General features: G+C 68.4%; 32 protein-coding genes. 19 read left to right on the top strand and 13 right to left on the bottom strand.

What is annotated here, in order from left to right; all coding sequences use genetic code 11:
* Positions 1-53: 53 nt before the first annotated feature.
* The 6 genes from AC07Y4_RS24575 to AC07Y4_RS24550 all read right to left on the bottom strand — a co-directional run bounded on the left by AC07Y4_RS24575 (position 54) and on the right by AC07Y4_RS24550 (position 7,338).
* Positions 54-965 (bottom strand): YagK/YfjJ domain-containing protein, encoded by a 912-nt coding sequence (locus AC07Y4_RS24575; RefSeq protein ID WP_495275227.1) that lies wholly within the window; start codon positions 963-965, stop codon positions 54-56.
* Positions 966-1,328: 363 nt separating this feature from the next.
* Positions 1,329-2,093, bottom strand: coding sequence for a hypothetical protein (locus tag AC07Y4_RS24570; RefSeq protein ID WP_495275226.1), 765 nt, complete (start codon positions 2,091-2,093; stop codon positions 1,329-1,331).
* 387 nt (positions 2,094-2,480) lie between these two features.
* Entirely contained in the window at positions 2,481-3,470 is a 990-nt protein-coding gene (locus AC07Y4_RS24565; RefSeq protein WP_495275225.1) for a hypothetical protein, read from the bottom strand.
* Positions 3,471-3,999: 529 nt separating this feature from the next.
* Positions 4,000-4,593 carry a hypothetical protein gene (locus AC07Y4_RS24560; protein ID WP_159275042.1) on the bottom strand — a complete coding sequence of 198 codons (594 nt, stop codon included), beginning with the start codon at positions 4,591-4,593 and terminating at the stop codon, positions 4,000-4,002.
* 49 nt (positions 4,594-4,642) lie between these two features.
* Positions 4,643-6,364: a single-stranded-DNA-specific exonuclease RecJ gene (recJ, locus tag AC07Y4_RS24555; RefSeq protein ID WP_062473697.1), complete on the bottom strand. Its 1,722-nt coding sequence runs from the start codon at positions 6,362-6,364 to the stop codon at positions 4,643-4,645.
* On the bottom strand, positions 6,361-7,338 hold the full coding sequence (locus tag AC07Y4_RS24550) for a hypothetical protein (RefSeq protein ID WP_495275224.1): 978 nt from the start codon (positions 7,336-7,338) through the stop codon (positions 6,361-6,363). The genes recJ and AC07Y4_RS24550 overlap by 4 nt, the downstream gene beginning before the upstream one ends.
* 123 nt (positions 7,339-7,461) lie before the next feature.
* On the opposite strand from AC07Y4_RS24550, the gene AC07Y4_RS24545 reads away from it, so the two are divergent.
* The 8 genes from AC07Y4_RS24545 to AC07Y4_RS24510 all read left to right on the top strand — a co-directional run bounded on the left by AC07Y4_RS24545 (position 7,462) and on the right by AC07Y4_RS24510 (position 24,968).
* Positions 7,462-8,718, top strand: coding sequence for a lipoprotein-releasing ABC transporter permease subunit (locus tag AC07Y4_RS24545; RefSeq protein WP_062473701.1), 1,257 nt, complete (start codon positions 7,462-7,464; stop codon positions 8,716-8,718).
* The gene (gene lolD / locus AC07Y4_RS24540) at positions 8,711-9,388 is read left to right on the top strand and encodes a lipoprotein-releasing ABC transporter ATP-binding protein LolD (RefSeq protein WP_307584204.1); all 678 of its coding nucleotides are present in this window, start codon (positions 8,711-8,713) and stop codon (positions 9,386-9,388) included. The genes AC07Y4_RS24545 and lolD overlap by 8 nt, the downstream gene beginning before the upstream one ends.
* A 235-nt stretch (positions 9,389-9,623) precedes the next feature.
* Positions 9,624-10,382: a TonB-dependent outer membrane receptor gene (locus tag AC07Y4_RS24535; protein ID WP_495275223.1), complete on the top strand. Its 759-nt coding sequence runs from the start codon at positions 9,624-9,626 to the stop codon at positions 10,380-10,382.
* Positions 10,383-10,389: 7 nt separating this feature from the next.
* Positions 10,390-10,908, top strand: a complete 519-nt coding sequence (locus AC07Y4_RS24530) for an RNA polymerase sigma factor (protein WP_390346298.1) — start codon at positions 10,390-10,392, stop codon at positions 10,906-10,908.
* Between the two features lie 99 nt (positions 10,909-11,007).
* Complete coding sequence (locus AC07Y4_RS24525) at positions 11,008-12,027, top strand: FecR family protein (RefSeq protein WP_487847896.1); 1,020 nt, start codon at positions 11,008-11,010, stop codon at positions 12,025-12,027.
* A 100-nt stretch (positions 12,028-12,127) separates the two neighbouring features.
* Entirely contained in the window at positions 12,128-23,587 is an 11,460-nt protein-coding gene (locus AC07Y4_RS24520) for a filamentous hemagglutinin family protein (protein WP_495275222.1), read from the top strand.
* 20 nt (positions 23,588-23,607) lie between these two features.
* The gene (locus AC07Y4_RS24515) at positions 23,608-24,240 is read left to right on the top strand and encodes a sigma-70 family RNA polymerase sigma factor (RefSeq protein WP_492679750.1); all 633 of its coding nucleotides are present in this window, start codon (positions 23,608-23,610) and stop codon (positions 24,238-24,240) included.
* Positions 24,241-24,347: 107 nt separating this feature from the next.
* Positions 24,348-24,968: an ATP-dependent Clp protease proteolytic subunit gene (locus AC07Y4_RS24510; protein WP_070059889.1), complete on the top strand. Its 621-nt coding sequence runs from the start codon at positions 24,348-24,350 to the stop codon at positions 24,966-24,968.
* Here AC07Y4_RS24510 and AC07Y4_RS24505 read toward each other — a convergent pair whose 3' ends face one another.
* The gene (locus AC07Y4_RS24505; RefSeq protein WP_062473709.1) at positions 24,969-25,358 is read right to left on the bottom strand and encodes a RidA family protein; all 390 of its coding nucleotides are present in this window, start codon (positions 25,356-25,358) and stop codon (positions 24,969-24,971) included.
* Between the two features lie 193 nt (positions 25,359-25,551).
* Between AC07Y4_RS24505 and AC07Y4_RS24500 the strand changes: the two genes are divergently transcribed.
* The 9 genes from AC07Y4_RS24500 (at position 25,552) to AC07Y4_RS24460 (ending at position 35,941) form a co-directional block, all read left to right on the top strand.
* Positions 25,552-27,126: an ABC transporter substrate-binding protein gene (locus tag AC07Y4_RS24500; RefSeq protein WP_495275221.1), complete on the top strand. Its 1,575-nt coding sequence runs from the start codon at positions 25,552-25,554 to the stop codon at positions 27,124-27,126.
* A 91-nt stretch (positions 27,127-27,217) separates the two neighbouring features.
* On the top strand, positions 27,218-28,414 hold the full coding sequence (locus AC07Y4_RS24495) for a lactonase family protein (RefSeq protein WP_495275220.1): 1,197 nt from the start codon (positions 27,218-27,220) through the stop codon (positions 28,412-28,414).
* The gene (locus tag AC07Y4_RS24490) at positions 28,411-29,367 is read left to right on the top strand and encodes an ABC transporter permease (RefSeq protein WP_095743846.1); all 957 of its coding nucleotides are present in this window, start codon (positions 28,411-28,413) and stop codon (positions 29,365-29,367) included. The genes AC07Y4_RS24495 and AC07Y4_RS24490 overlap by 4 nt, the downstream gene beginning before the upstream one ends.
* A 3-nt stretch (positions 29,368-29,370) precedes the next feature.
* Complete coding sequence (locus tag AC07Y4_RS24485) at positions 29,371-30,210, top strand: ABC transporter permease (RefSeq protein ID WP_062482920.1); 840 nt, start codon at positions 29,371-29,373, stop codon at positions 30,208-30,210.
* On the top strand, positions 30,210-31,247 hold the full coding sequence (locus tag AC07Y4_RS24480; protein ID WP_495275219.1) for an ABC transporter ATP-binding protein: 1,038 nt from the start codon (positions 30,210-30,212) through the stop codon (positions 31,245-31,247). Before AC07Y4_RS24485 ends, AC07Y4_RS24480 begins: the two co-directional genes overlap by 1 nt.
* Complete coding sequence (locus tag AC07Y4_RS24475) at positions 31,244-32,242, top strand: ABC transporter ATP-binding protein (RefSeq protein WP_495275218.1); 999 nt, start codon at positions 31,244-31,246, stop codon at positions 32,240-32,242. Before AC07Y4_RS24480 ends, AC07Y4_RS24475 begins: the two co-directional genes overlap by 4 nt.
* Positions 32,239-33,546, top strand: a complete 1,308-nt coding sequence (locus tag AC07Y4_RS24470; RefSeq protein ID WP_159275032.1) for an amino acid deaminase — start codon at positions 32,239-32,241, stop codon at positions 33,544-33,546. Before AC07Y4_RS24475 ends, AC07Y4_RS24470 begins: the two co-directional genes overlap by 4 nt.
* Positions 33,547-33,557: 11 nt before the next feature.
* Positions 33,558-34,475, top strand: a complete 918-nt coding sequence (locus AC07Y4_RS24465; RefSeq protein WP_159275031.1) for a MurR/RpiR family transcriptional regulator — start codon at positions 33,558-33,560, stop codon at positions 34,473-34,475.
* Complete coding sequence (locus tag AC07Y4_RS24460) at positions 34,472-35,941, top strand: N-acyl-D-amino-acid deacylase family protein (protein ID WP_159275030.1); 1,470 nt, start codon at positions 34,472-34,474, stop codon at positions 35,939-35,941. Before AC07Y4_RS24465 ends, AC07Y4_RS24460 begins: the two co-directional genes overlap by 4 nt.
* 142 nt (positions 35,942-36,083) lie before the next feature.
* Here the strand turns inward: AC07Y4_RS24460 and AC07Y4_RS24455 are convergent, their stop codons facing one another.
* Entirely contained in the window at positions 36,084-37,001 is a 918-nt protein-coding gene (locus tag AC07Y4_RS24455) for a LysR family transcriptional regulator (RefSeq protein WP_159275029.1), read from the bottom strand.
* A gap of 133 nt (positions 37,002-37,134) precedes the next feature.
* Here AC07Y4_RS24455 and AC07Y4_RS24450 point away from each other — a divergent pair, with 133 nt between their 5' ends.
* The gene (locus AC07Y4_RS24450; protein ID WP_495275217.1) at positions 37,135-38,037 is read left to right on the top strand and encodes an amino acid ABC transporter substrate-binding protein; all 903 of its coding nucleotides are present in this window, start codon (positions 37,135-37,137) and stop codon (positions 38,035-38,037) included.
* Positions 38,038-38,041: 4 nt separating this feature from the next.
* The gene (locus tag AC07Y4_RS24445; protein WP_495275216.1) at positions 38,042-39,355 is read left to right on the top strand and encodes an aminotransferase class V-fold PLP-dependent enzyme; all 1,314 of its coding nucleotides are present in this window, start codon (positions 38,042-38,044) and stop codon (positions 39,353-39,355) included.
* Here the strand turns inward: AC07Y4_RS24445 and AC07Y4_RS24440 are convergent.
* From AC07Y4_RS24440 to AC07Y4_RS24420, 5 genes are all read right to left on the bottom strand, one after another.
* Positions 39,342-39,749: a c-type cytochrome gene (locus AC07Y4_RS24440; protein ID WP_495275215.1), complete on the bottom strand. Its 408-nt coding sequence runs from the start codon at positions 39,747-39,749 to the stop codon at positions 39,342-39,344. The genes AC07Y4_RS24445 and AC07Y4_RS24440 overlap by 14 nt on opposite strands.
* Entirely contained in the window at positions 39,746-40,315 is a 570-nt protein-coding gene (locus AC07Y4_RS24435) for a ferritin-like domain-containing protein (protein WP_495275214.1), read from the bottom strand. Before AC07Y4_RS24435 ends, AC07Y4_RS24440 begins: the two co-directional genes overlap by 4 nt.
* A gap of 37 nt (positions 40,316-40,352) precedes the next feature.
* Complete coding sequence (locus AC07Y4_RS24430) at positions 40,353-41,048, bottom strand: RNA polymerase sigma factor (protein WP_495275213.1); 696 nt, start codon at positions 41,046-41,048, stop codon at positions 40,353-40,355.
* 70 nt (positions 41,049-41,118) lie between these two features.
* Positions 41,119-41,817, bottom strand: coding sequence for a CBS domain-containing protein (locus AC07Y4_RS24425; protein ID WP_495275212.1), 699 nt, complete (start codon positions 41,815-41,817; stop codon positions 41,119-41,121).
* Positions 41,814-42,431: DUF6306 domain-containing protein (locus tag AC07Y4_RS24420; protein ID WP_495275211.1), on the bottom strand; the 618-nt coding region annotated here is incomplete at its 5' end. The genes AC07Y4_RS24425 and AC07Y4_RS24420, both read right to left, overlap by 4 nt.

The following is a 42,431-nucleotide window of genomic DNA, read 5'->3' as shown; positions in this document are numbered from 1 at the left end:
TGAGCCGGCTGGCTCGCAAAGAGGGTGGGTCAATATTCGATGGAAATCGCGGGTCAGGATTCCATGGAAATCAACACGGTGACGGTTTCCACCCAGAACTTCCCCAGTTCGCTGGCGTAGTAATAGTCATCTTCCACACGCTGGCCGTTGAAAAACATGATCAAGTGGTAGTGGTGCCCTTTACGCGATTTGTGTTCAAGCTTGCGGATGTAGCCAACCGAATGCTCGAAAACACCTTTGAATTGCTTGCGGCGCTTCAGCTTCAGAAACTCTTTGAAGTAGCCGCGAACATCCTCAAGGGACAGGGTGTCGCGTACGGCTTTCTTGAAGCCCAGATCCACACGAACGACGAGCAGCTTGGAGTAAATCGAGAATGCCTCATCGATGAACTTTTCGCCGCTTGCATAGTTCTTTTCAGCCCGCATGCGGCTGAAGCGCAAGCGTTCCTTGTATGACGCTGTCTGGGTCTTTTGCCAGATGAGTTTGATGAACTCGTTCTCGATCTCCCAGTTCAGGAATCTTGACGAGAAACGGCTGGTGGGTCTCTTGAAGTTGACATACTGCACACCGAGTTCTTCGATCGCCTTCTGAACAATCTTGCAACGAAGACTGCGCTGATAGAACGTATCGAATCCAGCGGCCAAAACTATGTCCACAAGATAGCCCAACAGGCCTGAATATTTGTTGCCGAAGTGGCTCAACGGGGGACGCCCGTGGACTGGTTTGTGGTTTGCTTTCCAGGGCTGCGGCGGGCGGGTGTAGGACTCGATGTGCTCGACGAACTTCTCCACATCCGAGAACGCAAAGGGTTCTTCTGGAATGCACTCCTCCTCGCCGAAATCAACATCCAAGGTCATCTCGCGAAAGATGTCGCTGGGGCTCAGGTCGACAACGAATCCATTGTCGTCGATGTGCTTGTCTGCATCCAGAATGAGAAATTCAGGATCGGTGCCTTGGGTCTTCACTGGAATGGCAGGATCAAATTCGTAACTCCAGGCGGAGTCGATTCCGATAGGCGGAAAGGAAAGAGTTTCTATTGATAACATTAAAAGCCTTAATTCGAGAGTGTTTCTGGATCAGTTGAAATCAGGTTTTCTTGACGAAAGTGCCGCGCTGCCATGCGAAGTGAAAGCCATGCCAAGTTGCGCAGTTAAGTTCGCACATGGCGATCGGATCGCGAACGGGACTGCCACGTAGAGAGCGGGCTCGACGCAGGCTGATGGAACAAATTTCCGGCCACGCGAGTTAGCGCCAAGCCCCGATTGGGGGAAAATGTGTTCCAAAACGGATCGTTGGAGAGCGGCTACGTTGTGCCCCGGGGCAGACATTCAGACAGATTCGAAGCGGTCATTCGGCGCGTTTTGTTTCTGCACCCATTCTTGGTAGAGCTTGTAGAAGCATGAAATCTTGTATGTTTTGCTTTCATGGTTGGCGCAGGCGTAGCGGAACCATTCGGCGTGAATGGTGCTGTGGTTCTCACGAATGCGCCGCGCGATCTCGGAAAACTCAGGCTCAATGAACGGGCGGGGACGTTTCGCAGGAAACATCACTTGCCTCAGCGTGTCCGGGTGAACTTCTTCGATCATTTGCCAGTTGAGACGAAGTCGTTTGGCTCTCGCTGAGTACGTGGAAACATGGCTGTGCTCAATGCGTGCCATCGTTACCGTGCTTCGTACGCTGCATCGCATGCCCGGCGACAAGCGATATCGGAGCGCCATCTTGATCATTGATCCCGACAGATGGCCATCAGAATGAACTCGAGTGAATCCATCAAGCAGCTGAGACCAGGGTTTGTATGGTAAATGAGAAGTCTGAATGGTTTCCGGCGGAAAACCTTCAGGGGATGACAGCAATGGTGATTCCGTCAGCGTTGGGGCAGGCCACGAAAAGATCTCGTGGTTCGGATCGTCCCAGTACTTCGCGAGGTGCTTTTCATACGCACGCAGCGTAATCTCGTAGAGAGCATCCGAGGAGGTGATCCACATTTGGTGATCCAGGGTGGTGGTCCTTGAGATGACCGGGTGCTTCTTCATGCGAGGGAAGCTATTTTCCAGATGCGTCTGGTTGTTGGGAGTCAGGGTAGAGATGTCCATACTTTTCGATTCGATGAATAAACAAGGTCTCACGCTCCAGATTTTTAGAAAGACAATTGGATCTTTCCAACCGATCCAAGCTTGTTTGACTAAGCTCGTTTGAAGCGCTTGACCGGAGTTTGCAACAGGCAAATCAATGAGTCACCGATGTGGCCGCGACTGGCCGCGTGTGGGCGTCGATGTCCACGAATGTCCGGAAGTGTCCCGGCCTGTTGGGTTATGCGGCAGCGGGTCGAGAGGTCGGATTGACGAGAAGCGCGAGCGATCTTGGTGATCGTTGGACCGTCATTGCGACGGTCGGCGCGAAAGAGAACGAATGGCGTCGGTTCTCCGGTCGATTCGAGTGCCGAAAACCCGTGGAAGGGTTTCGGTGCTTGAATAGGCTGGTTAAGCTGCGGGCATATCTTGTTGGCTGTCCGTGCTTTCAGAAAGAAGCTGTGCTTCGCGAGCAAGTTGCTTTCTGAGCGCGTCCAAGCTCAAGTGTCCAAAGTCATCCCCATTTCTGTACTTGATTCCCTTCTTGGGAACAAGCCCCAGCAGCGGCCTGGGCGGGTCTGTCCCCTCGGCCATTTCTTGAAGGACGAGGAAGACCGAACTGGCGCTGTGTGGATCGAGAGCTTGAGCACGCGCACGAGCAACGACTGCCGAAAGGTCTGGTTTCTTGACAAAGATCGGAGTGATCTTCTTTCGCGGGGGCAAGCCTTCAGTCGAGGCATTCGCAGTTGTGGCAACTTCTGGCCTGTTTTCTTTCACTTCTGGTTCTTTTTCCGCTACCGGCGACTCAAGGAGCAGCGGTTCTTCAGTCGGCAAAGAAGCGGCACGAAGTGAATGAGGGATCCCGTGAGACTTCAGGAAACGAATGATCTCCGTTCGATCGAACCCAATATTTCGAAGGCGGTCCGAATCTCCTTCGTGTTCGTACTTTCCATCGCGACGCGGAACTTTATTTACTTGAGGCCATTCGTCGAACTGGCCAGCTCGAAACGCCTTTTCATAGCGATGAATCCAGCGGGACATATGAACCAACATGTCCAACGCTTCGGATCTTGCCGCATCGCTTATTTTGGGGCGCCCCGTTTCTCCCCAGTCAAACCAGCGGGGGCCACTATCGGTTGCGTGCGCATTGTGAAGGTACTCGTCAAGCACGGCGGCAGCACGTGATTCCCGAAAGACCGTTTGGAAAAGTCGATTCAGTGGCACGACCTTCAGAGGGCGCAGACGCTCTTCCATGCGCAACTGAGTTTCTGCGTCAACGCCAAGTCGTGGCGGCATTCGGACAGTGATATCCGCAGGCGCTAGCGGACCTTCGCCGCTCCATTCATTGAGAACATGTTCGGCGATCGACTCGACGATCTCGGATACAGAAACGACGTCCACGGGGCTCCTTGCTACATGAATGAATGATGGATTGCCATCATAGATCTCCGATCTAGGGGGCTATGCCCTTGCCTACACTCTAGGCGTAGGGCACCGGCGGAAAATCTCCGTACCCAAAAGAGAAATACATCCCAAGCCGATCGATTTCAACCTCGTATTGCGTTTTTTCAAGGCCACGACGTAGTGCATTCGCCGAAGGTTCTCTTGATAACTCTTGATAACCTGTGGACGGGGGAACGGCAGGAAACCCAGAGTGGGAATAGCGACGCCCACGTTTTGACTGATCGCGCTCCGCATCGAAGATCCATGAGATCAGATGCGGTATCGCTTGAGCAGCAATAGCGCTGCGCGGCGTGTTGGGACGCGGCAAGAACTATCGTCAAGCGCCTAGCGCTGCTGGAGAACACGCAAACGTGGCGGAATCTATAACGTTCGAACAGTCACCGTAGAACGCAGCGCCGTCCGCTACGTAGGAAAGCGTCCCGACCGCGCGCCCGTGGAATCCGAAGCCGTGCACGGCCGCGGCGTTTCAATCCAAGGTGTCGAAGAGCCGGAAGATCCACGACAGCTGGTACGCCAGCGTGCCCGCAACGAAGGCCGTGTGAAATCGCGGGCTGGCGGAGCGGGCCGCCGCGATGCACAGGCCCACGAGGATGGGCGTGCGGATGAGGTACTCCATCGCAAAGCGGGCGAAGTGCGCCTCGCCCTTGATCAGCGTGTCGACCACGTCGAGCAGGTAGGTGGCGGCCAGCAAGCCGAAGAACCACGCGCGGCGGGCGTAGAAGTAGTCGCGGTAGCTCGCGTAGTCCTGCATGCTGTCGGGAAAGAGCAGCGCGCACAGCAAGAAGAGCAGGATCGCGTAGCTGACGATGAAGGCGTAGGTGCCGAAGGTCCAGCTGTCGATCTGATACAGGCCGAACTCCCACCACCAGAAATGCACCAGCGCCAGCAGCACCGAGGCGACCCAGGCCAGGTGCACGGCGTAGAGCCGGTACTGCGTCGGGTGCTGCACGATGCGCGCCACGCCCGACAGCAACCGGGTCACGCCCAGGCCGATGACCATGCCCATCACGACGCGGATGTGCGGAAAGATGTCGTGGGCCGAGATGGCTTCTTGCTGCATTCGAGAGTGCCCGTTCGAATGGATGGGGGCCCAGTCTAGGCCGCCCGCGTCACACCTCCGCGCCTTCGACCAGAAAGCGCAGTCGGCGCACCCCTTGCCACTCGTCCGCGTCGAGTCGGAACGCCAGCTTCACGCGCGGCGGCAGCGGTTCGGTGTGGCTGAACCAGATCGCGTCGATGGGCTGGCCCTGGTGCTTGAGCTTGAGCGCCAGGTGCTTCTCGCCCACCAGCCGCTGCGACACCACCTCGACCTCTTCGCTGAAGGTGGGCGGCGCAAAGCCCTGGCCCCAGACCTCGCGGTGCAGCGTGTCGACGAGGTCGATGCGCATGTACTCGCGGGCGATCGGCCCGTCGGTCTCGATCTGGCGCGTCAGCGCGGCCTCGGCCAACCATTCGCCGGCCACCTGGGCCAGCGCGCGCTCGAAGACGGGAAAGTGCTCGCGCGCCACGGTGCAGCCCGCGGCCATCGCGTGGCCGCCGAAGCGCAGCAGCACGCCGGGGTGGCGCTTGGCCACGAGGTCGAGCGCATCGCGCAGGTGAAAGCCCGGGATCGAGCGGCCCGAGCCCTTCAGCTCCTGCTCCTTGCCGGGCGCCGCACTGGCCGCGAACACGAAGGTCGGGCGATGGAAGCGGTCCTTGATGCGCGAGGCCACGATGCCCACCACGCCTTCGTGGAAGTCCGCGCCGAACACGCTGATGGCCGGCGGCGGCGCTTCCACGCCTTCGCCATCGGCCGCGAACAGCGACTCGGCCAGCAGCAACGCCTGGTCGCGCATGCCGCCCTCGATGTCGCGCCGCTCGCGGTTGATGCCGTCGAGCATGCGCGCCAGTTCGTCGGCGCGGCCGGCGTCGTCGGTCAGCAGGCACTCGATGCCCAGCGTCATGTCGGCCAGCCGGCCGGCCGCGTTGATGCGCGGGCCGAGGGCAAAGCCGAAGTCGAAGGTGGTCGCGGCCGAGGCGGTGCGCCCCGCCGCCTTGAACAGCGCCGCCACGCCGGCGGGCATCGCGCCCGCGCGGATGCGGCGCAGGCCCTGCGCCACGAGGCGGCGGTTGTTGGCGTCGAGCTTCACCACGTCGGCCACGGTGCCCAGCGCCACCAGCGGCAGCAGTGCATCGAGCTTGGGCTGCGTGGCGGTATCGAACACGCCGCGCGTGCGCAGCTCGGAGCGCAGCGCGAGCAGCACGTAGAACATCACGCCGACGCCGGCGATGCTCTTGCTTTCGAACTCGCAGCCGGGCTGGTTCGGGTTCACCATCACGTCGGCCAGGGGCAGCTCGGGGCCGGGCAGGTGGTGGTCGGTCACCAGCACCTGCAGGCCGCGCGCCTTGGCGGCGGCCACGCCCTCGACGCTGGCGATGCCGTTGTCGACGGTGATCAGCATGTCGGCGCCGGCCGCGGCCACGCGCTCGGCGATCGGCGGCGTCAGGCCGTAGCCGTCCACCACGCGGTCGGGCACGAGGTAGCTCACGTGCTTGCCGCCCAGCAGGCGCAGGCCGCGCACGCCGACGGCACAGGCGGTGGCGCCGTCGCAGTCGTAGTCGGCCACGATGCACAGGCGCTTGTCCTGTGCGATGGCATCGGCCAGCAGCACGGCGGCTTCGCGCGTGCCGCGCAGCGTGTCGGGCGGCAGCAGGCGTGCGAGGCCGTCGTCGAGCTCGTCCTTGCCGCGCACGCCGCGCGCGGCAAACAGGCGCGCCAGCAGCGGGTGCACGCCGGCCTGTTCCAGCGCCCAGACGGTGCGCGGCGGGATGTCCCGGGCAATGATCTTCATAGGGACTCCAGCACCTGCGTGGCGCGGTTGCGGTCGAACAGGCCCTTGGCCCAACGGGCGAGGCCGCGCGGTTGCACGGTGAAAAGCTGCGCGCCGCGGTCGCCGCACAGCGAGAGCGCCACGTCGGCGCCGCGCGTGAGGTCGGCGAGCAGGCCGGCGACGGCGCCAGCGTCCAGCGCCTGCCAGGCGGCAGCCCAGGCCAGGCCGTCGTCGCGCAGCGCGGCGTCGCGCAGCGTGAGCTCGACGAACGGCGTGCGCGAAAGGGGCGGCGAGGGCAAGCCGGCGTCCTTCAGGACGCCAGTGCCGCTGAGCCAGAACGAATTGATCGGCGGCACGCCGCGCGCGGTGCGCTCGTCGTTCACGCGCTGCGTGTACAGCAGCATCTGCATCTCGTTCTGCAGCCGGCGCAGCGGCCGCGAGGCATCGCCCAGCGGCGACCACTGCGAAATGGGGTACCCCACCGCGCGGTCGATGGAGGCCGTGGCCAGCCCGTCGAAGATGGGCGCGCGCGCGAGCCAGCGGCCCGGCGTGTCGGAGGGGTGCAGCGCGATGCCGTCTTCCTCGAAGAACGGCTGCGCCACGGCCAGCAGGGCCATCGATTCGGCGGCGTCGATCTCGATGCCGCTCGGGTCGCCCAGCGCCACGTCGTCGATACCGACCTGCCAGTTGCACAGCGTCACCAGGCCCCAGGCCTCGGGGGCACCGGGCGCGGCCAGGCCGGTCTTGCGGGCTTCGAGAGCGGCCCAGGGAATGCAGCCGTCGTCGGCGGGGGGCAGGCCGAGCGCGCGGGCCAGCGCGCGTTCGTGCGGCGGGGAGCGGGTGCTGTCGTCCTGCGTGTCGGTGTCGGCGAGCGTCAGGCGCAGCAGCAGGGTTTCGAGGTTCGGCAGCCGCAGGGTCGCGAGCGCCGCGCGGCAAGCCGGGGAACCGCGGCCGGCAAAGGGAATCAACAGATGACGTGGGAGAGGTTCGGCCATTTCCCTATTGTCCGGGATGCCACAATTCCACCGTATGACCTACCCCCTCGCTTCTCACCCCGAGTATTTGCCGCCCCCCGCGGGTGCGCCCATGCCCCTTGAGGCCACGGGGCGAGGCCGCTGATGCGATTCCCCTACGAACTGCAGCTCGGCTGGCGCTACACGCGCGCAGGCCGTGCCACGCGACGCAACGGCTTCATCTCCTTCATCTCCGGCGTGTCGATGCTCGGCATTGCCCTGGGCGTGGCGGCGCTGATCATCGTGCTCAGCGTGATGAACGGCTTCCAGAAGGAAGTGCGCGACCGCATGCTCAGCGTGGTGTCGCACATCGAGATTTTCTCGCGCGACGGCCAGGCCCTGCAGGACATCGACGCCATCATGGCCGACGCCCGCAAGAACCCCGAGGTGATCGGCGCGGCGCCGTTCATCAACACGCAGGCGCTGATCGCGCGCGGCGAAGACATGAAGGGCGCCATCGTGCGCGGCATCGACCCCGCGCTGGAACCCGAGGTCACCGACACCGGCGGCATCGCCAAGGGAGGCACCTTCGACAAGCTGGTGCCGGGCGAGTTCGGCATCGTGCTGGGCATCGAGCTGGCGCGCTCCATGTTCGTGCAGCCCGGCGACCAGGTCACGCTGGTGGCGCCGGGCGGACAGGTCACGCCGGCCGGCGTGGTGCCGCGCCTGAAGCAGTTCACCGTGGTCGGCGTGTTCGACTCGGGCCACTACGAGTACGACTCGGCGCTGGCGATGGTGCACGAGAAAGACGCCGCCAAGGTGTTCCGCCTCGAAGGCCCGACCGGCATCCGCCTCAAGCTGAAAGATCTGCACGAGGCGCGCGAGGTGGCCGACCAGCTCGCCGTCACGCTGCCGGGCCAGTTCCTCATCCGCGACTGGACGCGCCAGAACAAGACCTGGTTCGCGGCCGTGCAGGTCGAGAAACGCATGATGTTCATCATCCTCACGCTGATCGTCGCGGTGGCGGCCTTCAACCTCGTCTCGACGCTGGTGATGACCGTGACCGACAAGCGCGCCGACATCGCCATCCTGCGCACGCTGGGCAGCTCGCCGCGCAGCATCATGGCCATCTTCGTGGTGCAGGGTGCCATGGTGGGCGTGATCGGCACCGTGGGCGGCCTGCTGCTGGGCCTGGGCATTGCCTACAACATCGACGTGATCGTGCCCTTCCTGGAGCAGCTGTTCCACGCGAGCTTCCTGCCCAAGGACATCTACCTGATCAGCAAGATGCCGAGCGACCCGCAGCAAAGCGACATCATGCCGATCGCGATCATTTCCCTCATCCTGGCCTTCCTGGCCACGCTGTATCCGAGCTGGCGCGCCAGCCGCGTCAATCCCGCCGAGGCCCTGCGCTATGAGTGATGTTGTTCTCAAGGCCCGCGGCCTCACCAAGCGCTTCCACGAAGGCCGCATCGACCTCACCGTGCTGCACGGTGTCGACCTCGACGTGCACGCCGGCGAAACGCTGGCCATCGTCGGCGCGTCGGGCTCTGGCAAGAGCACGCTGCTGCACCTGATGGGCGGGCTCGACGCACCCACCGCGGGCAAGGTCGAACTGCTCGGCAAGGACATCGCGCACGCCGACGCTGCCGAGCAGGGCCGCTTGCGCAACCACCACCTGGGCTTCGTCTACCAGTTCCATCACCTGCTGCCCGAGTTCAGCGCGCTCGACAACGTCGCGATGCCGCTGAAGATCCGCCGCGTCGAGGCCGGCGAAGCGGCGCAGGCCGCGGCCAAGATCCTCGCCAGCGTGGGCCTGGGCGAACGCCTGCACCACCGGCCGGCCGAGCTGTCGGGCGGCGAGCGCCAGCGCGTGGCGATCGCGCGCGCGCTGGTCACGCAGCCGGCCTGCGTGCTGGCCGACGAGCCCACCGGCAACCTCGACCGCAGCACGGCCGACGCCGTGTTCGCGCTGATGCTCGACCTCGCGCACCGGCACCGCACGGCCTTCGTGATGGTCACGCACGACCAGGACCTGGCCAAGCGCTGCGACCGCGTGCTGCAGCTGGTGGCGGGGCGGCTGGCGGGCTGAGCGTCGGTCAGCCGCTCGAGGGGCGTCCTCGGGCTTCCTGCGGCACACGGGATGCGCGCCACGCGCCGGGGCGCAGGAAGGTCTGACGTTGCAACGAGACCGTCACACGCCGGTGACAGCATGCAAGTTTCCCGACTGGCGTGCGCTCCTTGCAGACTCGACTTTTCTCCCTGCCATGGCTTTCGCATCCTCACGGCGGGCGTGACGATGCGCGCGGCATCGTTGCGCCGCGAGGGTGAGCGAGGTGCACCCTGGGTTCGCGGGCGCTACAGGCCGCAGCGTCGCACTCTGCGCGCTCGCGCTGTCGTGGCTGGCCGGCACGGCCTGGGCGAGCGACGGGCCTGCATCGCCGCTGCGTGAGGGCGAGGCCCCGGCCGGCGCGGTTCCAGGCACGGGTGACGCCGCACTGGCGTTCGACATTCCCTCGCTTCCCCTGGCCGATGCGCTCAAGCGCTATGCCGCCGTCACGCGGCAGCCTGCACTCTTTCGCAGCGAAATCCTGGCCGGGCTGACGTCCTCCGCGGTGCGCGGGCTTTACGTCCCCGACACCGCGCTTGAACTGTTGCTGGAGGGCACGGGCCTGGTGGCCGAAAAGGTCCGCACGGGTTCGGCCGTCACGCTCGCGCTGAGGCCGGCGCAGGCCCGGGCGGAAGCCCCGCGCGCGGCCAGCCTTGGAAGCCTGGCGGGCTACCCCAGCCTGCTGCAGGCGCGGGTCTGGGAAGCGTTGTGCGGCAATGTGCGCACGCGGCCGGGAACGTACCGGTCCTTGCTGCGCTTCGAGGTGGACGAGGGGGGCCAGCTTCGCCGGCCGCGCCTGCTCGGCCTGACCGGCGACGCGGCCCGCGACGCCGAGATGCTGGAGGTTCTGCGGGGCGTGCGCCTCGCGCATGCGCCGCCGCCGGACCTGCCGCAGCCTTTGACGCTGCTCATCCTGCCCACCGATGCGCGCGGCGGAACGCGCTGCCGCGCGGCGGCCGGCCGCTCGCCGTCCTGACCTGTCCATGGCCGAAGACGTCCGCCCCGTGCTCATGGACTACCTGTCCAGGCACTACGACGCCCTCAAGCGCCAGCTGGGCCGCGCGTTGCGCAATGCAGACCTGGCCGAGGACGCGCTGCACGACACCTGGCTGCGCGTGAACGACCAGGGCGGAAGTGAGGCAGGGCCGATCCAGCGGCCGGGCGGCTATCTCGTGCGCATGGCGTTCAACATTGCGCTGGACATCCAGCGTCGCCAGAGCCGCAACCTGCCTTTCGAAGAAATCGATGCGTTGATGGAACTGGCCGATACGGCGCCGGGACCCGCGCGGATCGCCGAGGCGCGTTCGCAGCTGGACGCCGTGATCAAGCTGCTGGACCGCATGCCGGCGCGGCGGCGCGAGGTCGTCGTGCTGGTGCACATGGAGGGACTGACGCAGCCCGAAGTGGCCCGGCGCCTGGGCATTTCCCTGCGCACCGTCGAATACGAACTCAAGCATGCGCACGATTACCTGAGTGCCCGGATGGCCCATGACAAAAAATAGTTGCGGGATCGGCGCGGCCCGTTCGTCGTACGGAGTGAAGAATCGAATCACCCTGGCGCTCGCAGCGGGCCGAGGCCCCAAAGAAGGGCCACGGCCGTGATGCACGACCCCCTGACGGCGCCGGTCGACGATTCCGCCCTCGCGGCCGACACGACGCGGCACGAGGCCTGGGAGTGGCTGCGGCTGCTTCATTCGGGGGCCGTCAAGCCGCAGGACGCCCAGCGCTTCAAGCACTGGCTGGCGCACAGCCCGGCGCACGCGGCTGTCTTCAAGGAGGCCAGGGCGCAATGGGCCGTGCTCGGTCAGGCCTCTGCCGGCGTGCTTCGCACCAATGCCGATGCGGCGGCGTTTCATGCGCGCCACCGGCCCCGACCGGTGCTCGCGCGCCGCGCTTTCCTCGGTGCGGCAGCGGGCGCGGCGGCCATGGCCGGTGTCGCGGGCGTGGCGGTGTTCCATCCGTCCGCGGGCTTGTGGCCCGCGCCGGCGGGATCGGGTGCCGACTACCGCACCGCCACCGGCGAGCAGCTGGAGGTGGGCCTCACCGAGCGGGTGCAGGTCACCCTGAACACCCAGACCCGTATCCGGCGCCGCACGGTGGACGGCCGGACGACCGGCGTCGACCTGCTCGAGGGCGAGGCCGCGTTCGATCTGTCGTCGGCCAGTGGCGCACGGCCCTTCGGCGTCGTGGCCGGGGTCGGCCGCAGCCTGGCCGAGTCGGGGCGTTTCGAGGTCCGCTACCTGGACGCCAAGGTGTGCGTGACCTGCATCGAAGGCGCGGTGCGCGTGGAGCATCCCGCGGGCGCGCGTGAGCTGCGCGCGCGCCAGCAGACGGTGTACGACGGCACGTCGGTGAGCAGCGTGGCGCTGGTCGGCGCCGCCAACCTGTCGGCCTGGCGCAAGGGCGAGCTGGTGTTCACGCAGGCCCGGTTGTCCGACGTGCTCGACGAGATCAACCGCTACCGGCGCGGTCGTGTGGTGCTGATGAACACGGCCGCGCGCAGCCGCTTGGTCACCGGGAGCTTCTACATCGCATCGCTCGACCTGGCGCTGGTGCAGCTGCAGCATGCCTTCGATCTCGACGCCCGTTCATTGCCGGGCGGATTGACGGTTCTCAGCTGAATCGGACGGCCGTGGTGCACGGCCTGAAAAATAAGTTGCGGGGTCGTGGGGCGCCCGTTCGTCGTAGTGCATCGACTCAACTTTCCGGCGGAAACGACTCATGAGCACACGCGGGCCCCTCACACCGATCCACGCAACGAAGGCGCACAACCGGCGGCAGGCGCGGCGCTTTCGCATGGCGCCGATCGCGCGCGCCATTGCCATGACGCTGGCGGCCAACGGCGCACTGGTGCTCGATGCCCAGGCCCAGCAGGCCTTCAGCGGCGCCTGGTTCGCCAACAAGAGCGCGGTGCAGAACACCGCCTCGGCGACGGGCCGCCTGCCCAACGGCATGCCGGCATCGATGCTGACCAACCCGCTGGAGCAACGCAAGGCCGGCGAACAGTTGCAGCGCTCCATGGGCAACCTGAACATGGCGGCGCGTTCCATTGCCGCGCAACAGGCGGCGCAGGCGGCCGCACGCGAGGCTGCATCGAACGGGGGCTCGGACATCCCCGACGGCCTGGCCGACGGCGGGCTCAAGGTCGACACCCACAGCCTCACCGCAGGTTGGCTCAATGCCAGGGCGCCGGTGCAGACGGCGGCGGGCGGCCGCACCGTGGTCGGCATCGAGCAGACCGGCGACAAGGCGATCCTGAACTGGGAGAGCTTCAACGTCGGGAAGCACACCACGGTGCAGTTCGATCAGAAGGGCGGCGCCAAGCCCGACGGCACCAATGCATGGATCGCGCTGAACCGTATCAACGATCCGAGCGGCCGCCCCAGCCAGATTGCCGGGCAGATCAAGGCCGACGGCTCGGTGTACCTCATCAACCGCAACGGCATCGTCTTCACGGGGTCGAGCCAGGTGGACACGCGCTCGCTGGTGGCATCGAGCCTTTCGCTGTCGGACAAGCAGTTCAAGCTGGGCATCAACAACCCGCAGGTGCTCTCCAACCAGGGCAACGATTTCCCGATTCCGCAGTTCGGCGAATTCACCTCCGCACGGCCCGAGATCTATGGCGACAACGGCTTCAAGGCCGGCACCGGCGGCGCGCCCGACCGCATGGGCAACGTGGACCGCTTCGATCCCGGCGCGGCACCCGGCGCGGTGCGGGTCGACGCCGGCGCGCAGCTGTCGGCGAGCAGCGGCGGCAAGGTCATGCTGTTCGCGCCCAAGGTGCAGAACGCGGGCCGCATCTCGGCGCCCGACGGCCAGGTCATCCTGGCGGCCGGCGAAAACATCTACCTGAAGACGCCGTCCGCGCAGGACCCGAACGCGCCCCGCGGCCTGGATGTGAACGCGTCGGCCGTGCCCGGCTGGGCCTTCACCGGCGGCCAGGTGCTGGGCGCACTCAACCTGTCGCCGGTCTATGCCGACGCCAACTTCGTTGCCGGTCTGCGCGATGTCGTCATGCCCGAGATGGCCGCGCGCGCCAAGGCCGTCGGTTACGAGGTGGTCAACACCGGCACCGTGCAGGCTGAGCGCGGCAATATCACGCTGCAGGCGCAGGACGTGCGCCAGTCCGGCGTGCTGAACGCCACGACGGCGTTGAACAACCGCAATGGCTCGATCCTGATGCGCGCGTGGGGCCTGGGTACCCACATGTACGCGGACGGCGTGAACGATTTCATCAACTGGTCGGCCGGCACGCTGACGCTGGGCGAAGGCAGCATCTCGCAGGTCCTGCCCGACGCCTCGGACACCAGCGAGATCGAGGCCTCTGCGCTCGCCACGCGCTACCAGCCCGGCCGGGTGAGCCTGTACGGGCAACTGATCGACGTGCGGGCGAGGGCCGGCGTGCTGGTGCCGGCGGGAACGATCAAGGTCGAATCGGCGGTCAACCCGCTGTTCACGCAGCTTCAGTTTTACAAGCCCGGCAGCCGGGGCGACGCGAGCCGCATCTACGTGGACGGCGAGGCGTTCCTGAGCGTGGCCGGCCTGCAGGGCATGCGCGTGGACATGTCGCGCAACTTCATCGAGGCCGAGATGCGCATCAACGAACTGCGCGACTCGCCGCTGCAGCTCGACGCCTGGATTCGCGGCAAGAAAGTGATCGTCGACCGGCGCGTGAACGGCGTGTTCAGGGACGGTCCGATGGCGGGCGTGCAGTGGGTGCTCGGCCCCGACGGCGTCACCTACATTCCCGGCGCCTGGGTGGGAACGCCGCTGGGCGACGTGACCGGCTGGGTCGGCGTGGGCAAGACCGACCTGCGCGAACTCTCGGCCGACGCGGGCCGCATCGAACTGCGCGCCGGGGGCTCGGTGATCACGCGCGCCGGCTCGATGCTCGACGTGTCCGGCGGCTCGGTGCGCTACACCGACGGCATGAACACGGCGACCAAGCTCATGGGCGCCGACGGCCGCATCCACACGATGGACCGGGCCATGTCCGACACCGGCTACACCGGCATCGCGGGCGAGTTCACGAAAGAGCATCTGCGCTGGGGTGTGAAGACCACCTGGCGCACGCCGCTCATCGGCGCCGACTACAAGGAAGCAGGCTATACCGAAGGGCGCAAGGCCGGCGCGGTGCAGATCCATGCGGGCGACGCCATGGTGCTCGAGGGCGACATGCTGGGCGGCGTGGTGGTGGGCGAGCGCCAGTCGCAGAACCCGGGTGGGAACAAGGGTGGGCGACTGGAGTTGGGCGAGAACACGCCGGACGGCCGGCCCTGGTCGCCGGGCACCATCGTTGTCACGCACGACCCGAAGCGCCTCGCGCAGGACTTCGAAGCCAGGACCAAACTCGGCGACGACTTCTACGTGCAGCTCAAGCCCGACGAACAGAAGTCGCGCAAGCTCACTTTCCTTTCGGACGACATGCTCAGCGATTCGGGCATGGGCACCATCGTGCTGAACACCATCAACGGCGACTTCGAGCTGGCAAGCGGCGCCGCGGTCACCCTGTCGCCGGGCGCGTCGCTGTTCGTGGCGGGTACGGAAGGCTCGACGAACGACATCCGCATCCACGGCCAGATCCGCGCCCCCGGCGGGCAGATCAGCCTGTCCTCGGCCAACGGCTTGCTCGAAGTGGGCGAGCACGGCCGGCTGGACGCCAGCGGGCAGTGGATCAACACTTGGCGCGACGGCGCGTTGCGCGGCGCCTGGGCCGTGGATGGCGGGGCCATCACGGTCAACGTCGGAAAGATCTCGGCCCACAAGGCGGCCGTGTTCGATGTGTCGGGTGGCGGCCGTACGGACCTCGGCAAGAAGCGTTTGCCGACGCTGCGCGTGGGCGATGCGGGCGCGATCTCGCTGACCGGCGTGACACCCGACCTGGACCTGGGCGCGCTGAACCTGCGCGCCCAGGCTGCGGGCTCGGCGGGCAGCCTGTCGCTGGCAACCGCTTCATCCGTGCAGGTCGGCGGCGTTGCGCCCGCAGTGCAGCCGGGCGATACCGCCGCATCAGCGGATGCAGCAGCAGCAGCAGCTGCTGCTGTCGTGCTGCCCGCCACGCTCTTCGGAGAGCGCGGCTTCGGCAAGGTCTCGGTCTCGGTGCGCGGCGAAGGCAAGGGCATCACGCTGCCTGAGGACGCAGCGGTGTCGCAGCAGGCCACCAGCATTGACCTGGGCAGCTTCGCCTGGCGCGATCTGCCCAGCGGGCGCAACCTGGCCGACGTGGCGCCGCTGGGCGTGCTGCGACCCGAAGAGCGTGCGGCGCGAGACCCCGCATCGCTGCGGCTCGGCACGGAAAACGGTCCGATCCGGATGGCGCGCGGCGCCACGGTGCGCACCGACACCGGCGGCAGCCTGTCGCTCAGCGCCGGCGGCGACCTGGGCGTGCTCACGGTGGCGGGCCGACTCGACGCGCCGGCCGGGCGCATCGGCCTGAACGGCCGCACGGTCGCCCTCGAAGCCGGCGGCGAACTGCTGGCGCGCGGCGTGCCGCTGATCCACGTCGACAGCACCGGCCGCCGCGTGGGCGAGGTGCGCGACGGCGGCACGGTGACGGTCCAGGCGGGCGAACTGCGGCTCGAGAAAGACGCACTCATCGACGTCTCGGGCGCCACCGGCACGATCGACGATGTCGCCGATGCCGGCCCCTCGGGCACCCGCGTGCCCCGGCCCGCGCAGGCGATCCAGCTGGACAGCAACGGCGGCCTGATCGAGATCACGGGCGCGGGCCTGATCGAAAGCACGATGCGGGGCACGGCCGGCGGACCTGGCGGCATCGGCGGGCGCATCCGCCTGAACATGACCGCGTCGTCCGGCCTGAACGGCTCGCCGCTGGAGCAGCTCGCGCGCGCACTGCCCGACCCCGATTGCTACGGCTTCCGCGTGGACGGCGCGTGCAGCGACTGGAAGCAGGGCCTGGACTTCGACTGGGCGCCCGGCCTTCGCGAATGGGGCTACGACATCGCCGGCCCGATGGTGCTGCCGTCGTCGCTGGCCGCGGCGCTGGCGGACACCAAGGAACTGGTGGTGTCCGACCGGTTGCCATTGCCATTGCCCGGCCCCTCCAGCCCGCTCGATCCGGCGCAGTTCGGATTGTCCGCGCAAACGCTGGACAACTTCCGCGACATCTTCTTTTCGGGCGGCGAGCTGCTGCGCGACCTGCTCGACAAGCCCGGCCGCCAGTTCGCGCTGACGGTGCGTCCGCAGGCGTTCAAGGACGGCGGCTTTGCCGACCTCTCGCTGGTGAATGCAACGCAAGGCGCGATCCGGCTGGACAACGCGCACCTCGCGCTCGGTCGCTCGATCTCGCTGCAGGGGCCGATCGTCGGGCACGCGGCCTCGTCGTCGTCGCTGCGCGCGCCGCACATCGTGCTGTCGGCCGTGCCCGAGGCGTCGCGGGCTCCGTCGGCAGCATCCGCCGCGGCAACGGGCCAGCTCACCCTGGCCGGTTCGCTGATCGACATCACGACCTCGGAGAACGAGGGCCAGTTCCAGACCGGTGCCGTGCGCATCGGCGGCTTCGGACGCACAGTGCTCGAAGCCGGCGAGATCCGCATGGGGGGCGCGCTGCCCACGCAGATCACCGAAGAAACGAAGCTGCAGGTCAACCTGGACGTCGACGGCCACCTCGTGCTGCGGGCCGGCCAGGTCTACCCGACGACCGCGATGACCGGCGTGGTCCGCGCGGGCGATTCGATCACCGTCGAGCGCGAAGGCGATGCCGACGGCGCGCCGTTGTCGGCCGGCGGCAGCCTGCGCCTGCAAGCGCCGGTGATCGCGCAGAACGGCGTGCTGCGCGCGCCCTTCGGCCAGATCGAACTGGATGCGGGCGAACGCCTGTCGCTGGGCGCGGGCAGCCTCACGTCGGTGTCGGGCGCCGGGGTCACCGTGCCCTTCGGCACGTTGTCCAACAACGAACATTGGCACGACCCGACCCAGGGCGTCGACGTCGCCAATCCGTCGCGCGGCTCCCTGGTTGCGCCGCCCGAGAAGCGCATCACCATGAAGTCGCCCGACGTGGCACTGGCACGCGGCGCGGTGGTGGACATCGCGGGCGGCGGCGACCTGCATGCCTCCGAATTCGTGCCGGGCCCGGGCGGCTCGCACGACGTGCTGGCCATGCCGGGCATGTACGCGATCCTGCCCGGCCAAGCCGGTGCGGCACCTGTGGCTGCCGGCGCGGGCGCGGGCGCTGGCGCGGCGGGGCAGCGCGTCTGGCTCGCCGGCGGCCCCGGGCTGGCGGCCGGCTGGTACCAGTTGTTGCCCGCGCGCTTTGCGCTGTTGCCCGGCGCCTTCGCGGTGCAGGCCACGGGCAAGGCATGGGGCGGCGCACGGGCGCCTGCCACCCGCGCGCCGGACGGCAGCCTGGTCATGCAGGGCCGGGCCGGCGATACCCATGGCGGCCGGCAGGACGCGCGGACCACGGCCTGGCGCGTGATGTCCGGCGGCACGCTGCGCCGCTATTCCGAATACAACGAGGCCACGGCCAACGACTTCTTTTCGTCCGAAGCCTTCAAGCTCACGCAGTACCGTCTCACTGGCCAGGACGTCGTCACGCCCCGCCTGCCGCGCGACGGCGGCGCGGTCGTGTTCGACGCGCAGCGACGCCTGGTGCTGGACGGCACGCTGCGCTCGGCACCCGATGCGGGCGGGCGCGGCGGGCTGGTCGACATTGCTGGCAAGAAAATTGCCATCGTCGGCAGCGGGCAGGACACCGCCAGCCTGCAGGCCGACGGCTACCTCGTCATCGATTCGGCGAGCCTGTCGAACTTCGGCGCGGGCAGCCTGCTGGTGGGCGGAAAGCGCCAGGGCAATGCACTCGGCCTGGAGCTCGACGTGACCGCGACCGACATCGTCGTGCGCAACAACGAAGGCTCCGAACTCTTCGGTCCCGAAATCATCCTGGCGGCCAGCGACCAGGTCGCCATCGAGGGCGCAAGCCGCGTCAGCGCACGGGGCGCCGGCGGCCGGGGCTCGGGCAACCTGGTCATGAAGCCGAGAGTGGCGGCGGTCTACACCGACCCGGACGGCAACCTGGACGACAACTCCGACGGCGTGATCGACGCCAAGGACGCCATGGACGATGTGCTGACCACGCCCGCCAAAGACTGGGGCGCGCTGGTCCGCGTGACCACGGGCGATGCAGCCAAGGTCATTCGCCAGGGCGTGGACACCTCGCGCGGCGGGCTGGTCTCGATCGGTGCCGGTGCCGTCGTCGACGGCGGCGCGGCCTTGCTCATCGACGCGACGCGCACGACGGAGCTGGCCGCCTCGGCGCAGATCGCCGGCACCGACCTGTCGGTGGCGGCCGGCCGCATCGGCTTCGGCGGCGGCACCGAAGGCATGGTGTTGGACAGCGGCGCGCTCGCGCAACTGGCCCACTCGACACGGCTGACGCTGCGCAGCTACACCGGCTTCGACTTCTACGGCTCGCTCGACCTGGGCGCGGCCGGCCTCAAGGCGCTGACCTTCGATGGCGCCGCGTTCGTCGGGCGCGGCGCGGGCGATGTGGTCATCAAGGGCGAGAGCATCGCGCTCATCAACAGCGGCGGCGCGAACGTGCCGGCCGGCGCAGGTGTGGGTGGCTTCACCCTCGACGCCGCCACGCTCGTGCTGGGCGCGGGCCAGAAGACGTTCTCGGGCTTCGGCGCCGTGACGCTGGCCGGCCGCGATGCCATCGTCGGCGAAGGCGCGGGCGGCATCGACACCGGCGCCGCGCCGCTCACGCTGCGCACGCCGCTGCTCACCGGACGCGGCGGCGCGGCGCAGTCCATTGCCACGGGCGGCGCCTTGCAGGTCGTGGCATCGCCGGAAGGCACGGCCGCACCGTTCGACCTGCAGGAAAGCCTGGGCCTGCGGCTGGACCTCACTGGCCGCAGCATCGCCTTCGGCGGCCGGGCGGTCGCGCGGGGCGGCAGCATCGACATGACGGCCACCGGCGGCAGCCTGGTCGTGACGCAGGGCGCGCTGATCGACGTGGGCGGCTCGGCCCAGCAGTTCTTCGACGTGGCCGAGCACGCGGATGCGGGGCGCATCACCTTGTCTGCGGCGGGCGGCGACGTGCGGCTGGACGCCGGCAGCCGGCTTCATCTGGCCGCGCACCCGGACGGCGGCGACGCCGGCACGCTGAGCCTGGCGGCATCGCAGGGCGGCACGGTGGTGCTCGACGGCCTGATCGCTGCGCAGGCCAGCCGCACCGGTGGCAAGGCCGGCAGTTTCTCGCTCGACATCGAGGCGCTGCCCGACTTCGCCGGCTTCAGCCAACGGCTGAACGACGCGGGCTTCAACCGGTCGCGCCAGTTCCGCATCCGCCAGGGCGACGTGGCGCTGGGCGGCTTCACGCAGGTGGAAGACTTCGGCCTCACGGCGGACCGGGGCCGCATCGACATCACCGGCACGGTGGATGCGCGCTCGGCCTACGGCGGCGCCATCCGCATCACGGCCGGCAACGGCGTGGCGATGCAGCCCGGCGCGCAGCTGCTCGCCGGTGCGACCGGCCGCCTCGGCAACGGCCGCGTCACGCTCGAAGCGGCCGGCGGGCAGCTGAACCTCGTGGGTGGCCTGATCGACGTGGCCGGCAACGAAGGCGGCAAGGTGCGCCTGCGCGCGCAACAGAACGCGGCGCATGACGACCTCGCGGTGACCGCACTGCGCACCACCGTCACCGGCGCGCGCTCGGCGGTGCTCGAGGGCGTCAGCACCTACGACGTGAAGGACTACGACGGTGCCACGGTCGATTCGGTCAAGGCCGACGCCATCGCGCATGCCGCGCGTTTTCGCGGTGCATCGGGCGCGGTGGCCGCACGGCTGGGCACGGCGCTGGACGTCATGCCGGGCATCGAGATCCGCAGCGCGGGCGATCTTGCGCTGAACAGCGACTGGAACCTGTACAGCGATTTCCCGAATGCGCGCGAAGGCACATTGACCTTGCGCGCGGGCGGCAACCTGGCCATCAACGGCCACCTGAGCGACGGCTTCGACGCGGCGGACCGCAGCGGCCTGTTGCAGGCGGGCCCTTCGTGGAACCTGCGGCTGGTGGCGGGCGGGGAGCTGGCCTCGGCCGATGCCATGGCGCTGCGGCCCCTCGTCGCGCAGACCGCGGGCAAGGGCTCGATCACCGTGGGCACGGCCAACACCGCCGTACCGACGGACGACAACCCGGCGCCCGACAACGGCGCAGGCAAGCTCGTGCGCACCGGCACGGGCGATCTCGAGGTGCGCGCGGGCCGCGACCTTCGCCTGGCGCACAAGGAATCGGTGATCTACACCGCCGGGCGCAAGGACACGACGATGTGGAGCGACTTCTCCACCGCCAACCGCAACGCGAGCTACGGCGTGGAAGGCGGCAACCTCGTCATCGGTGCACTGGGCAGCATCGAGGCCATGCCCTCGGGCCAGCATTTCACCGAGTGGCTCAACCGCCAGGGCACGCTCAACGCCGAGCGCTTCTTCGGCGAGTACACCAACGGCGAGAACGCCATGCATCCGGACGGCACCTACGGCCCCGTCATCCACGCGCCGGAGCAATCGAGCTGGTGGATCGACTACGCGCGCTTCCAGCAGGGCGTGGGCGCACTGGGCGGCGGCAACGTCACCGTGGACGCGGGCGGCGACCTGCGCAACCTGCTGGTCGCCTTGCCGACCCACATGCGCATGCGCGGCGGCCGTTCCGCCAGCGAGGCGATGACCATGGAAATGCGCAATGGCGGTGCCATGACGGTGCAGGCCGGCGGTGCGATCCGCGGCGGCCAGTACTACGTGGCGCGCGGCGCCGGCGACATCCGTGCCGGCGAGACGGCGGTCGGCCACACGGTGGTGCTGACCCGCGACGACAGTGCCGGCGGCTTCACGAAGACGAACTACACCGTGGCCCCGGTGCTCGCGCTGGGCGATGCCACGCTGAGCCTGCGCACGGCGGGCGACCTGCGCCTGCAGACCGTGATCGATCCGCTGCTGGTGACGTACGGCGAAGGCCTGCGCAACGACGGCCAGGTGCTGAACTACGGCGCCTACATGAGCGGCTACACCGATCGCAGCGCGCTGCGGCTGGTGTCGACCGGCGGCAACATCACCTTCGTGAACCGCGCGACGTTCATCTTCCGCGACCTGCTGCTCAACAGCTTCGACACCGACACGCTGGTGGGCTTCGGCGGCAACCGCTATCCGGCGCGGTTCTCGGCGGCCGCTTTGAACGGCGGCATCGCCATCGACGGGCCGCTGCACGTGCTGCCGGGCACCACCAACGACGTGAGGCTGGTGGCGAAGAGCGACATCCGCTTCGACGCGCCGCTGCTCATGGCCTATGCCACGCCCGCGATGATGCCCTCGGGCTACATGCCGGCCGGCGCGGGCTCGCCGGTCAGTCAGATGAACATGGAGGACATGCTCGACAACCTGATCGGCCCGGCCTCGTCCACCTTCATCAACACCGCATACCTGCGCAGCGTCCACAACCCCGAGGTGCTGCCGCTGGCCAACGACTTCGAGCCCAGCCGCATCTATGCATCGCGGGGCTCCATCGTCGGACTCGACGTGAAGGCAAGCGAGCAGACCTGGGTGCGCGCGGGCACCGACATCCGCGGCCTTCGCCTGGCCGGGCGCAACCTGCGCGGCTCCGACGTCACGCTGCTGGAAGCGGGCAACGACATCCTGGCGATGGAAGGCGTGCTGCGCCTGGACCGCGACAACGAATTCCCGGTCGGCCTGACGGGCAACATCGAACTGCAGGGCCCGGGAGCCCTGGTGCTCGCCGCCGGCCGCGACCTGTACGCGGACAACCTGCAGGTGCAGACGCTGGGCAACCAGCGCTACGACAGGGACAACCGCGCGCGGCCCGAGTCACAGGTCAAGGGGTTGCCGGCGCAGGGCGCCACGATCACCGCCATGGCCGGGCTGAACCGCGCAGTGGGCTACGAGGCGTTCACGCGCGCCTACCTCGATCCCGCGGCCGTCGCGTCCATGCCCGACCACCTGAAGGCCAGCGGCGCCGACGGCACGGTGCTGCCCATCTACCTGACGGACCAGCTCGAAGCGCGCGAAGGCGGACAGGAAAAGACCGTGCGCCGGGGGCTGGTGTCGTACATGAAGGACATGACCGGCGAGACGCTGGCACCGCTGGACGCGTGGACGCGCTTCCAGCAATTGCCTGCACTCGCGCAGCAGCAGTTCCTGCGGCAGATCTTCCTCATCGAACTGCGGGAAGCGGGGCGTGACCAGAACGAACCGGGCACCGGCGGGCTGCCGCGCAACGGCGGCTACAACCGCGGCTACTCGGCCATCAAGACGCTGTTCCCGGGCGACGACTGGAAGGGCGACGTGGCGGCCAACAAGCTCATGCTGCGCACGATGGCCGGCGGCGACATCGACGTGCTCACGCCCGGCGGGGGCCTGCAGGTGGCGGCGCTGGGCGCCACGGTGCCGGCCGGCTATGGCCTGGTGACGCTGGCCTCGGGGCACATCGGCATCTTCGCGAAGGACGACGTGACGGTGAACCAGTCGCGCATCCTGTCCTTCGTGCCCGAGGTCACGAAGGAGGGCAGCGACCAGATCATCTGGGCCACCGTCGGCGACATCGACGCCGGGCGCGGCGCCAAGACCTTGCGCGTGCCATCGGCGCCCGAGGTGTCCACCGACCTGGACGGCGTGACGGTGATCCGCGAGAAGTCGGACATGAGCGGCAGCGGCATCGGCACTGTGGGCGACGGCGACGTCGACCTGGTCGCGCCGCGCGGCACCGTGAACGCCGGCGATGCGGGCTTGCGCGTGGCGGGCAACCTGAACATTGCGGCGCTGCAGGTGCTCAACGCGGACAACATCCAGGTCAAGGGCGAGACCAAGGGCCTGCCGGTGATCGCGTCGGTGAACATCGGCGCGCTCACCAACGCGAGCGCTGCCGCTGCGCAGGCGACGGCCGCGGCGCAGGACGCGGTGCAGCGCGAGCGCGCGGCCGCGCGGCAGGCGCTGGCGTCGGTCTTCACGGTGCGCGTGCTCGGCTTCGGCAACGAGCCCGCACAAGAGGGGCGCGACGCGCCGGCGCCGCGGTCGGGACTGCAATCCGGGGCGCAGGTCGACTACGACCCGAAGAACCCCGTGCAAGTGGTGGGCATGGGCCGCAAGATCGACCCCAGGCACTGGGCCGCCCTGAGCAGCGACGAGCGTCGTCGCCTGCAGCAGGACCGCTAGGCGGGCAGGGGCGGCATGTCATGGCACCCAGTGTCCTTTGCGAACAGGAAGCACCGGCGCGCGACGAGGCGGCCGATGCGCTGCGGGACGAAGCGCAGCGTCGCCTGGCGCTGCAGGTTTTTCTCTGCGCCAACTACGAAGGGTTGCGGCGCAAGCTGACCCGCCATCTCGGGTGCGCCGAGATGGCCAGCGAATGCCTGCACGATGCCTGGCTGCGGCTGGGCCACCTGCGGGTGGGCGCGCCCGTGGAAAACCCCAGCGCCTACGTCTATCGCGTGGCCTGCAACCTGGCCATGGACCGGTTGCGCAGCGAGGGGGCATGGCGCTATGTGGACGACCCGCACACCGCCGTCGAGTCGGCCATCGACCACGCGCCCGGGCCCGAGGACATGGCCGAAGTGCGCGCCGAAGTTGGTTCGGTCGACCGCGCGATGCAGGGCCTGCCGCGGCGTCACCGGGCGGTGCTCGAGGCCTTGCGCATCGAGGAGAAGACGCGCCAGGAGGTGGCCTCCCACTACGGGCTGTCGCTGCGCAACGTGGATACCGTCCTGCGCCAGGCGCTTGACCATTGCGGCGCGATGACGGGGCGCCCGGTGCTGGCCGGCGTCGGTACACCCCGAAGGGCCGTGGTGTCGCCCCGGATGGCCGCCTGAGCGGCACGTGGCACCGTGGCACCACGGTGCTGCTTGCCACGGCAGGCGCAATGTCACGAAACTGTGGGCTTGTTCGTCAAGACAGTTCAACCACAGGAGCTTTCTTCATGCAGCCCATGTTTTCAACACTGGAAACCGACGACGACACCCCGCCCGCGGCGACGGCCGAGCCGCGCAATTCGTACCTCGAGGAAAAGGCGTTCAAGTCGCGCACGCTGCTGATCTTCGGCAGCATCACCGACAGCGTGGCCGCCGACGTCACGCGCCGGCTCATCGCACTCGATGCCGACAGCGGCGACAAACCCATCGACATCCTCGTGAGCTCGCCCGGCGGGCACCTGGAGTCGGGCGATGCGATCCACGACGTGGTGCGCTTCATCAGCGCGCCGGTGCACATGATCGGCACTGGCTGGGTGGGCAGCGCGGCCACGCACCTGTTTCTCGCCGCGCCGCGCGAGCGCCGCGTGTGCCTGCCCAACACGCGCTTTTTGATCCACCAGCCCAGCGGCGGCGCGGGCGGGCAGGCGACCGACATCGCGATCCAGGCGCAGGAAATCATCAAGGCCCGCCAGCGCATCGCGCACGAGATCGCGCGCGAAACCGGCAAGCCCATCGACGTGGTGCTGGCCGACATCGAGCGCGACCGCTGGCTGTCGGCCACGGAGGCCGTCGAGTACGGGCTGGTCTCGCGCATCGTGCAGCGCAAGACCGAGTTGCGACCGGCCTGATCAGGCCTTGGGCTTGTAGGCGACGACGTCGATCTCGACCTTCGCATCGACCATGAGGCGCGCCTCGGTGGTCGAGCGCGCCGGCTTGTTTTCACCGAAGTAGCTCATGTAGACGCGGTTGAAGGCACCAAAGTCGCGCGCGTCGTGCAGCCAGACGGTGCTCTTGCACACGTCGTCGAGCGTGGCGCCGGCCAGCGCGAGCACGGTCTTCAGGTTCTCCATCACCTGGCGCGTCTGCACCTCGATGCCGCCGGCCACGATCTCGCCCTGCGCGTTGGCGGGCACCTGGCCCGACACGTAGACGAAATCGCCCGCGCGCACGGCGGGGGAGAAGGGGCGGGCCTGGCGGTCGGAAGCGATGGGCGGGGCGCCGAGGTATTCGAGGGGCATGGGAACTCCTGTGAGTGAGAGAGGTTGAGTGGGGCGGGTGAGGGCCGCAGTATCCGTCTGATTTGAAAGACTTTTTCAGAATAACCCCTCGACAAGGGTTAACACGGATGATTTGGCATGAAGTCTGCTTCAGAGTTCGGCCTAGAAAGAAAATTTCTTTCATAAATCAGTCCGCCCCATGAAGGAGTTCTCCATGTCTCACGCCGGTCTTGTCCAGCGCCTGCCTCGTCTGTCGAAGCGCAGCCTGCTGGGAGCTTCCCTGCTCGCGATGCTGTGTGCCGCACTGCCTCACCCCAGCGCCCACGCGCAGGGCCCGCGCAACTTCGCCACGCTGGCGATGGTGGCCGAGCCGCAGACGCTCGACCCGATGGCCTCCACGGCCGACCTGGTCGGAACCATCATGCAGCACGTGTACGAGACGCTGTACACCTTCGACGCCAAGTGGAACGTGGTGCCGATGCTGGCCGAGGGCATGCCCAAGATCTCGGCCGACGGCAAGACCTACGCCATCACGCTGCGCAAGGGCGTGGCGCTGCACAACGGGCGCGATCTCACGGCCGACGACGTGGTCGCCAGCCTGCAGCGCTGGATGGACCAGTCGCCGCGCGGCAAGGCCGTGGGCAAGGAAATCGAGAGCCTCAAGGCCAAGGGCCCGCTCGGCGTGGAGATCGTGCTGAAGGCGCCGTACGCGCCGCTGCTGTCGCAGCTCGCGCTGCCCAGCGGCATGGCGGCCATCATGGCCAAGGATTCCATCGCTTCGCCGCTGAAAGACTTCGTCGGCACCGGCCCCTACAAGTTCAAGGAGCGCCGCCCCGACCAGTTCGTGCTGCTCACGCGCTTCGACAAGTACGCGGCGCGCAAAGAGCCTGCGAGCGGCTACGGCGGCAAGCGCGAAGCCGCCATCGAAGAGCTGCGCTTCGTGCCCGTGCCCAACGCCAGCACGCGCGTCGAGGGCGCGCTGGCCGGCCAGTACGACTTCGCCGACCTGCTGCCGGTGGAAGCCCTGCCGCGCCTGGAGAAGGCCGGCGGCAAGACGCTGCCGATCATGACGCCGTCGTTCGGCTTCCCCTACCTCGTGCTCAACACCAAGGAAGGTGTGGCAGCGAGCCAGCCGGTGCGTCAGGCGATCCAGACCGCGCTGGGCCAGGGCGAAATGCTCGCGGCCGGCTTCGGCGACACGCGCTTCTTCGTGGCCGAGGCCAACCACTTCCCCAAGGGCTCACCGTTCTACTCGGCGGCCGGCGCCGACCACTACAACCAGCGCAACGCCACCAAGGCGAAAGACGCCGCGGCCAAGGCCGGCTACAAGGGCGAGCCGATCCGCGTGCTCACCAGCCGCCAGTACGACTTTCACTACAACATGTCGCTCCTGATGGCCGAGCAGCTCAAGCGCGCCGGCTTCAAGGTCGACCTCAACGTGGTCGACTGGGCCACGCTGGTGCAACGCCGCAACGACCCGAAGCTGTGGGACATCTACGTGACCCACTCGGGCCAGTTCCCCGAGCCCATGCTCTCGCCGCCGCAACTGGGTGACGGCGCGCCCGGCTGGTGGGATTCGCCCGCCAAGAAGGCTGCACTGAGCGCCTTCAACACCGAGAGCGATCCGGCCAAGCGCGGCGCGCTGTGGGGCAAGGTGCAGCAGGTGGTGTACGACGAAGTGCCCTACATCAACGTCGGCAAGTTCAACGGCCTCTCGGCCAAGAGCCCGGCGCTGGACAACTACCAGCCCGCGACCTGGCCGTTCTTCTGGAACGCGAAGATCAAGTAAGGCCGCAAGCACCGCCATGCCGTCGCGTCGTCAACTTCTGCAAGTCAGCGCACTGGCCTCCGGCCTCGGCGCCCTCGGACTCAAACCATCCATGGCCACTCCCGCTCAAGCCACCACTTCGGGCCCCGTGTACGCCTACGTCGGCACCTACAGCGACGGCGGCAAGCCGTGGCGCGGCGGACGCGGCCTGGGCGTGCACCAGTTCGTGGTGGACGGCGCGACCGGCGCGCTCAAGCCCATCCCTGGCGCGCCACCCGCCGTGGTCAGCGCGGGCAGCGAGGCGAAGCTGCGCAACCCTGCCTCGCTCGCGCGGCACCCGAGCCTGCCCATGCTCTACGCGGCCAACGAGTTCGAGGCCGGCTCCGTCTCGGCCTTTCGCATCGGCGCGAACGGCGCGCTGTCGTTCGTGGCCGAGATGCCCTGCGGCGGCAAGGACCCGGCGCACCTGAGCGTGCACCCCGACGGCCGCTTCGTGTTCACCGCCAACTACGCCAGCGGCGACGTCAGCGTGATCGCGCTGCGCGCCGACGGCAGCTTCGACACAGACCGCGCCGCCGTCGTCTACAAGGACGTCGCCGCCTGCGGCGCCGCCACGCCCTGCAAGCCCGGCGCCGACGTGGTGCCGCTGGCCGCGCGCTCGCACGAGGGCTTTGCCACCAGCGACCACGACGGCCCGCACGCGCACATGGTGCAGGCCGACCCGGCCGGCAACTTCGTGCTCGTGGCCGACCTGGGGCTCGACCGCGTCATCTCGTACCGCTTCGATCGCGCCACCGGCGTGCTGAGCCAGCCGAGCACGGTGGCCGTGTCCGAAAGCTCGGGCGCGCGCCACTTCGCCTTCCACCCGAACGGCAAGTGGGTCTACCTCGTGAACGAAGAGGCCTCGACCATCGCCTTCCTGCGCTACGACGGCGCCACCGGCGTGCTCACGCTGGTGAGCGAAACCTCGGCGCTGCCGGCCGGCTTCAAGGGCACCAGCTACGCCTCGGGCATCCGCATGCTGCCGGGTGGCACGCACTTCGTGTCGCTCAACCGGCTGCACGATTCGATCTCCATCTTCAAGGTCGATGCGCGCACCGGCGCACCCACGCTCGTGCGCGAGGAGTGGACGCGCGGCAACTACCCGCGCAGCTGCACGCTCGAGCCGAGCGGGCGCTTTCTCTACGTGTGCCACAACAAGCAGGGCGACAACGTGACCATCTTCCGCGTGAAGAAGAACGGCGACGTGCAGTTCACCGGCCAGTACGTGGCCGTGGGCAGCGCCGCCGCCATCGAGTTCTCGTCATGATCAAGAGCGCATCGCTTCGCTACATCGCCTCGCGCGCGGGCGGCATGCTTATCGTGCTGGCGCTGGTGGCCGTGCTGGTCTTCGTGCTCACGCGCGCCGCCTCGGGCGACCCCATCTCCGTGCTGCTGGGCGACCAGGCCACCGCCGCCGACATCGCCCGCGTGCAGAAGGACTACGGCCTGGACAAACCGCTGCCCGTGCAGTTCGGCTACTGGCTACGCGAAGTGCTGCAGGGCAACCTGGGCACCTCGATCTTCCTGCAGCGCCCGGTCACGCAGGCGCTGTGGGAGCGCGCCGAGCCCACCACCTTGCTGGCGCTGCTGGCCGTGGCCATCGCGGCGCTCATCGGCGTGCCCTGCGGCATCGTCTCGGCCGTGTTCCGTGGCCGCGTGGTCGACCAGTTCTTCACCGGCATCGCAATGCTGGGCGCCAGCATTCCCAGCTTCTGGCTGGGCATCGTGCTGATCCAGATCTTCGCGGTGTCCTTCGGGTGGTTTCCGGTGTCGGGCTACGGCGCGCCCGATGCGCCCTTTGCCGAGAGATTGCATGCGCTGGTGCTGCCGGCCACCGTGCTGGGCCTGCTGAACTCCGCGCTCATCATCCGCTTCACGCGCGCCTCGATGCTCGACGTGCTGGGCGAAGACTACGTGCGCACCGCGCGCTCCAAAGGCCTGAGCGAGAAGGTCGTCGTGCTCAAGCACGCGCTGCGCAATGCCTTGGTGCCCATCGTCACCGTGATCGGCCTCACCGTCGCTCTGATGATCGGCGGCGCCGTCATCACCGAGACCGTGTTCGGCCTGCCCGGCGTGGGCAACCTCGTGGTCAACGCCGTGCTGCGGCGCGACTACCCGGTCATTCAAGGTGCGCTGCTCGTGATCGCTGCGATCTATGTGCTCATCAATTTCTCGATCGACCTGCTGTATGCGGTGGTCGATCCGCGCGTGAAGGTCTGAACGATGCGCATGCCTCGAATGCTCCGCCAGCTGATGCACCGCCGCATCGTGATGGTCTCCGCCCTGGTTCTGCTGGTGATCGCCGTGCTCGCGGTTGGTGCACCGCTGTTCGCGTCCGCCGATCCCAACGACACCGCGGTGCTGCAGCGCCTGAAGGCGCCCAGCGCCGAACACCTGCTCGGAACCGACGAACTCGGGCGCGACATGTATGCGCGCATCGTGCATGGCGCGCGCTACTCGCTGGCCATCGCGGCGCTCACGGCGCTGGGCGCGGTCATCGCCGGCACGGTACTGGGTTTGATGGCCGGGTTCTTCCGCCGGCTCGACGCACCACTGATGCGCGTGGTCGACGCCATGATGTCCTTCCCCGACATCCTGCTGGCCATCGCGCTGGTGGCCATCCTGGGACCGTCGCTGATGAACACCGTGCTCGCGCTGGTGCTGGTCTACACGCCGCGCGTGGCGCGGGTGGTGCGGGCTTCGACCTTGGTCGTGCGCGAACTTCTCTTCGTCGAAGCCGTGCGCGCTTTGGGCGTGCGCACCTCTCGCATCCTGTGGCGCCACATCCTGCCGAACCTGATGTCGCCGATCCTCGTGCAGGTGTCGTTCATCTTCGCCTACGCCATCCTGGCCGAAGCCGGCCTGTCGTTCCTGGGCGTGGGCGTGCCGCCCGAGATCCCCACATGGGGCACCATGGTTGCGGGCAGCCAGCAGTACGCGCACCAGGCCTTCTGGGTCGTTCTGTTCCCGGGCCTGGCGATCATCTTCACGGCGCTGTCGCTGCAGCTGCTGGGTGATGGTGTGCGCGACCTGCTCGATCCGAAGCTCAAGAAGACCTCGTGATGAACAACGCCACGAACACCCCACGCCTCACGGTCACCAACCTGAGCACCAGCTTTCCCACCGAAGACGGACTGATCCGCTCGGTGGCCGACGTGAGCTTTGCCATTCAACCCGGCAAGACCACCGCACTGGTGGGCGAATCGGGCTCGGGCAAGTCCGTCACCAGCCTCACGCTGATGCGCCTCTTGCCCAAGACCGCGAACGCACAGGTCAGCGGATCGGCTTCCTTCGTCACGCGCGAAGGCAAGACGCTCGACCTGCTGCAGATCGGCGAGCGCGAGATGCGCTCCCTGCGCGGCAACCAGCTGTCGATGATCTTCCAGGAGCCCATGACCAGCCTGAACCCGGTGTTCACCATCGGCGAGCAGATTGCCGAGAGCGTGCGCCTGCACAAGGGGCTGGACCGCAAGGCGGCCTTGGCCCATGCGCTGCGCATGCTGGAGCTGGTCGAGATCCCGGCCGCGGCCCAACGCATCCACGAGTACCCGCACCAGCTCTCGGGCGGCATGCGCCAGCGCGTGATGATCGCGCTGGCCATGGCCTGCGATCCGACGCTGCTGATCGCCGACGAGCCCACCACCGCGCTGGACGTGACCATCCAGGCGCAGATCCTCGAACTCATGCGCCGGCTGCAGGCCGAGACGGGCATGAGCATCCTGTTCATCACGCACAACCTGGGCGTGGTGGCGCACCATGCCGACGACGTGGTGGTCATGTACTCGGGCCGCGTGGTCGAACGTGCGCCCGTGCGGCCTCTGTTCGCGCAGCCCGAGCATCCGTACACGCAGGGCCTGCTGGCCTGCCTTCCGGGCAAGGCGCGAGTTCCTGGGCAACCCAAGCCCAAGCGGCTGTTCGCGATTCGTGGGCAGGTGTCCAGCCCGCTCTCCCCACCGCCCGGCTGTGCCTTCGAGCCGCGCTGCGACCAGGCGCTGCCCGAATGCCGCAGCGCCATGCCGCCGCTGATCGACATCCGCCAGGATCGCCAGGCGCGTTGTGTACGCGTGCAGCCCGATGCCCAACTCGCGAGGGTCGCATGACCGCTGTTTCTTCTTCTTCCTCTCCCCTCATCGAAGTCCGCGGCCTCAAGAAATACTTCGGCAGCAGCGAGCGCCCCGTGCGCGCAGTCGACGACGTGTCCTTCGCGATCCACCCCGGCGAGACGCTGGGCCTGGTCGGCGAATCGGGCTCGGGCAAGAGCACCATCGGACGCACCGTGCTGCGCCTGGTCGAGCGCACCGAGGGCCAGGTGCTGTACCGGGGCGACGACATCGGCGCGCTCTCCGGCGAGCGCATGCGCAAGCTGCGCAGCAAGCTGCAGATCATCTTTCAGGACCCGTACGCCAGCCTGAACCCGAAGATGCGCATCAGCGCCATCCTGGGCGAGGCGCTGTCCACGCACGGCCTGCACAAGGGCGCGGCGGCGCGCGACAAGCGCATCGCCGAGCTGCTGGAGACCGTGGGCCTGCGCCCCGAGCACGCCAGCCGCTTCCCGCACGAGTTCTCGGGCGGCCAGCGCCAGCGCATCGGCGTGGCGCGCGCGCTGGCTGTGGAGCCCGAGTTCATCGTGGCCGATGAGCCGCTGTCGGCACTCGATGTGTCGATCCAGTCGCAGGTCATCAACCTGCTGGCCGACCTGCGCGAGCGGCTCGGGCTGACGATGCTCTTCATCTCGCACGACCTCGATGTGGTCGAGTACCTGTGCGACCGCGTGGTGGTGCTCTACCTGGGCAAGGTGATGGAAGTGGCCACCACCGAGGAACTGTTCGCGAACCCCTCGCACCCCTACACCCAGGCGCTGCTGGCCGCGAGCCCGAAGCCTGATCCCGAGCTGGCGACCGAGCGCATCGCACTGAAGGGCGACATTCCCAGCCCGATCTCGCCGCCCTCGGGCTGCGTGTTCCGCACGCGCTGCCCGCATGCCATCGAGGCCTGTGCGCAGACGGTACCCAGCCTGGATGAGGTTTCCGCAGGACACTACAGCGCCTGCATCCGCAAAGAACTGCTCTCCCACATCGCCGTTGCACGACCATGACCGACATTTCTTCCTCGATTCACGACTTCATCGACCCGCTGCTGAGCGACCGTTTCAAGGGCTACCCGCGCACCCAGCCGCCGCGCCTGCGCAGTGAAGTCGGCGCCGCCGGCTGGAACGTGCTGGCCGGCGACCTGCCGCTGCCGCTGGCCGTGCTCAAGCGCGAGGCGCTCGAGCACAACCTCCAATGGATGCAGGCGCGCGTGCGCGAATGGGGCATCGACCTGGCGCCGCACGGCAAGACCACCATGTCGCCGCAGTTGTTCCAGCGCCAGCTCGACGCCGGCGCCTGGGGCCTGACCTTTGCCACCGTCACGCAGCTGGCCGTGGGCGTGGCCGCCGGCGCGCGCCGCACGCTGATCGCCAACCAGGTCGTGAGCGATGAAGACCTGGCCGGCATCCAGCTGTTGCTGGCCGACCATGCGGACCTGCGCGTCGTCTTCCTCGTCGATTCGATTGCGCAGCTGGCGCTGATCGAAGACTGGTCGAAGCGCCATCCTGCGAGCGTGCCTTTCGAGGTCATGCTCGAGATCGGCGTGCAGGGCGCACGCACCGGCTGCCGCACGCACGACGAAGCCGTTGCGCTCGCCACGCGGGTGCGCGCCAGCGACGCGGCCAAGCTCGTGGGCATCGAGACCTATGAAGGGCAGGGCGCCACCGGCGAAAGCGGGCCCGACACGGCCTACGCCACCACGCTGATGGACCGTGTGGAAGCCGTGGCCCGCCACTGCGACACGCACCAGCTCTTCGAGACCGACGAGGTGCTGGTCTCGGCTGGCGGCTCGGCCATCTTCGACCTCGTGGCCGGACGCCTGAAGCCCGCGCTGGGCTCGCCGGTGCGCGGCCTGCTGCGTTCGGGTTGCTACGTCACGCACGACCATGGCTTCTACAAGCGCATGGTGAACGTGGTCGACGAACGCCTGGGCTGCGAATGCGGCGAGGGCCTGACGCCGGCGATGGAGGTCTGGGCCAACGTGCAGTCGCGGCCTGAGCCGGGCCTGGCGATCCTGTCGGTCGGCAAGCGCGACATCTCCTTCGACCTGTCGATGCCCGTGCCGATCGCACGCGCGACGCGCGGCGCGTTGCAGCCCCAGGGCGTGCCCGCCGGATGGAAGATCACCGCGCTGAACGACCAGCACGCCTACCTGCGCTGGGACGAGAGCGAAGAGGCCGATGCACCGAAGGTCGGCGACCGCGTGGGCCTGGGCATCTCGCACCCCTGCACCACCTTCGACAAATGGCACTGGATGCCCGTGGTCGAGAACGACTATCGCGTGAGCGACGCCGTCGCCATGCACTTCTGAACAACGCACCGATGACGCCCTCATTGCTCCAGAGGATCGCCGAGGCGCGCAGCGACGCGCCGGCCACGCGGCGCGCGATCCTCGACCTGATCCTCGAAGACCCCGACCGCGCGCTCGAAGAGAGCTTCGAGCAGCTGGCCGAGCGCTCGCGCAGCTCGGTGCCCACCATCATGCGCACCTGCCGCGACCTCGGCTTTGCCGGGCTGCGCGAGTTCAAGCTCGCGCTCGCACAGGAACTGGCGCTCGGCGGTTCGCCGCTGCACCGCCGCGTCAACATCGAAGATGCCGCCGACGAAGTGGTCAGCAAGATCGCGCGCAGCGCCGCGGCTTCGGTCTCGGGCGTGCGCGGCCAGCTCGACATGCAGGTGCTCGACGGCGCCGTGCGCGCCATCGCGGCCGCACCGCACGTCGACCTGTACGGCGCGGGCGCCACCTCGTGGTTCATGGCGAGCGACCTGCAGGCGCGGCTGTTCCGCCTCGGCCTCTCGGCCAACGCCTGGGCCGACTACCACCTGCAGCAGGTGGCCGGCGCGGCGCAGCGACCGGGCGGCGTGGTCATCGCCATCTCGCACGTGGGCGGCATGCCCTCGCTGCTCGACGCGGTGGACATCGCACGCGGGCAGGGCGCCCAGGTGGTCGCGATCACGCGGCCGGGCACGGCGCTGGCGGCCAAGGCCGACTTCCTCATCGGCCTGTCGGTGCCCGACGATGCCGTGATGCACGTGGGCATCGACGCCTACCTCACGCACCTCACGGTCATCGAAATCCTCACCGTGCTGGTGGCGCAGCGCCGCGGCGAGCCCGCCGTGCAGCGCCTGCAGCGCGCGCGCGAGGCCTTCCAGCGCCACGGCATCGACGCCACCACGCACCCGCTGCAAAGCTGGGACGGCGGCGGCATCAACACGAAAAAGGGAGACAGCGAACCATGAGCGACACCCAAGCCGTGCTGCTCGAAGCCGGCCTCGTGGTCGACGGCTCGGGCGGCCCTTCGTGGCCCGGCGACGTGCTGCTGCAGGGCGACCGCATCCTGGCGCTGGGCGAAGGCCTGCGCACGCGCCTGCCTGCAGGGTTGAACATCGCCGACGTCGACGTGGTCGACTGCCGCGGCAAGGTGATCGCGCCCGGCTTCATCGACGCCCACACGCACGACGACGCCATCGTGCTGCGCGACCCGCTGTGCCTGCCCAAGGTGTCGCAGGGCATCACGACCGTGGTCACGGGCAACTGCGGCATCTCGCTGGCGCCGTACCGCACGCCGCAATCGAAGTCGCCGCTCACGCTGCTGGGTGCGGACTCGTTCAAGCACGCGACCATGGCCGAGTACCGCGCGGCGGTCGATGCGGTGCAGCCTGCGCTCAACGTGGCCGCGCTCGTGGGCCACACCACGCTGCGCTTCGCGGCGATGCAGGCGCTCGACCGGCCCGCCGATGGCGACGAGCTGGCGCGCATGGAAGCGCTGCTCGACGACTGCATGGCCGCGGGCGCGCACGGCATGTCGTCGGGCCTGTTCTACGAAGAAGCGTTTGCCGCGCCGGCCGAGGAAGTCACCGCGCTCGCGCGCGTCGTCGCGCGCCATGGCGGCTTGTACGCCACGCACCTGCGCAGCGAGATGCAGCAGATCATCGAGGCGCTGCACGAGGCCGGCGACACGGCCTTCAGCGCGGGCGTGCCGCTGGTCATCTCGCACCACAAGTGCGCCGGTCCTGCGAACTGGGGCCGCACGAAGGAGACGCTGCCGCTGATCGAGGCGCTGTCGCAGCGCCAGGAGATCGCGATGGACGTCTACCCCTACGTGGCCGGCTCCACCGTGCTGCGCGAAGACCTGGTGGACGGCGTGATCGACGTGCTGCTGACCTGGTCCGACCCGCACCCCGAGATGACCGGCCGCCTGATTTCCGACATCGCGCGTGAGTGGGGCACCACCGAGCAGGAGGCCTGCCTGCGGCTGAAGCCCGGCGGCGCCTGCTACTTCCAGATGCAGGAAGAAGACGTGGAGCGCGTCATTGCGCACCCGCTGACCATGATCGGCAGCGACGGCCTGCCGCACGACCGCCATCCGCACCCGCGGCTGTGGGGCGCGTTCCCGCGCGTGTTCGCGCGCTACTGGCGCCAGCGCAAGCTCTTCACGCTGGAGCAGGCGGTGCACAAGATGACGGGCATGACGGCGCGCAACCTGCGCATCGCCGATCGCGGCCTGTTGCGCGTCGGCACGATGGCCGACGTGGTCGTGTTCGATCCCGAGACCATCACCGACACCGCCACCTACGACAAGCCGCATGGCGTGAGCCTCGGCGTCGAGCGCGTGTTCGTGAACGGCGTGCTGGCCTACCGCGGCGGCGAAGGCGAAGCGAAGGTGCTGGCGCGCGCGGGGCGGATGCTGACGCGCGGGGGCTGACAAGACGCGGGTGCGTTCGGGGCGCGGGCCCAGGCCACCGGGTACTTCCCTCCGCGAATGTCCCCCGGCCTGCGGCCTCCTCCTTGATTTCGCTGCGGGAAGCACCCAGTGTCCTGGGCCCGCCGGGCGCAGCGCGCGAACCCTACGAGGCCTCTTCTTCCGGCTGCGCCTGGAACATCCGCGTGAAGTCGCAGCACGCCTGCGCCAGCATCACGATCGACGAGGTGAGCGCGCTGCGGTGCTCGCCCTTGTGCATGGCCACGTAGCGCACCACGGGCAGCGCGGGCGTCACGTCGAGCACCTCGAGCATGCCGGCGTCGACCAGCGGCGCGAGGCATTCGCGCGGCAGGTAGCTCACGCCCAGGCCCGACACGGTGAGGCCCGTGAGCGCCACGAGGTTGCTCACCACGATCGCGTTGGCGGGCTGCACGCCCTGGTCCTTCATCCAGGCGTCGTAGGCGCGGCCGGTGCCCGAGTTGTTGCCCTGCACCAGCATCCGGTGGCGCGCCAGGTCGTGCAGGCGCACGGTGCCGCCGCCCTGCACCACGCCGGGCTTGCACATCCACGCGCTCTTCACGCGGCCGATGACCTTGCTCTGCATGCGCGAGTCGGCGAAGGTGTGGGGCACGATGACCACGTCGAGCTCGTCGGCCAGGAGCTTGTCGCGCAGCTGCAGGCTGTCGTCCACGTCGGGCTCGAGGATCACCTTGGGGTAGTGCTGCTGGATCAGGCCGACCAGGCGCGGCAGCCACGTCATGGCAGTGAGCTCGGTCACGCCCAGGCGGATGCGCCGCTCCACCACGCCGGGCTTGCCGAACTGCTCGACGGCGGCGTCGCGCTGGTCGAGCAGCTTCCTGGCGAGCACGAACATCTCCTCGCCTTTTTCGGTGAGGCGCGCCGTGCGCTGGCTGCGGTCGAACAGCTCGGTGTCGAACAGCTGCTCCAGCTCGTGCACGCGCTTGGAGATGGCCGACTGCGAGGTGTGCAGCTGGTTGGCCGCCTGCGCGAAGCCGCCCAGCCGGGCGATCCAGTAGAGGGCTTCGAGTTGCTTGAAGGTCATCACGGCGGGCGGCTCCTGAAAGAAAGAACGCTTTTCTTCATGCGATTCGATCACAAAAAATCGCTTTTAGAAATTCGTCGGGACGCAGAAGATGCGCGCCAGGCCACCGTCATTGCAACCCAAGGAACACACCATGGACTTCAAACTGCCTCTCGCACCTGTCGCATGGGCACTCGCCCTCGTCTTCGCCTGCGGCGCCGCCAGCGCGCAGGACGCCGGCACGCTGCGCAAGATCAAGGACAGCGGCACGATCCAGATCGGCGCGCGCGACAGCCAGATCCCGTTCTCGTACAAGCTCAGCGCCGACAGCGCGCCCATCGGCTTCACCAACGACATCTGCCTGAAGATCGTCGACGCGGTGAAGGCCAAGCTGGGCCTGCCGAAGATCGAGGTGCGCTACACCATGCTCAACTCGACCAACCGCATCCCGCTGCTGCAGAACGGCACCGTGGACCTGGACTGCGCGACCACCACCAACACCACTCAGCGCCAGGCGCAGGTCGACTTCGCGCCGAGCCACTTCGTCACCAACATCACGGCCGCCGTGAAGAAGAACTCGGGCATCAACGCGCTGCCCGACCTCAACGGCAAGAACGTGGCCACCGTCTCGGGCAGCACGTCGATCCAGCTGCTGCGCGGTGCGCGCAAGAGCGGCACCATCGAGGTGAACGAGATCGCGGGCAAGGACACCTCCGACGGCTTCCTGCTGCTGTCCACCGGCCGCGCCGATGCCTACGTGCTCGACGACGTGCAGCTGGCCGGCATGATCGCCAGCGCCACCAACCCGGGCGACTACAAGATCCTCAAGGAGTCGCTGCGCCAGGAGCCCTACGGCATCATGCTGCGCAAGGACGACCCCGAGTTCAAGGCGCTGGTCGACGAGACCGTCAACGGCCTCATGAAGTCGGGCGCCATCGAGCAGCTGTACACCAAGTGGTTCCTCTCGCCGATCCCGCCGCGCAACGCGAACCTCAACTTCCCGATGACGGACGCGGTGCGCGAGATCTACAAGAACCCCAACAACAAGGGCGTCTGACACCATGACAGCCACACGTGCGGACCTGCCCCGAGGCGAGCTCCTTTCCGATGCGCTGATGCGCCAGGTGCGCGAGCGCTTCCTGGGCATCGAACGCGACCACCACGGCCGCGAGCGCCTGTACTTCGACAACGCCGGCGGCTCGTTCCGGCTCAAGGCCGCGGTCGAGCGCTTCGCGCAGGTCGACGCCATTCCCGACAACGCCGAGCGCATCCACGCCACCGCCGTCGAGCTGCAGGCGATGCAGGCGCGCGGCGCCGACGACCTGCGCACGATCCTCAACGCCACGGGCGGCAGCGTGTACCCCTCGCTCACCGCTTCGGGCGCCATGTTCGACATGGTGCGCGCGGTGGCCGAGAACGTGCCGGGCACGAACATGGTCACGACCGCGCTCGAGCACCCCTCGGCCTTCGACGCCATGCGCCTGTATGCCGAACGCCTCGGGCGCGAACTGCGGGTGGCGAAGAGCAACCCCGTCACCGGCGGCGTCGATGTGGACGCCATCGTGGGGCTGGTCGACGAGAACACCTGCCTGCTCAATGTGATCCATGCGTCGAACATCTCGGGCGCCAAGCTCGACATGGCGGCCATCGTGCGGCGCGCGCGCGAGATCAAGCCCGACCTGTACATCCTCGTCGATGCCGTGCAGCACGCGCCGCACGGCGTCATCGACCTGCAGCAGACGCCGGTGGACGGCATCAACCTCGCGCCCTACAAGTTCTTCGGCTGCCGCGGCTCGGGCTTCTCGTGGATGTCGGAGCGCGCGGCTGCATTGCCGCACCACAAGCTGGCCGGCAAGAAGCCCGGCCACTGGGAGCTGGGCAGCTCGGCGCCGTGGCAGTTCGCGGTGCTGACCGAAATCGTCGACTACGTGGGCTGGCTCGGCGGCCACTTCACCGACGCGACCGACCGCCGCGCCCGCTTCGTGGCGGGCATCGAGCGCATCGAGCTGCACGAGCGCGCGCTGCTGGCGACGCTGCTCGACGGCACCGCGCAGACGCCGGGCCTGCGCGCGCTCGACGGCGTGCAGGTGTTTCTCGACCATGAAGACTTGACGCAGCGCGACCTGATCCTGGGCATCGGCTTCGACGGGCTCGACTGCACGCAGGCCGTGGTGGAGTACGGCCTGCGCGGCGTCACCGTGTACGAGCGCGTGGCCAGCAGCATCTACTCGAAGCGGATGCTCGAATCCTTCGGGCTCGAAGGCACCGTGCGCGTGTCGCCGCTGCACTGCCACACGGTGGGCGAGATGGAAGCCTTCCTGCGCGTGACGCGCGAGATTGCAGGCGCCTTCACGCCCGCGGTCAGCGCGGCGTAGGGCGCGCCAGCGCCGCGCAGGCCGGCGTGTCGTTCGCCTGCCGCAGGTAGGCGAGCAGGTCGGCGCGGTCGCGTGGATCGGGCACGCCGTCGTAGGTCATGCTGCTGCCCGGCACCATCGCGAGCGGGGCGCTGAGGAAGCGGTCGAGCGTCTTGTCGTTCCACACGATGCGCGACTTCTTCATCGCCTCCGAGTACGCGAAGCCTGGCACGCTGCCGGCGAGCCGGCCGAACAGGCCGCAGTGGCGCGGCCCGACCCGGTCGGCGGCCAGCGCGTGGCAGGCCTGGCAGCGCGCGTAGACCTGTTCGCCGCGCACCGCGTCGGGCGTTGCGGCAGCCGCACAGGCCCACGCGGCCAGCAGGCCCGCTGCGAGCCCGCGCGCCGCACGGCTCACGACACGAACGCCGAAGGCACCGGCGCCTCGCCGAGCGCCTGGCGCAGCACGGCCCAGTGCATCGCCTCGTCGCCGAGGATGCTGGCCGCGGCCTTCGACAGCTCGCGGTTGCCGAACAGCGGCACCGCGCCCAGGTAGGCGCTCACGGCGCCTTGTTCAAGCTTCGCTGCGAAGCGCAACACATCGGCTTGCGACTTGAGCTGCTCCACCGGGAAGTCGTAGCGCGCCTTGGCCGCGACGGCCTTGCCGCCGAGCTTCGCGATGGTCTTGGCCAGCAGGTCGGCATGCTCCTTGTGGTGGCCCTGGAAGGTCACGGCGAGGTCGAGCACGGGCTTCTCGAGCAGCTTGCTTTCCGCACCGAGCTGGTAGGCCGCGATGGCCTCGAGCTCGGCGCCGAGCGCGGTGTTGAGGATCTGCACGTCGTTGCCGGTGGCACTGCCGCTCTTCGCGGCGAGCGCGTCGCGTCCCGCCAGCAGCGCCACGGCGGCGCCCGACAGCATCAGGCCGGAGTGGCCGAGAAAGGCGCGCCGCGCGGCGGTCGGGGTGGGCATCAGGAAAAAGGACATGGTGGGGTCTCCTCGGGGGTGGTGGTTGTGGGAAGAATCAAGGCAGCGCCGCCAGCACGCGCGCCACGATGCGGTCGCAGCGCGCGCCGTCGAACGCGAAGGCGTCGCCCGTCGCCAGGTCGATGTCGCGCGACAGGCTTTCGCGCAGCAGGCTGCGGGCGCGGAAGAAGCGCAGCCGCACCGTGGCCTCGGGCAGCTGCAGCGCCTCGGCGGTTTCGCCGACGCTGAGTTCCTGCACCGCGCGCAGCACGAACACGGTGCGGTAGGCGTCGGGCAGTCGGTCGATGCGGCGCTCCATGAGTCGGCGAAGGTCTTCCCGCATGGCGAGGCGCTCCGGTTGGTGGTCGGGGTCGTCGGCGAGCTGCGTGTCGGGGGCATCGTCGTCGTCCCCCGCGGCCACGCCGCCGTCGAGCGGAATCACCTGCGCGCCGCGGCGGCGCAGGCGGCCCAGCGCCTCGTTGATGACGATGCGCACCAGCCAGGTCGAGAGCTTTGCTTCGTCACGAAAGCCGCCGATGGCGCGCCAGGCCCGCAGGTAGGCGTCCTGCAGCGCGTCTTCGGTGTCGGCGTTGCTGTGCAGGATGCTGCGCGCGGTGCGAAACAGCAGCTGGTTGTGGCGCCGCATGATGCGCGCGAAGGCCTGCGTGTCGCCCTGCGCGGCGCGTGCGGCCAGTTCGGCGTCGGACGCGTTCGCGTCGGCATCGGCAGTCAGGGGCAGTGCGGTGGGCGGCATGCGATGAGTTCCTTCTGCCCATTGGATGGCGCACCCCCGCGCCGTGTTGCAACTTTCTTTTTTTTGCCCTTCAGACCATCGTCTGCCATTCGATCGTGCTCAGCCGCTCGTCGACCACGCCGCGCACGCCCGCGATGCCCTCGGCCGCCACGCGCGCCGCGTCGCGCTCCGCCTCGTTGCCGACCATGCCGTGGTACATCACGATGCCGTTGTCCACCGACACATGCGACCACGCGCGGCTCCACCAGGTCTGCCGTTCCAGTTCGGCCACGAGGCGCGCCAGGATCTGCGCGTCGTCGCCCGCATCGGCGCGCGCGGTGTCGGCCTCGGCCTGCCGCAGCAGCGCCTTGACCAGGTCGCCGCTCGTCACGATGCCCACCAGCCGGCGCCCGCGCACCACCGGCAGGCGCTGGATGCGGTAGGCGGTCAGCAGCTGCGCGACGCGGGCCAGCGAGAGGTCTTCGGCGATCGACACCGGCTCGCGCGTCATGAGGTCGGCCGCGCGCAGCGCGTGTGCGCGCACGTAGTCGCGCGGCGGTGCGGTGCGCTGCACCCAGCGCTGCCACCACAGGTGCGGCGGCGCGCCGCCGGGCTCGGCCTCGTAGCGATGCAGCAGGTCGGACTTGCTCACGATGCCGACCACCTCGCCCTGGTCGAGCACCGGCACGCCGCTGATGTGGCGCGCCAGCAGCAGCGCGCTGATGTCGCGCACCGGCGTGTCCGGCGCGACCGTGAAGACCGGCGAGGTCATGACGTCCTGTGCATTCATGATGAAGCTCCTTCCTGCGGCCCGCGCGGGGCCTGTGATGCCTGGGGTGCCTGCTGCGCATCGACGCGCGCGATGTTCTGCTGGTGCGACACCAGCATGGCCGTCAGCTCGCCGTGGATGCGCGCGTCGACGATGCGCGGCAGCAGCGCCTGCAGCTTGCGCACCACCCAGCCCTGGCCGCGGTTGAGCAGCGCCAGGCGTGCGCCCAGTTCCGGCACGGCCATCGCGCGCTCATAGAACGCGCCGGTGCGCGTGCTGGGCGTGGCGGCCAGCGATTGGATCGCGTCGATCAGCACGCCGCACCAGCGCACCTCGTCGCGGTGGATGTCGGTCACCAGGCGCTGCAGCGCGGGGTCGTCGGTCTCGGCGGCGCTGCGCAGCGTGATGCGCGCGCCGGCGCGCTCGGCTTCGAGCAGTTCGTTCAGCGCGGCCAGCAGGTCGTCGCGGTCACCGGCTTCGCGGTAGGCCGCGTCCAACTCGTCGGCGTAGCAGACCGGCGAGGACACCTCCACCCGCTCGGGAAAGCGCAGTCCCTGCGCGCGCAGCGCGGCGGGCGTGTCGGCGAAGGGCGGGGCCGCATCGTCGGGCGGGCAGGCGTGGGGCATGGGCGGCAG

The organism is Variovorax sp. GW460-12-1-14-LB1 (genome assembly GCF_059423605.1).
Note: the sequence above shows the minus strand (reverse complement) of the source record. Positions and strands in the feature narration are given on the sequence as shown.

Bases quoted from the DNA above. Each gene is read 5' to 3' on its own strand.
- AC07Y4_RS24520 (WP_495275222.1), top strand. From the start codon at position 12,128: ATGAGCACACGCGGGCCCCTCACACCGATCCACGCAACGAAGGCGCAC.
- AC07Y4_RS24500 (WP_495275221.1), top strand. From the start codon at position 25,552: ATGTCTCACGCCGGTCTTGTCCAGCGCCTGCCTCGTCTGTCGAAGCGC.
- AC07Y4_RS24460 (WP_159275030.1), top strand. From the start codon at position 34,472: ATGAGCGACACCCAAGCCGTGCTGCTCGAAGCCGGCCTCGTGGTCGAC.
- AC07Y4_RS24445 (WP_495275216.1), top strand. From the start codon at position 38,042: ATGACAGCCACACGTGCGGACCTGCCCCGAGGCGAGCTCCTTTCCGAT.
- AC07Y4_RS24480 (WP_495275219.1), top strand. From the start codon at position 30,210: ATGAACAACGCCACGAACACCCCACGCCTCACGGTCACCAACCTGAGC.
- AC07Y4_RS24430 (WP_495275213.1), bottom strand. From the start codon at position 41,048: ATGCCGCCCACCGCACTGCCCCTGACTGCCGATGCCGACGCGAACGCG.
- AC07Y4_RS24495 (WP_495275220.1), top strand. From the start codon at position 27,218: ATGGCCACTCCCGCTCAAGCCACCACTTCGGGCCCCGTGTACGCCTAC.
- AC07Y4_RS24450 (WP_495275217.1), top strand. From the start codon at position 37,135: ATGGACTTCAAACTGCCTCTCGCACCTGTCGCATGGGCACTCGCCCTC.
- lolD (WP_307584204.1), top strand. From the start codon at position 8,711: ATGAGTGATGTTGTTCTCAAGGCCCGCGGCCTCACCAAGCGCTTCCAC.
- recJ (WP_062473697.1), bottom strand. From the start codon at position 6,364: ATGAAGATCATTGCCCGGGACATCCCGCCGCGCACCGTCTGGGCGCTG.
- AC07Y4_RS24470 (WP_159275032.1), top strand. From the start codon at position 32,239: ATGACCGACATTTCTTCCTCGATTCACGACTTCATCGACCCGCTGCTG.
- AC07Y4_RS24425 (WP_495275212.1), bottom strand. From the start codon at position 41,817: ATGAATGCACAGGACGTCATGACCTCGCCGGTCTTCACGGTCGCGCCG.
- AC07Y4_RS24560 (WP_159275042.1), bottom strand. From the start codon at position 4,593: ATGCAGCAAGAAGCCATCTCGGCCCACGACATCTTTCCGCACATCCGC.
- AC07Y4_RS24570 (WP_495275226.1), bottom strand. From the start codon at position 2,093: ATGGACATCTCTACCCTGACTCCCAACAACCAGACGCATCTGGAAAAT.
- AC07Y4_RS24505 (WP_062473709.1), bottom strand. From the start codon at position 25,358: ATGCCCCTCGAATACCTCGGCGCCCCGCCCATCGCTTCCGACCGCCAG.
- AC07Y4_RS24475 (WP_495275218.1), top strand. From the start codon at position 31,244: ATGACCGCTGTTTCTTCTTCTTCCTCTCCCCTCATCGAAGTCCGCGGC.
- AC07Y4_RS24465 (WP_159275031.1), top strand. From the start codon at position 33,558: ATGACGCCCTCATTGCTCCAGAGGATCGCCGAGGCGCGCAGCGACGCG.
- AC07Y4_RS24455 (WP_159275029.1), bottom strand. From the start codon at position 37,001: ATGACCTTCAAGCAACTCGAAGCCCTCTACTGGATCGCCCGGCTGGGC.
- AC07Y4_RS24545 (WP_062473701.1), top strand. From the start codon at position 7,462: ATGCGATTCCCCTACGAACTGCAGCTCGGCTGGCGCTACACGCGCGCA.
- AC07Y4_RS24510 (WP_070059889.1), top strand. From the start codon at position 24,348: ATGCAGCCCATGTTTTCAACACTGGAAACCGACGACGACACCCCGCCC.
- AC07Y4_RS24525 (WP_487847896.1), top strand. From the start codon at position 11,008: ATGCACGACCCCCTGACGGCGCCGGTCGACGATTCCGCCCTCGCGGCC.
- AC07Y4_RS24485 (WP_062482920.1), top strand. From the start codon at position 29,371: ATGCGCATGCCTCGAATGCTCCGCCAGCTGATGCACCGCCGCATCGTG.
- AC07Y4_RS24530 (WP_390346298.1), top strand. From the start codon at position 10,390: ATGGCCGAAGACGTCCGCCCCGTGCTCATGGACTACCTGTCCAGGCAC.
- AC07Y4_RS24490 (WP_095743846.1), top strand. From the start codon at position 28,411: ATGATCAAGAGCGCATCGCTTCGCTACATCGCCTCGCGCGCGGGCGGC.
- AC07Y4_RS24550 (WP_495275224.1), bottom strand. From the start codon at position 7,338: ATGGCCGAACCTCTCCCACGTCATCTGTTGATTCCCTTTGCCGGCCGC.
- AC07Y4_RS24515 (WP_492679750.1), top strand. From the start codon at position 23,608: ATGGCACCCAGTGTCCTTTGCGAACAGGAAGCACCGGCGCGCGACGAG.
- AC07Y4_RS24435 (WP_495275214.1), bottom strand. From the start codon at position 40,315: ATGTCCTTTTTCCTGATGCCCACCCCGACCGCCGCGCGGCGCGCCTTT.